Origin of the sequence: Streptomyces sp. QH1-20 (assembly GCF_041283565.1) — a bacterium.
GTDB classification, from domain to species: domain Bacteria; phylum Actinomycetota; class Actinomycetes; order Streptomycetales; family Streptomycetaceae; genus Streptomyces; species Streptomyces syringius.
Genome location: NZ_CP166299.1, coordinates 8003901 through 8059686, shown reverse-complemented (window position 1 = coordinate 8059686; position 55786 = coordinate 8003901). Strand labels below are relative to the sequence as shown.

55 protein-coding genes and 1 pseudogene (2 of these 56 only partly in view) are annotated in these 55786 nt (G+C 70.8%); 30 read left to right on the top strand and 26 right to left on the bottom strand.

The genetic code is table 11. The features are described 5' to 3' along the window. The 3 genes from AB8O64_RS35380 to AB8O64_RS35370 form a co-directional block, all read left to right on the top strand. Positions 1-2124, top strand: the end of a protein-coding gene (locus AB8O64_RS35380; RefSeq protein WP_370423748.1) for an amino acid adenylation domain-containing protein. It extends 5184 nt beyond the left edge of the window; the window shows 2124 of its 7308 coding nt (coding positions 5185-7308); the start codon falls outside the window, past its left edge; the stop codon is at positions 2122-2124. 3 nt (positions 2125-2127) lie between these two features. Further along, the gene (locus tag AB8O64_RS35375; protein ID WP_370416992.1) at positions 2128-3297 is read left to right on the top strand and encodes an FAD-dependent monooxygenase; all 1170 of its coding nucleotides are present in this window, start codon (positions 2128-2130) and stop codon (positions 3295-3297) included. 69 nt (positions 3298-3366) lie between these two features. Further along, a complete protein-coding gene (locus tag AB8O64_RS35370) occupies positions 3367-3780 on the top strand; it encodes a nuclear transport factor 2 family protein (RefSeq protein WP_370416993.1) in 414 nt (137 codons plus the stop codon). A gap of 185 nt (positions 3781-3965) precedes the next feature. On the opposite strand, the gene AB8O64_RS35365 is transcribed toward AB8O64_RS35370, so the two are convergent. Continuing rightward, a complete protein-coding gene (locus AB8O64_RS35365) occupies positions 3966-4730 on the bottom strand; it encodes an alpha/beta fold hydrolase (RefSeq protein ID WP_370416994.1) in 765 nt (254 codons plus the stop codon). Between the two features lie 310 nt (positions 4731-5040). Beyond that, positions 5041-5925, bottom strand: a complete 885-nt coding sequence (locus AB8O64_RS35360) for an SDR family oxidoreductase (RefSeq protein WP_370416995.1) — start codon at positions 5923-5925, stop codon at positions 5041-5043. 355 nt (positions 5926-6280) lie between these two features. On the opposite strand from AB8O64_RS35360, the gene AB8O64_RS35355 reads away from it, so the two are divergent. Next, on the top strand, positions 6281-6406 hold the full coding sequence (locus AB8O64_RS35355) for a hypothetical protein (protein ID WP_370416996.1): 126 nt from the start codon (positions 6281-6283) through the stop codon (positions 6404-6406). A 467-nt stretch (positions 6407-6873) separates the two neighbouring features. Next, positions 6874-7425, top strand: coding sequence for a DUF5709 domain-containing protein (locus AB8O64_RS35350; RefSeq protein ID WP_370416997.1), 552 nt, complete (start codon positions 6874-6876; stop codon positions 7423-7425). 109 nt (positions 7426-7534) lie between these two features. Here AB8O64_RS35350 and AB8O64_RS35345 read toward each other — a convergent pair whose 3' ends face one another. Beyond that, the gene (locus AB8O64_RS35345; protein WP_370416998.1) at positions 7535-8731 is read right to left on the bottom strand and encodes an aromatic acid exporter family protein; all 1197 of its coding nucleotides are present in this window, start codon (positions 8729-8731) and stop codon (positions 7535-7537) included. A 569-nt stretch (positions 8732-9300) separates the two neighbouring features. Between AB8O64_RS35345 and AB8O64_RS35340 the strand changes: the two genes are divergently transcribed. Next, positions 9301-9822: an HAD domain-containing protein gene (locus tag AB8O64_RS35340; protein WP_370416999.1), complete on the top strand. Its 522-nt coding sequence runs from the start codon at positions 9301-9303 to the stop codon at positions 9820-9822. A 423-nt stretch (positions 9823-10245) separates the two neighbouring features. Here AB8O64_RS35340 and AB8O64_RS35335 read toward each other — a convergent pair whose 3' ends face one another. Next, positions 10246-11724, bottom strand: a complete 1479-nt coding sequence (locus tag AB8O64_RS35335) for a hypothetical protein (RefSeq protein WP_370417000.1) — start codon at positions 11722-11724, stop codon at positions 10246-10248. 1076 nt (positions 11725-12800) lie between these two features. On the opposite strand from AB8O64_RS35335, the gene AB8O64_RS35330 reads away from it, so the two are divergent. From AB8O64_RS35330 to AB8O64_RS35315, 4 genes are all read left to right on the top strand, one after another. Further along, positions 12801-14255 (top strand): glyceraldehyde-3-phosphate dehydrogenase, encoded by a 1455-nt coding sequence (locus AB8O64_RS35330; protein WP_370417001.1) that lies wholly within the window; start codon positions 12801-12803, stop codon positions 14253-14255. 112 nt (positions 14256-14367) lie between these two features. Next, a complete protein-coding gene (locus tag AB8O64_RS35325) occupies positions 14368-14814 on the top strand; it encodes a hypothetical protein (protein ID WP_370423747.1) in 447 nt (148 codons plus the stop codon). Between the two features lie 302 nt (positions 14815-15116). Beyond that, complete coding sequence (locus tag AB8O64_RS35320) at positions 15117-15713, top strand: RNA polymerase sigma factor (RefSeq protein WP_370423746.1); 597 nt, start codon at positions 15117-15119, stop codon at positions 15711-15713. A gap of 146 nt (positions 15714-15859) precedes the next feature. Next, a complete protein-coding gene (locus tag AB8O64_RS35315; protein ID WP_370423745.1) occupies positions 15860-16333 on the top strand; it encodes a hypothetical protein in 474 nt (157 codons plus the stop codon). A gap of 99 nt (positions 16334-16432) precedes the next feature. Here AB8O64_RS35315 and AB8O64_RS35310 read toward each other — a convergent pair whose 3' ends face one another. The 3 genes from AB8O64_RS35310 to AB8O64_RS35300 form a co-directional block, all read right to left on the bottom strand. After that, a complete protein-coding gene (locus tag AB8O64_RS35310) occupies positions 16433-16756 on the bottom strand; it encodes a hypothetical protein (protein ID WP_370423744.1) in 324 nt (107 codons plus the stop codon). Positions 16757-16886: 130 nt separating this feature from the next. Continuing rightward, positions 16887-18113, bottom strand: coding sequence for a hypothetical protein (locus AB8O64_RS35305; RefSeq protein WP_370423743.1), 1227 nt, complete (start codon positions 18111-18113; stop codon positions 16887-16889). 126 nt (positions 18114-18239) lie between these two features. Then, positions 18240-18761, bottom strand: coding sequence for a hypothetical protein (locus AB8O64_RS35300; protein ID WP_370423742.1), 522 nt, complete (start codon positions 18759-18761; stop codon positions 18240-18242). A 208-nt stretch (positions 18762-18969) separates the two neighbouring features. Between AB8O64_RS35300 and AB8O64_RS35295 the strand changes: the two genes are divergently transcribed. Next, positions 18970-19119: a hypothetical protein gene (locus tag AB8O64_RS35295; RefSeq protein WP_370423741.1), complete on the top strand. Its 150-nt coding sequence runs from the start codon at positions 18970-18972 to the stop codon at positions 19117-19119. 63 nt (positions 19120-19182) lie between these two features. Here AB8O64_RS35295 and AB8O64_RS35290 read toward each other — a convergent pair whose 3' ends face one another. Beyond that, positions 19183-19740 carry a quercetin 2,3-dioxygenase gene (locus AB8O64_RS35290; protein WP_370423740.1) on the bottom strand — a complete coding sequence of 186 codons (558 nt, stop codon included), beginning with the start codon at positions 19738-19740 and terminating at the stop codon, positions 19183-19185. 83 nt (positions 19741-19823) lie between these two features. Between AB8O64_RS35290 and AB8O64_RS35285 the strand changes: the two genes are divergently transcribed. Continuing rightward, positions 19824-20264 carry a MarR family winged helix-turn-helix transcriptional regulator gene (locus tag AB8O64_RS35285; protein ID WP_370423739.1) on the top strand — a complete coding sequence of 147 codons (441 nt, stop codon included), beginning with the start codon at positions 19824-19826 and terminating at the stop codon, positions 20262-20264. 138 nt (positions 20265-20402) lie between these two features. Next, positions 20403-21263 carry a maleylpyruvate isomerase N-terminal domain-containing protein gene (locus AB8O64_RS35280; protein ID WP_370423738.1) on the top strand — a complete coding sequence of 287 codons (861 nt, stop codon included), beginning with the start codon at positions 20403-20405 and terminating at the stop codon, positions 21261-21263. A gap of 12 nt (positions 21264-21275) precedes the next feature. Here the strand turns inward: AB8O64_RS35280 and AB8O64_RS35275 are convergent, their stop codons facing one another. The 3 genes from AB8O64_RS35275 to AB8O64_RS35265 form a co-directional block, all read right to left on the bottom strand. Beyond that, positions 21276-21737 carry a hypothetical protein gene (locus tag AB8O64_RS35275; protein ID WP_370423737.1) on the bottom strand — a complete coding sequence of 154 codons (462 nt, stop codon included), beginning with the start codon at positions 21735-21737 and terminating at the stop codon, positions 21276-21278. Between the two features lie 303 nt (positions 21738-22040). Next, complete coding sequence (locus AB8O64_RS35270) at positions 22041-22568, bottom strand: VanZ family protein (RefSeq protein ID WP_370424065.1); 528 nt, start codon at positions 22566-22568, stop codon at positions 22041-22043. Between the two features lie 181 nt (positions 22569-22749). Next, on the bottom strand, positions 22750-23577 hold the full coding sequence (locus tag AB8O64_RS35265) for an alpha/beta fold hydrolase (RefSeq protein WP_370423735.1): 828 nt from the start codon (positions 23575-23577) through the stop codon (positions 22750-22752). 76 nt (positions 23578-23653) lie between these two features. Between AB8O64_RS35265 and AB8O64_RS35260 the strand changes: the two genes are divergently transcribed. After that, on the top strand, positions 23654-24259 hold the full coding sequence (locus AB8O64_RS35260; RefSeq protein ID WP_370423734.1) for a sigma-70 family RNA polymerase sigma factor: 606 nt from the start codon (positions 23654-23656) through the stop codon (positions 24257-24259). 259 nt (positions 24260-24518) lie between these two features. On the opposite strand, the gene AB8O64_RS35255 is transcribed toward AB8O64_RS35260, so the two are convergent. Further along, entirely contained in the window at positions 24519-25427 is a 909-nt protein-coding gene (locus AB8O64_RS35255) for a GlxA family transcriptional regulator (RefSeq protein WP_370424064.1), read from the bottom strand. A 140-nt stretch (positions 25428-25567) separates the two neighbouring features. Between AB8O64_RS35255 and AB8O64_RS35250 the strand changes: the two genes are divergently transcribed. Next, complete coding sequence (locus tag AB8O64_RS35250) at positions 25568-26161, top strand: MBL fold metallo-hydrolase (protein ID WP_370423733.1); 594 nt, start codon at positions 25568-25570, stop codon at positions 26159-26161. Positions 26162-26260: 99 nt separating this feature from the next. On the opposite strand, the gene helR is transcribed toward AB8O64_RS35250, so the two are convergent. Beyond that, on the bottom strand, positions 26261-28414 hold the full coding sequence (gene helR / locus AB8O64_RS35245) for an RNA polymerase recycling motor ATPase HelR (RefSeq protein WP_370424063.1): 2154 nt from the start codon (positions 28412-28414) through the stop codon (positions 26261-26263). A 371-nt stretch (positions 28415-28785) separates the two neighbouring features. Beyond that, complete coding sequence (locus tag AB8O64_RS35240; protein ID WP_370423732.1) at positions 28786-29652, bottom strand: UbiA family prenyltransferase; 867 nt, start codon at positions 29650-29652, stop codon at positions 28786-28788. 137 nt (positions 29653-29789) lie between these two features. On the opposite strand from AB8O64_RS35240, the gene AB8O64_RS35235 reads away from it, so the two are divergent. The 3 genes from AB8O64_RS35235 to AB8O64_RS35225 are packed head-to-tail and all read left to right on the top strand — an operon-like array spanning position 29790 to position 32395. Beyond that, positions 29790-30845: a type III polyketide synthase gene (locus AB8O64_RS35235; protein ID WP_370423731.1), complete on the top strand. Its 1056-nt coding sequence runs from the start codon at positions 29790-29792 to the stop codon at positions 30843-30845. Positions 30846-30857: 12 nt separating this feature from the next. Beyond that, positions 30858-31385, top strand: a complete 528-nt coding sequence (locus AB8O64_RS35230; RefSeq protein ID WP_370423730.1) for an isoprenylcysteine carboxyl methyltransferase family protein — start codon at positions 30858-30860, stop codon at positions 31383-31385. Further along, a complete protein-coding gene (locus AB8O64_RS35225; protein ID WP_370423729.1) occupies positions 31382-32395 on the top strand; it encodes an NAD(P)/FAD-dependent oxidoreductase in 1014 nt (337 codons plus the stop codon). The genes AB8O64_RS35230 and AB8O64_RS35225 overlap by 4 nt, the downstream gene beginning before the upstream one ends. A gap of 17 nt (positions 32396-32412) precedes the next feature. Here AB8O64_RS35225 and AB8O64_RS35220 read toward each other — a convergent pair whose 3' ends face one another. Continuing rightward, positions 32413-33741, bottom strand: a complete 1329-nt coding sequence (locus AB8O64_RS35220; RefSeq protein ID WP_370423728.1) for an MFS transporter — start codon at positions 33739-33741, stop codon at positions 32413-32415. A 55-nt stretch (positions 33742-33796) separates the two neighbouring features. Here AB8O64_RS35220 and AB8O64_RS35215 point away from each other — a divergent pair, with 55 nt between their 5' ends. The 3 genes from AB8O64_RS35215 to AB8O64_RS35205 all read left to right on the top strand — a co-directional run bounded on the left by AB8O64_RS35215 (position 33797) and on the right by AB8O64_RS35205 (position 36410). Continuing rightward, complete coding sequence (locus AB8O64_RS35215; protein WP_370423727.1) at positions 33797-34780, top strand: DUF5937 family protein; 984 nt, start codon at positions 33797-33799, stop codon at positions 34778-34780. A 231-nt stretch (positions 34781-35011) separates the two neighbouring features. Next, entirely contained in the window at positions 35012-35545 is a 534-nt protein-coding gene (locus tag AB8O64_RS35210) for a hypothetical protein (RefSeq protein WP_370423726.1), read from the top strand. Between the two features lie 64 nt (positions 35546-35609). Continuing rightward, on the top strand, positions 35610-36410 hold the full coding sequence (locus tag AB8O64_RS35205) for a hypothetical protein (protein WP_370423725.1): 801 nt from the start codon (positions 35610-35612) through the stop codon (positions 36408-36410). Between the two features lie 21 nt (positions 36411-36431). Here the strand turns inward: AB8O64_RS35205 and AB8O64_RS35200 are convergent, their stop codons facing one another. Further along, complete coding sequence (locus tag AB8O64_RS35200) at positions 36432-36770, bottom strand: MerR family transcriptional regulator (RefSeq protein ID WP_370423724.1); 339 nt, start codon at positions 36768-36770, stop codon at positions 36432-36434. Positions 36771-37504: 734 nt separating this feature from the next. Here AB8O64_RS35200 and AB8O64_RS35195 point away from each other — a divergent pair. Together AB8O64_RS35195 and AB8O64_RS35190 are read left to right on the top strand one after the other, a co-directional pair. Further along, positions 37505-37879 (top strand): hypothetical protein, encoded by a 375-nt coding sequence (locus AB8O64_RS35195; RefSeq protein ID WP_370423723.1) that lies wholly within the window; start codon positions 37505-37507, stop codon positions 37877-37879. A gap of 91 nt (positions 37880-37970) precedes the next feature. After that, positions 37971-38438, top strand: a complete 468-nt coding sequence (locus AB8O64_RS35190; protein WP_370423722.1) for a hypothetical protein — start codon at positions 37971-37973, stop codon at positions 38436-38438. A gap of 85 nt (positions 38439-38523) precedes the next feature. On the opposite strand, the gene AB8O64_RS35185 is transcribed toward AB8O64_RS35190, so the two are convergent. The 5 genes and pseudogenes from AB8O64_RS35185 to AB8O64_RS35165 all read right to left on the bottom strand — a co-directional run. After that, on the bottom strand, positions 38524-39126 hold the full coding sequence (locus AB8O64_RS35185; RefSeq protein ID WP_370423721.1) for an isochorismatase family protein: 603 nt from the start codon (positions 39124-39126) through the stop codon (positions 38524-38526). Between the two features lie 73 nt (positions 39127-39199). Continuing rightward, positions 39200-40183 (bottom strand): GlxA family transcriptional regulator, encoded by a 984-nt coding sequence (locus tag AB8O64_RS35180; RefSeq protein ID WP_370423720.1) that lies wholly within the window; start codon positions 40181-40183, stop codon positions 39200-39202. Between the two features lie 144 nt (positions 40184-40327). Next, a complete protein-coding gene (locus AB8O64_RS35175; protein WP_370423719.1) occupies positions 40328-41968 on the bottom strand; it encodes an ABC-F family ATP-binding cassette domain-containing protein in 1641 nt (546 codons plus the stop codon). A 326-nt stretch (positions 41969-42294) separates the two neighbouring features. Beyond that, positions 42295-42531, bottom strand: a complete 237-nt coding sequence (locus tag AB8O64_RS35170) for an ArsR/SmtB family transcription factor (RefSeq protein WP_370424062.1) — start codon at positions 42529-42531, stop codon at positions 42295-42297. 111 nt (positions 42532-42642) lie between these two features. Then, positions 42643-43157 (bottom strand): annotated as a pseudogene (locus tag AB8O64_RS35165) (DUF5937 family protein); the annotation flags it as partial. 173 nt (positions 43158-43330) lie between these two features. On the opposite strand from AB8O64_RS35165, the gene AB8O64_RS35160 reads away from it, so the two are divergent. Beyond that, complete coding sequence (locus tag AB8O64_RS35160) at positions 43331-44449, top strand: PP2C family protein-serine/threonine phosphatase (RefSeq protein ID WP_370423718.1); 1119 nt, start codon at positions 43331-43333, stop codon at positions 44447-44449. Positions 44450-44638: 189 nt separating this feature from the next. Here AB8O64_RS35160 and AB8O64_RS35155 read toward each other — a convergent pair whose 3' ends face one another. Further along, a complete protein-coding gene (locus AB8O64_RS35155; protein ID WP_370423717.1) occupies positions 44639-46243 on the bottom strand; it encodes an MFS transporter in 1605 nt (534 codons plus the stop codon). A 182-nt stretch (positions 46244-46425) separates the two neighbouring features. Here AB8O64_RS35155 and AB8O64_RS35150 point away from each other — a divergent pair, with 182 nt between their 5' ends. Next, positions 46426-47418 carry an AsnC family transcriptional regulator gene (locus tag AB8O64_RS35150; protein WP_242626325.1) on the top strand — a complete coding sequence of 331 codons (993 nt, stop codon included), beginning with the start codon at positions 46426-46428 and terminating at the stop codon, positions 47416-47418. Position 47419: 1 nt separating this feature from the next. Here AB8O64_RS35150 and AB8O64_RS35145 read toward each other — a convergent pair whose 3' ends face one another. Together AB8O64_RS35145 and AB8O64_RS35140 are read right to left on the bottom strand one after the other, a co-directional pair. Next, the gene (locus AB8O64_RS35145; protein ID WP_370423716.1) at positions 47420-47986 is read right to left on the bottom strand and encodes a GNAT family N-acetyltransferase; all 567 of its coding nucleotides are present in this window, start codon (positions 47984-47986) and stop codon (positions 47420-47422) included. A gap of 94 nt (positions 47987-48080) precedes the next feature. Further along, positions 48081-48611: a hypothetical protein gene (locus AB8O64_RS35140; protein ID WP_370423715.1), complete on the bottom strand. Its 531-nt coding sequence runs from the start codon at positions 48609-48611 to the stop codon at positions 48081-48083. 33 nt (positions 48612-48644) lie between these two features. On the opposite strand from AB8O64_RS35140, the gene AB8O64_RS35135 reads away from it, so the two are divergent. Both AB8O64_RS35135 and AB8O64_RS35130 read left to right on the top strand, forming a co-directional pair. After that, the gene (locus AB8O64_RS35135) at positions 48645-49382 is read left to right on the top strand and encodes a response regulator transcription factor (protein WP_370423714.1); all 738 of its coding nucleotides are present in this window, start codon (positions 48645-48647) and stop codon (positions 49380-49382) included. Beyond that, the gene (locus AB8O64_RS35130; RefSeq protein WP_370423713.1) at positions 49379-50806 is read left to right on the top strand and encodes a sensor histidine kinase; all 1428 of its coding nucleotides are present in this window, start codon (positions 49379-49381) and stop codon (positions 50804-50806) included. Before AB8O64_RS35135 ends, AB8O64_RS35130 begins: the two co-directional genes overlap by 4 nt. Before the next feature lie 92 nt (positions 50807-50898). On the opposite strand, the gene AB8O64_RS35125 is transcribed toward AB8O64_RS35130, so the two are convergent. Then, a complete protein-coding gene (locus tag AB8O64_RS35125) occupies positions 50899-52107 on the bottom strand; it encodes a cytochrome P450 (protein WP_370423712.1) in 1209 nt (402 codons plus the stop codon). 419 nt (positions 52108-52526) lie between these two features. On the opposite strand from AB8O64_RS35125, the gene AB8O64_RS35120 reads away from it, so the two are divergent. Both AB8O64_RS35120 and AB8O64_RS35115 read left to right on the top strand, forming a co-directional pair. After that, on the top strand, positions 52527-53981 hold the full coding sequence (locus AB8O64_RS35120; RefSeq protein ID WP_370424061.1) for a cellulose binding domain-containing protein: 1455 nt from the start codon (positions 52527-52529) through the stop codon (positions 53979-53981). A gap of 127 nt (positions 53982-54108) precedes the next feature. Further along, positions 54109-55128, top strand: coding sequence for a lytic polysaccharide monooxygenase (locus AB8O64_RS35115; RefSeq protein ID WP_370423711.1), 1020 nt, complete (start codon positions 54109-54111; stop codon positions 55126-55128). A gap of 84 nt (positions 55129-55212) precedes the next feature. Here the strand turns inward: AB8O64_RS35115 and AB8O64_RS35110 are convergent, their stop codons facing one another. Then, positions 55213-55422, bottom strand: coding sequence for a hypothetical protein (locus tag AB8O64_RS35110; protein ID WP_370423710.1), 210 nt, complete (start codon positions 55420-55422; stop codon positions 55213-55215). Between the two features lie 181 nt (positions 55423-55603). Here AB8O64_RS35110 and AB8O64_RS35105 point away from each other — a divergent pair, with 181 nt between their 5' ends. Beyond that, positions 55604-55786, top strand: partial view of a cyclase family protein gene (locus tag AB8O64_RS35105; protein WP_370423709.1) — the start only. The gene runs 792 nt beyond the window's last position; the window shows 183 of its 975 coding nt (coding positions 1-183); its start codon is at positions 55604-55606; its stop codon lies beyond the right edge, outside the window.

Below are 55786 nucleotides of genomic sequence, written 5' to 3'. Positions count from 1 at the left end.
GCGCCGCTGAGCTTCGACGTCTCCTTCCAGGAGATCTACTCCACGCTCTGCTGCGGCGGCACCCTGCGCCTGGTCACCGAGGACGAACGGCGCGACATGGCCGCACTGCTGCGGCTGCTCGACCGGGAAGAGGTCGAACGCGTCTTCCTGCCCTACGTCGCGCTGCAACAGCTGGCCGAGGCGTCCGCCGCGCTCGGCATCGTCCCGCGGCGGCTGCGGATCATCATCTCCTCCGGCGAGCAGCTGCGGGTGACCGACGAGATCCGCGCGCTCCTGGCCGCGCTGCCGGAGGCGGTCCTGGAGAACCAGTACGGGCCGACCGAGTCGCACGTCGTCACCCGCCACACCATGACCGGTCCCCCGGCCTCCTTCCCGCTGCTCGCCCCGATCGGCACCCCCGTCGAGGGCGCCGAGGTGCACGTCCTGGACCAGCGGGGCCGCCCCGTGCCGGCCGGTGTCAAGGGCGAGCTGTACCTGGGCGGTGCGGTGCTCGCCGACGGCTACCTCGGCGATCCGGCACTGACCGCCGAGCGGTTCGTGCGGCCGGCCGGCCACCGGGGGGAGCACCGGCTCTACCGGACCGGCGACCTCGCCCTGGTCCTGCCCGACGGCACCCTGCACTACGCCGGCCGCGCGGACACCCAGGTGAAGGTCCGCGGCTACCGGGTGGAGCCCGCCGAGGCCGAACTCGCCCTGACGGAGCTGGCCGCACGCCAGAAGGGGGCGCACGTGCGGGAGGCCGCGGTGGTGGCACGCAAGGACACCGGCGGACAGACCACCCTGGTCGCCTTCCTCGTCGGCGACGCCGACCGCACCGACACCCGCCTGCTGCGCACCGAACTGCGCACCGTGCTGCCGGACTTCATGGTCCCCACCCACTGGGAGTGGCTGCCCGCACTGCCGCTGACACCCTCCGGCAAACGGGACGACACAGCGCTGCGCACCGTGGCGCTGTCCCAGGCCGGCTCCCGCGGCGGCACCCCGCCCAGGGACGCCTACGAGCGGGCGCTGGTGGAGATGCTCGCCGACCTGCTGGGAGGCGGCCCCGTCGGGATCCACGACGACATCTTCGCCCGCGGCGCCACCTCGATCACCGTGATGCGGCTCGTCGTCCTCATCGAGCAGCGCTACGACGTCGCGATCGGGCTCTCCCGGTTCATCGCCGCACCGACGGTGGCCGCGCTCGCCGACCTGCTGCGCGCCGGCCACGCGGCCGCGGCCTTCGACCCGCTGGTGCCGATCCGCACGAGCGGCAGCCGGCGGCCGCTGTTCCTGACCCACCCCATGGGCGGCAACGTCCTGTGCTACCTGCCGCTGGGCCGGCACCTGCCCGACGACCAGCCGCTGTACGCCTTCCAGGCGGCCGGCGCCGAGCCCGGCACCGAACCGCTGCGGACCCTGCCCGAGATCGCCGCCTCGTACATCGCGGCCATGCGCCGCGTCCAGCCGACGGGCCCGTACCTGATCGGCGGCTGGTCCTTCGGCGGCTTCGTCGCCTTCGAGATGGCCCGGCAGCTGCGGGCGGCCGGCGAGGAGACGGCGCGGGTCATCCTGCTGGACACGGTCGCGGTCGGCCCCGACGCGCGGCGCGGCGCCTACACCGACGAGGCGCTGCTGGGCTGGTTCTTCTGGGAACTGCTCTGGCTGCGCCGCGGGGGCTCCTCACCCCTGGCCGTCGTCCCCGAGGAGCTCACCACGCTGGACGAGAAGTTCTCCTTCATCGCCGGCCTGGCCGTCCGTGAGGGCGTCCTGCCCGCCGACGGCGCCGACGCCCTGGTCCGCAGGCTCTTCACGGTCTACGCCGCCAACTGGCGTGCGACCGTGGACCACCGGCCGGAACCGGCCGAGCAGGACATCGTCCTGCTGCGGGCGAGCGAGCCGCTGCCGGAGGTCCTGCGGTCGATGCACGGCGCCGCCGGCACCCGCTACACCGACCCGGCCAACGGATGGCGCGAGGTGACCACCGGCACGGTGCACGTCGTGCCCGTCCCCGGCGACCACCTTACGATCATGGAAGAGCCGCACGTGGCGGACGTGGCCCAGGCCATCGCGGACCTGACCGGCACGGTCACCGCACCGCCGTCCCTCACCCGCCCCACCCGTTCCACCCCGAAAGGACACTGAACCATGTCCCTGCACACCCGTACCCGGGCGATCGTCGTCGGAGCCGGCATCGGCGGGCTCGCGACCGCCGTCGCCCTGCGGCGCGTGGGCGTCGAGGTGGAGGTCTTTGAGCGCGCGAGCGAGCTGCGGCCCGCCGGATTCGGCATATCCGTCGTGAGCAACGCCGTCGCCGCCCTGCGCGTGCTGGGCATCGACCTCGGCCTGGAGGCGCGCGGGCAGACCATCGCGCACACCGAGATCATGACCGGCCAGGGGCGGACCCTGCGGTCGCTGCCGATCGAGTCCGAGGGCGACCGGCTCGGCGCACCGAGCGTGGCCATGTACCGGGGCGACCTCCACGCGGCCCTGCTGGAGGGCATGGGCGAGGTGCCGGTCCGCACGGGCGCCGCGGCCACCGGCTACGAGAAGACGCCCGAGGGGGTGCGGGTGCGCTTCGAGGACGGCAGCGAAGCCACCGGTGACATCCTCATCGGCGCGGACGGCATCAACTCCGTCGTGCGGCGCCAGCGCACGGGCGACGGGCGGCCGCGCTACGGCGGCTTCCTGTGCTGGCTGGCCGTGACGCCCTACGAACACCCGCGCATGACCAAGGGGTTCAACGGCCACTACTGGGGGGTCGGCAAGCGGTTCGGCATCCACGACGTGGGCCACGGCCGCGCCTACTGGTGGGGCACCATCAACATGCCCGCCCACGCCGCCCGCGCCTGGAACGGCGACAAGGACCAGATCGTCCGCGCCTACGCCGGCTGGGCCGACGAGGTCCGCCACGCCGTGCGCACCACGCCCGTCGAGGACATCGTCGCCGTGCCGGCGCTGGACCGGCCCTTCCTGGAGCAGTGGGGCGACGGCCCGGTGACCCTGCTGGGCGACGCGGCGCACCCGATGCTGCCGAGCCTGGGCCAGGGCGGGAGCACCGCCATCGAGGACGCCGTGGTGCTGGCCCAGTGCCTGGCCTCGCACAGCGACCCCGTCGCGGCGCTGCGGGCGTATGAGAACACGCGCCGGGAACGCACCCGGTTCATGGTCGAGACCTCCCGTAAGTTCGCCGGCTTCGAGCAGGTGGAGAACCCGGTGCTGTGTGCCGTCCGCGACGCGTACCTGCGCCGCGCTCCGCAGTCCGTGCTCTTCGCCCCCTTCCAGCGGGCCCTGACCCCGCAGCTGCTGGGCAGTTGAGCCCCGCAGCCCGTACGGGCCGTTGCAGGCCGTGCGGCCGAGACATCCGGATACGACCAGGGAGCAGGCATGACCCAGCCCGACGCACGCACCGTCGTCACCCGTTACCTCCAGGCCCTGCGCACCCGTGACGTGCAGGCGATCCCCGAGCTCATCGCGGCTGACGCCGTCTACCGCATACCCGGCAGCCACCCGCTGGCCGGGACCTTCCGCGGCCTGGACGAGATCGCCGAGAAGTTCTTCACCCCCATGGGGGCGCTGTTCGACCCGGAGGCCTCCTACTCGGTGGAGGTCTCGCACGTCCTCGCCGAGGGCGACCAGGTGTCGGTCGAGTGCGTCACCCGCTCGCGGACCGTGCACGGCACCCCGTACGCGATCGATATCAGCGCGCAGTTCACGGTCCGTGACGGAAGGATCGTGAGCATGCGGGAGTACTTCGACACGCAGTACTTCGCCGCGACCCTGTTCGGACAGGGCGGGTAGGCGGGCCCCGGGGGGCGGGTCCTGGCGTGTTCCCCCTCCTCGGGCCTTGTCGGCCGGGGCGTCCATGGTGAGGCGTCCCGGCTCCGCCGGCCGGTGCCGTGACCCGGGTGGAACGGTCCGGCGCGGCGGGAACGGTCCGGCGCGGCGGCCCGGGCGGCATCCGCCGCCTGGTCTGAAGTCCGACGTCAGCACGGCCTGGAGAGGAAGGCGGCGACGGCTTCGGCGAAGCGGTCCGGGACGTCGTGGTGCACGACGTGACCGGCGGGCAGCTCGACGCGACGGATACGGCCGGCCCGGCGGGTGACCATGTCCTGGGCGTGATGGGCCGTCAGCTCGTCGCTGTGGGTTCCATGGACCAGCAGCGTGGGGCAGGTCACCGACATCCAGTCATCCCAGTGATCCCCGTTGAGTGCCTTCTGAGACGCCACGGTGTCAGCGATGCCGAAGGAGAAGCCCCAGCCCTGGTCTGTCTGACGGAAGGAACACTCCAGATAGGGCGCCGCCTCCCCCAGAGCCGCGGCCAGGGCCTCTTGGGACGGCGCGACGCCGGGAAGACGTGTGGTGAACGACCAGTCGCAGTCCACGACCGCACCGATGTCCTCGACGATCAGCGCGCTGACCTTGTCCGCGTGCCGGGCCGCGAACTGGTAGGCGTTCACCCCGCCCAGCGAATGGCCCAGCACCGGCACCGGGCCGGCCCCCAGATGCCGGTGAAAGGCCGCCACATCGGCTACGTACTCCGCCCGCTCGTAACGGTGAGCACGGTCGGACTCCCCATGCCCGCGCTGATCGAGCGCGATCACTCTCCACCGCGGAGCCAGCGCCGCAGCCAACGGAGCAAACGCCGACGCTTCGTTGTAATGCCCGTGCAGGGCCAGCAGCGGCCTGCCGGGACCCCCGAAGTCCAGATACGACAGTCTCCGGCCACCCACCATGAAGAATCCACGCATGGTGCGGATCGTAGGAGACGGCACTGACACCTCCCGGGCCGACCAGCACCCGCCGCAGCCCCCGCCCGGACCGGGCGCCCCCGCGGGCTGGTCGGTTCAGCGCGCCCGGAGTCATCTCCGTCCCGCGTGCCGCCCGCCCGGAGGACTTTCCGCAGACTGGTGAGGCTGTCGTCCGCATACCCCGCCACCACACCCTGCCGAGTGCTGCGCTCAGCCCGGGGCGGAGGGGCCCCGGGGGTGCGGTCCGCGAGAGCTGCCACCCGCCCGGGGGCACACTCCTCGGCTGGGTGCGGTTCGGGCGGATACCGGGTCAGGGAAGGGGGATACCACCGGTGGCGTTGACGATTTCGGCGGTGATGTAACTCGCTTCTTGCGAGGCGAGGAAGACGTAGGCGGGTGCCATCTCGGCCGGCTGGGCCGCGCGCCCCAGGGGACTCTGTTTCCCGAAGCCAGCCGTGTCCGGGAGAGTGGCGGGGATAAGGGGAGTCCATACCGGGCCGGGAGCCACGGCGTTGACGCGGATGCCCCGTTCGGCAAGCTGGCCGGCCAGCCCCTGGGTGAAGGTGACGATCGCCCCCTTCGTCATGGCGTAGTCCAAGAGGTGAGGACTGGGTTTGTAGGCCTGCACAGAGGTCGTGTTGATGATGCTCCCGCCTGCGGGAATGTGCGGCAGGGACGCTTTGCAGAGCCAGAACATCGCATAGAGATTGGTGCGCAGCACCCGGTCGAACTGTTCTGTGCTGATCGCCTCGAGGCCGTCGGGCTGGGCCATCTGGTAGGCCGCGTTGTTCACCAGCACATCGATGCGCCCGAACTCCCGTACCGCGTGGTCCACCACCCGGCGGCACTCTTCCTCTTCACGCAGGTCGCAGGACAGGGCCGTCGCCCGGCGCCCTGCGGCCTCGACGAGGGCGCAGGTCTCGTGGGCGTCCTCCTTCTCCTCGGGCAGATGCGTGAACAGCACATCCGCGCCTTCCCGGGCGAACGCCAGCGCCACCGCCCGTCCGATACCCGAGTCGCCACCGGTGATGACGGCCCGGCGGCCCTCCAGCCGGCCGCTGCCCCGGTAGGTGTCCTCACCGTGGTCCGGGCGGGGATCCATCCGGCCGGTGTGCCCGGGCGGTGTCTGTTCCTGGTCGGGGAACTCAGGCCGCGGGTAGCGCTCTGCCGGGTTGTCCCGGTTCTCCTGCGTCACAACGATCACCTCCCTCAGCCGCATACCCCGGGCCGGGCCGTACAGACGGTCCGGGTGCCGCACGCCATCCGGACGGTCCAGGAGTTTTTCGCAGAGCCTTTTTCCCATGCCGGGCTGCCGGGCTGCCGGACGGTTGGGCGGTTGGGCGGTTGGGCTGCGGTGCCGGCGGGGCTGTGTGTGCGGACCGCCTGCTGCGGCCCGAGCACAGCCGCCAGGGGTACAGTCCCCCTTCTTTCCGCTGTTTCGGGACGCCGCCTTGGGGGTCAGTCGGTGGACAGGGCTTGGAGCAGGTCGCCGGCCTGACGGTCGGGCAGGGCCCGGACGGCTCGGCCAGGGCGACCACACCCGCCAGGCGGTGGGCATCGATGACCGGCAGGCGGCGTGCCTGGTGCGAGCCCGTGGTGCGCTGGATCTGGCCGGCTGTGGCGTCGGCGGCGGTGGTGACGGCCTCGCCTCGGGCGAGTTCGCCCGCCTGGGGTGAGGGGTGGGGTGGTGGGGGCGAGCGGGGGCCGGCCGGGCGCACAGGATGGCGAAGAGACGGCTACGCCCCGCCGCACCGCCCCGGTCAGGCGTGCCCCGGGCCTGGTCGCACCCCGTCTGCCCGGCTCACCGGGATGAGGCCACTGCACCCGGCACCACCGGCGGCTCGTCCGCGGGGACTCCGCAGGAACACGGTTCCGCCCCCGGGAAGCCGTGCACGCGGGCGCGGGCAGGAGAGCGAAAACCGAGGCGGCCGGCTGTTCGGGCCCCTGAAGACGGGTGGTCATCCCCCAGAGCACAGGGAGTACAGCCGTGAGGGGTCCTCGGACCCACGGGGCGGGTCACCGGGCGGGGGCCGGGGACGGCGGGGCTCACCTGTACGCACCGCCGGGGCGGCTGGACGTCACGGGCCGCTCCACGATGGACAGGCACCCGGCTGTCCGGCCGATGGATGAAGGAGAGCACCTGATGTCCGACGACGCGATGGGTGACGAGGTCTACCAGCCGGACCGCTCGGGCACCCGGGACCGCCCCGACGGTCTCGACCTGGAGAACGCGCTGGAGGGGGACGGGCTCGACGAGACCCTCGACGAGGGCTACTCGCCGCCGGAGAAACCCCTGGCCGCGGAGCATCACGGCACGACAGCGCGGGAACAGCGGGAGGGCGAGAGCCTGGAGCAGCGCCTGGCCGAGGAGGAGCCCGACATCGCACCACCCGAGGGCGACGGCATCGGCGACCAGGTGGACACCGACGGCGAGGCTTTGGAGGAGGAGGCCGGCGACGCCCGGGCCGGGCGGCTCGTGGCAGCCGACGACGGGCTCCCGCGCCACGCGAACGACATGGTCGCCAGGGACGTCGGCACCGACGGCGGGGCCGCGTCCGCGGAGGAGGCCGCCCTGCACATCACCCCCGGCCCCGGGGAACGGCCGACAGAGCAGGAGGGAGAACAGGGGAAGCAGGGCGGAAGGCAGGGAGGGGAGCAGGAGGGGGACGACGCCGGCGGGACGAGGGGGACCTGAGGCCCGGTGGGTGGGTGGCCCTGCGCGCCCCCCGGCCCGCCCTCCCCCGGTGCCCCGCGCTCCCCCGGGTGCGTCACCGCGACCGCTGCCGGGAGGCGCGTGGGGGCGCTCAGCGGGCCGGCGGTCCGCTCCCCGCGGAGGCATCCGTCCCGCCCCGTGTCTGCCCGGGGCGCAGGCGGCGGGTCAGCCGGCGGGCCTCGGCCAGCAGGGAACCGGACAGCTCCATCGCGGCCGGCCCCAGGACCGGCCGTTCGGCCAGGCGGGCCCGCAAGTCCTCGTGGGCGGCCTCCACCTGCCGCAGCGTCCGCTCCAGCTCCCGGCGGGCGTCCTGGGTGTCCTCACCGGTCACCGTGCGGCCGTAGGCGGTGAGGGCCTGGCCCACCCCGTGCAGGAAGTCCGCGTACGGGCGGGTGACGTCGGTGTGCCGCACGCAACGCGCCGCCGAGGAGTCCGCCGCCGCCTCGGCCAGGACCCGTGTCAGGCCCTGCAGGTGGTCTGCCACGTCCTCCAGGGTGCGCAGGGTCTCCTCCCCCAGGGGCACGGGCCCGTTCGGCCGGGCGCGGCGACGGCGCTCGGGGTTCAGGCGGGTGCTCTCCTCGGCCCACTCCACCGCCGAGCGCAGGCCACGCAGCAGCCCGGGCAGCCGGCGGGCCCGTTCCTGCCACCGCACCGCCTGCTCGTACCGCCACGGTCCCTTCAGCCCGTCCGCGACCGCCTCGAGGATCGCGCAGCACTCGCGCACCACACCGCCCGCGGCTTCGTGGACGCTGCGCAGGTACACCGGCGGCAGGACCAGGGCGTTGACCACCACGCCCACCCCCGCGCCCAGGAACGCCGCCAGGACCCGGTCGGCCGCGATGCCCGCCGACCACTCACCGCCCGCCAGAGTGAACAGAGCGGACGTCGCCCCGGCGATGCCCTGCTCGCCGAAGTGCTGCCAGTTGCCGATCAGCAGCATCACCGGCAGGACGAGGAGCATCGCCGCGACCGGCCGGCCCAAGGCCATCGCACCGGCCGTCGCCACGACGGTCCCCAGCGCGATGGCCAGCGTCTGCTGGACGGCCCAGGCCACCGACCGGTAGACCGTGGTCCGCACCAGCACCAGCGCCACCCACGGCGCCATCAGGGCAAGGGTGTTACGCAACAGCCAGGCGGCCACCGACCACGCCAGGACCGCCGCGAGTGTCGCTTTGAGCGCCAGGACCACCAGGTCCCGCTCCCGGCCCGGCCCCTGCCAGGCCCGCCGCACCGACCGTGCGACCCCGGCCGCCTCCGCACATACCTTCCCTCCCGCAGCGTGCCTCATGACGATCCCCTGCCACACCGGCGGACTTCCATGCCCCTCCCCGGACCACCGGGCTGCCAGCGACAAGGAACGACGCACATGACGAGGCATAACAACGGGTGACAGGGGGTGACGAGGGACAGCGGCCGGCCCCGCCCGGCGCGCCGCCAAAACGCGGCACCCGCAACCCGCACCCCGCAACGGGCCGGTCGCGGTGCCCGGGGGCGGAGCACCGTGATGCCCCCCGGGGTGGATGGGCCAGCCGGGGGGCGGAGCACCGTGGTGCCCCCCGGGGTGGATGGGCCGGCCGGGGGGCGGCCGTTGCCGTTTCCCGGTCCGCCACCCGGGGCACGCGCCCCGCATGGATCATTGTGGGGCGCTTCCGCGCCCGCAACACCAGGGGCGAGGACCGCATCACGCACCTGGACACACTCGGCATGCCCCTGGCTGCACCTCGACGCCGTGAGCAGCAGTTGCGGATCCCGGGCCCGCGGATGTTCCCGGGGAAGAGCAGCGGACGGGGCGACGGGGGGGTGCAGGGGCGCGGGCATCGAGGCGGTCCGGCGGGATCTGTCGCTATCGTGGCTCCCGTGACTGGCTCTGCGCGGTGTTCCTTGTTGTTTCTCGATGTCGACGGGCCACTCATCCCCTTCGGCGCGGCATCCCGGCCGTATCCGACCTATGCGACGGGTCCCCAACCGCTGGGTGCCGGTACGAATCCGCTCCTGAACAGGATCGATCCCGGGCACGGGCCGCGGCTGGCGGCACTGCCGTGCGAGGTGGTCTGGGCGACGACATGGATGGCTGACGCGAACGAGTGCATCGCCCCCCGCATCGGTCTGCCGCAACTGGACGTGGTGATCTGGCCGGGGCCCTCCGGCATCGATGACCAGGACGAGCGGAACGGACTGCACTGGAAGACCCGCACACTGGTCGAACGGGCTGCGGGACGCCCGTTCGTCTGGGTCGACGACGAGGTCACCGACACCGACCGGGCCTGGGTCGCCGCCCACCACCAAGGACACGCCCTGCTCCATCGTCTCGATCCCCGCCACGGCCTGACCGACAGCGACTACACGGCTCTCGACGCGTGGCTGCGACAGCAGCTCTGAACACCCGGCCGGAGACGGTGAAGAGACCGCGGGAAAGACCCCGCGGCATGCACGGAGAGGGCTCGGCGGGCTCTCGGTTCGCGCCCGGGTGCGGCGGGGGGTAGGAGCCGGTACCGGTCTCGATGGCCGTGCCGGGGAAGGTGAGACGGTCACCGCGTCACCCGGGTGATCCCGCCCGCTGTCGGTGGGCCTGGTGGGCCCGGTGATCCCGTCAGCCCTGGTGGGCATGGTGGGGCCGGTCGCCGCGATCGGGGCCCAGGCGGTGGAGTCAGTCCGCTTCGCCCGACGGTGACGGTGACGGGCACCGGCTCGGCCCGCGTGCGGGGGGCGTGCGGGCGGGGGGTGCTTACGGGTGCCGGAACGGCCCGCGAGGCCCCCGGGCCTTCACCCGGGCTTCGCGGGCCTTCACCGAGTTGACCGGGTTCACCGGGGATCTCCTGCGGGGTGGTCCAGGAGGGTGGTGCGGGCCGCGGCGGCGTCGTGCAGGGGAACCGTGATGGCCGTGACGGGCCGTAACGCCCCCATCCGGGCGGGGACTTCCACCGGGGAGCCGAGGTGGAGGACGAGGGCACCGGCGGCCCTGCCGGGCAGGACGAAGCGGGATTCGGACGAGCGCTGCCCCGCCCAGTCCGCGACCCCGGACCGCTCCACCGCCGCGAGCGGGATCTCCACCGTGTGGTGCAGCCCCCAGCGCAGCACAACACACCCGGCGCGCACACCGTGCGGGCGCACCCGCCCGGCCACCGCCCAGGCCGCGGCCGCCGCCGCCGCGTACAGCAGCACCAGGGCCCCGGCCAGGACGAGGGGGGCCGTGCCGAGCCAGGCCGGCAGCCCCGCCGCACCCGCGGCCAGGACCACCGCCCCGGCGGCCGGGGCCCGGCCGGGCCCGGGCGACCGGCCCAGCGGTAGCTCCCCGGGCCCTGGCTCCGTTCGGAAGGTCACGGCCCGCGCGAGGATGCCCCATACCGACAGCTCCTGGCGCACGGCCTGGGCGACCGGCGGGGGCACGAGGGAGAAGAACGCACCGCCCAGAGCGGCCCGGCGCCCGGAACCGTCCCCGCGCAGCTGCCGGTACCCGCGGACGAGGGCGGCGCCGAAGACCAGGCCCAGGACGGCCAGCGTGCCCTCGGTGACGGCCAGGACCCCGGCCGCGATCCGCCAGTCCAGCGCACCGGCGGCCACCAGCACGATCTCGGCCAGCAGCACCGACAGCCCCGCCCACCGGCCCCGGCGCAGCCACCGCACCCGGCGGGCCCCCCGCCCGCCGGACGGCTTTTCCCCCGCGGTGGGGGCCGGGGGCGGTTCGGGGCCGGCCGCCAGGGCGCCGCGCACGGCCCGTACCGCCGCGCCGGGGTCGGCGGCGTGGATACGGATCTCCCGTACGGTCCCACTCGCCCGGCCCGCCTCGAGGAGGGCCGGGCGGCGCAGCCGGAGGACCACGTTGGTGGCCGACATCACCGGCACCGACAGCACCCCGTCACTGAGCTCCGCGGTACGGCTCTGGCCGGTCATCACCCGCCGCTCGGCCACCTCCCCCACCAGGCCCAGCGGGACCTCCGCGCGGAAAGCGGCACCGTAGGAGACGGTCAGTGTCCCGGCCGCCAGCCGGTGCGGACAGGCGGCCAGCGCCACAGCGAACCCCGCCGTCACATACGCCACCACCAGCCCCGTGAGCAGGGCTGCCACCCGCGCCCAGGGCGCCGACAGCAGGACATCGACCACCGCGATCTCCACCACCGACAGGAAAACGACTACGAACACGCCTCCCGCGACGTGCTCCTGGCAAGGGATCGCCACCCCCTCCGCACCCCGCCCCCACACCCGCGACAGCCCCCGCAGCGGCGCCCGCAACGCGGCAGCGACACTCACACCGCCGCCCTTGATCACGTCCGTGTCCGTCATCCCGACCCCCCACCACGAGCCCAACACACCCCGGACAGCACCCTGCCCCCCCGGGGGGGGGAGTATCCCCGCCCCCGGCACACCACCACCACAGCCCCCGGCCACCGGCAAGTCCCGTGAACCCGGGCACACTTGGGCACCATCCGGCGGCTTCCGTACGCGAACACACCGGGCATCCACCCCGGCCCGGCTCCGAAGCAAACCCCAGCAGCCACCCGACCCCGGGGCAGGGACTGTAGAGCGGAGGCGGGGACCGGGCGGACACGCCCCAGCAGCCTCCCGGCCGGGAGCCGAGGCCGGCGAGCGTAGGCGGTGGAAGCAGGGACCGGGCAGGCGTGCCCCCCGGGGGGGGGCGGCCACCCGGCCCGGCGGCGAAGGGCGCTCCGGGCAGCGAAGGAGGCGTGGACCGGGCAGGCGCACCCCGGGAGGCCGGGACGCCCAGGGGGCGGGGCGGCTGAGCGGCGGCGGAAGAGGCGGGGACCGGTTTGGCTCACCCCCGGGGGGCGACCACCCGAAGGCCCGGTACCCCTTCTCCCCCGGCGGCACCCGGCCCGGAGAGTGTGAGGGGCTGCCGCCTCCGCGCCGCCCGGCATCGGCACCCCCACCCGCCCCCCGCGAGCGTGACCCTCACCATGAACACCGGCAACGCAGAAAAGACCCGCAGAAACCCGGCACGACCCCGGCACAACACAAAAGACTCCGTTGATCAGGACCACACCGCCGGGCAGCCCCGCATTGCGGGTTCACGTTCACGTTCCGTGCCCGTTCAAGGCCGCACTCGCGTTCGCTCTCGGGGCCACGCCCCCGTTCACACTCCCGTTCGCGGCCACGTTCCCGTGCGGGAAGACGGGCTCAGGCATGCCTACCCACCACCGGCCCGCCACCGGGCGGCCACCGGCCCACCGCCGGCCGCCGCCGGGCACAAAACGGCGCCGGTGCCACCGGGCGGGCGGGGCGGTGCCCGTCGAGCGGGGCTGCGGGCCTGGTCACGGCCCCCCTGCCCGGGGGCTCCGCCTGAAGGACCACCACACCGGCGGGTTAGCATATGAGCGCCGCCTAGCTCGAAAGATGGACCTGTGACTGTCAATGACGACGCGTTCACTAACTGGAAGAACCGCGAGGAGATCGCGGAATCGATGATCCCGATCATCGGGAAGCTGCACCGGGAACAGGACGTCACCGTCCTGCTCCACAGCCGCTCCCTGGTGAACAAATCGGTCATCAGCATCCTCAAAACCCACCGGTTCGCCCGCCAGATAGCCGGCGGAGAACTCTCGGTCACCGAGACCCTGCCCTTCCTCCAGGCACTGACCACACTCGATCTCGGCCCCTCCCAGATCGACATCGGCATGCTCGCCGCCACCTACAAGAGCAACGACGAAGGCCTCTCCGTCCAGGACTTCACCGCCCGCGCCGTCGCCGGCGCCACCGGCACCGCGAAAACCGAACGCCCCGAGCCCCGCGACGTCGTCCTCTACGGCTTCGGCCGCATCGGCCGCCTCGTCGCCCGCCTCCTCATCGAGAAAGCCGGCTCCGGCAACGGCCTGCGCCTGCGCGCCATCGTCGTCCGCCCCGGCAACGGCCGCGCCGCCGACGACCTCGTCAAACGCGCCTCACTCCTGCGCCGCGACTCCATCCACGGCCAGTTCCAGGGCACCATCACCGTCGACGAGACCCACAACAAAATCATCGCCAACGGCAACGAGATCACCGTCATCCACGCCGGCGACCCCTCCGAGATCGACTACACGACATACGGCATCAACAACGCCGTCCTCATCGACAACACCGGCAAATGGCGCGACCGCCAAGGCCTCTCCCAACACCTGCGCCCCGGCATCGACAAAGTCGTCCTGACCGCACCCGGCAAGGGCGACATCCCCAACATCGTCCACGGCGTCAACCACCACACCGTCAAACCCGACGAGCAGATCCTCTCCTGCGCCTCCTGCACCACCAACGCCATCGTCCCGCCCCTCAAAGCCATGGCCGACGAATACGGCGTCCTGCGCGGACACGTCGAAACCGTCCACTCCTTCACCAACGACCAAAACCTCCTCGACAACTACCACAGCGCCGACCGCCGCGGCCGCTCCGCACCACTCAACATGGTCATCACCGAAACCGGCGCCGCCTCCGCCGTCGCCAAAGCCCTCCCCGACCTCAAAGCCCCCATCACCGGCAGCTCCATCCGCGTCCCCGTCCCCGACGTCTCCATCGCCATCCTCAGCCTCCGACTCGGCCGCGAAACCACCCGCGAAGAAGTCCTCGACCACCTCCGCAACATCTCCCTCACCTCCCCCCTCAAACGCCAAATCGACTTCACCACCGCCCCCGACGCCGTCTCCAGCGACTTCATCGGCTCACGCCACGCCTCCATCATCGACGCCGGCGCCACCAAAATCGACGGCGACAACGCCATCCTCTACCTCTGGTACGACAACGAATACGGCTACTCCTGCCAAGTCATCCGCGTCATCCAACACATCACCGGAATCGAACACCCCACCTACCCCACCCCCACCCAATAACACCCACACCGGGGGGCGCCCACACACCAACGGGGCACCCCCCAAACCCACCCACCAGCCCCCTCTCCACCCCGGGGTAAAGGTGGACGGTTCACAGGCAGCCACCTTCCGTTTGGAGAGAGGCGTAACGGGCTTCCTCGACCGGAGCGACCCGCCGCTTCCGCATATCGATCCCAAGGCGTGCCGTACCGCCTGGTACTCCGCAGCCCGTGCCGCAGGCGGGGAGGTCACGGACTTCACGGAGCAGAAGTACCCGCACAACTTCCACAGTGCCACGATCAAGACTCGGAGCGGCACGTACACCGGGCTGTTCCACGCCCACTACCGGCTGATTGCCTTCGCCGCCGACCGGTGCTTCTGGTACACCGACGAATTCCAGGAACCCCCCGCCTGGGCCACTGCCCTCAGCGACGGCAACTTTGTCGTCCTGAGCGCGGCACAGCTTCTGTCGCCGCTGGCTGATTCGGACACCTCCGCCCTGTCCGCCACGGAGTGGCGCCAGATCAAGTACTGGCGGCCGACGACTCTCGGCGCAACGCTCTTCAACGCGTGGGACTGATGGCCAGCAGGCCTTGAGCCCAGGACTTGGGCGCGCCCCCCCGGGTGCGCAGGCACCAACGGCAGGCGCGCTACAGCCCGGAAGCGGGCTCAGGACTCCCCCTGGCCGCATCGCACGTGATCTCCAGCGTCCTGCCCAAAGCTGCCCGGCTGTTCGCCGTCCCACGCACTCAGCACTGTAGGAACATCTGAATCACGGAAGCCGCCCGGGATTCCGCTGACACTCGCTGCGCTGTGAACGACTCCCCCTTGCAAGGCCGGAAGCACCACCCTTCTGATCCGGTGCAGTCCAGGAGGCAAGGTATGGCAGCACGATTGGTACCCGAGCCGGAGGGCGAACAGCCCCGCCTCGTTCGCCCCTTCATCCCGGCCCAGGTGCCGCCGGCGCTTGGCGAGGAGACGTCTTCGCTCCTTTCGGACGAGGCTCTCAGAAGCATCTACTCCCGGGTGTGGCGGTATCTGCGTTCCCGGGGTGTGAGCGTGGCGGACACCGAAGAGGTGACGCAGGAGAGTGTCTTCGCGGCCTGGAGGAGGAGGCCGCCTCTTGAATCGGCGAGTGCGACGGCGTACGCCCTGACCACGGCCCGTAACAAGTACGTGGACCTGATCAGGGTGAGACATCGGCGCCCCGAGCTGTTGACGGACTTCACCGATTGGGATCGGCCGTCCGATGAGGACGTGGAACTCCTGGCCGAGAACTCGGCCCAGGCCCGCGAGGCGATGAAGATCCTCAAGGAGGTCGTCCCCGTCAAACGGGACCGGGACGCGTTCTTGATGTGCGAGATCTGGCGTCTCACCGGAGAGGAGGCCGCTGACCTCCTCGGTGCCCCGTCTGCGGGCGCCATCAGGACCGCAGTGTCCAAGGCCAGGACACGACTGCGAGCTCACCGCCAAGAGTAGGTGCTGGTCAGCCGGGTCGGATGCGTCTCGCGATCACAAGGAGGAGAACGGTTTCGTGATCACGGGGCGGGCCTTACCGGGCTCTCGGGGGCTGATCCAGGAGGAGATCAATGAGGGAACAAAACCGAGACGGGTACGACGACTTCATGTCGGTGCTCAAGGCGGTCGACGCAGAGACCGTCGCCGCTGACGCCGGAGGTGACGGGGAGTGGGCTGAGCGCAAGGCAGTCATTCTCGCGCGCGGCGAACTCCAGAAAGCGGTGGGTGAGGAAAAGGTGTCGGACGACGGCGCCCGCCCGCTCGGTAGCTCGGCCAGCAGTGCATCTCTTGATGGCACCGACCCTTTTGTGGATGGCACGGCTGGACGGCTGGTATCTCTCGCCTTTGCCGCGCTGGGTGCCATGGCGGCAACGGGAGCCGACGTGGTGTGGGTGCGGATCGCCGGCGTCACACTCGTCCTGCTGGCTTTCCTCGGCAGTGAACTGCTGCGGTTGTGCAGGCAAAGCCGGGCGGGGCGTCCTGAGCGGCGGCCCAAGGAGAACGGCGGTATCGCTGCGTCCGCTGCTACCGCGGTGGTGGTATCAACTGTTGTGGCTGTTGTTCCCGCCATCCTCCACTAGGTATGTACTGGGCTGAGGCAAGGCGGCGCCCCCGAGGCGCACGGGGCCTGGTCGTGCCAGTGGGTTCAGGCATCGAAAGATGCCTGAACCCACAACACATCAGGCGCGACGATGCCCCCGGCCGGTGCGGCGTGCCCTGCGCTTGGCTGCCTTCTTCCCGCACCAACTGGCCGCGCTCAGCAGGACTCCAGCAAGCGCGACACCAGCAGTTGCCATCGGCCCGTCGTGCAGCCACACGTAGTCGTACGCAGCCAGGCACACCGACCCCAGCCCTGCGATGCCGGACAGTCCACTCGCGGCCATGTAGCCACCGTCGATCCGGCGTTCGAGGGCTTCGAGGCGGTCAGCCGCGTGAAGACGGTCGGCATCCCGGTTGTTCCGCTCGTCGGGAAGCATGCGAGGCGATCGGTTCAGCTCCGGCATCAGTGACTCCAGCAGCTCAAATATCAGGTCGCCAGGGAATCGTCACCGGGGTGGCATGTGTCAGGGCGTCGCCGCGGCCGGCACGGCCCCTCCGCCCGGGCGTTGCTTCGCGAAGACGATTCTCCGGACATCAGCGTCCGCCCTTCGCCAGGCGGGCTTCGGCAGCCGCCCTGACTTCGTGCTCTTCCATCGGGTCGTCGCGTAGTTGGGTGAGCCTCTGCCGGACGTGCGGCAGGTCGGGAGCTGAGGTGACACCGAGAAGGCGGGCGTTCGTCTCGCAGTCCCAGAGGGACTCGGTGTAGGCCTGGTCGAGGCCGACCGGTTCGATGGCCGCCAGTGCCTTGAGGTAGGCCGGCCGCTCGTGAGAGTGCGGGGTGCGCAGCCAGAACCGGCGCAGTATGGGCGCTGCGTCCGCTGCTGCCTGGCCGAACCGTGCCAAGCCGGTGGCCACTCGGTCGGGGCCGCACCACCGATGTGTCTCTTCGTGGGTGGTGAGTTCCTGTACGAGTGCCGGGATGTCCTGGGTGTCACCGTGGTCGGCCAGGACCACGATTCCGGTCCAGGACAACCAGGGCCGCTCGGCCGCTGCCCATTCGCGCGCCTCCGGCACGGCGAGGACGCCGAGTCGCTCGACCGCACGCGTGAGCCAAGGCAAGGGCCGTTCGCCGTCCGCCGTTCCGAGTCCGGCTACCAAGGGCAGCAGGCCTGGCTCCGGTGGGCGACCCGCCAAAGTGCGCAGGGCTTGGGCCTTCGCACCGTCGGTCGAATCGGTATCCGCGAGGATGGAAAGCAGACGGCGCCCGGTCGAACCGCCCTCGATGGCGTGGAGCCTCGGAGGGTGGGCAACGGTGGTGGGAGCTCCTGTGGCCCAGCGCGCCCAGGGTTTGGAGCCCTGAAGCAGTCGTTCCTCTCCGGTCAGCCGGACACGCGCGATGTCGGCGAGGTCGTCCCACCATTCGACTGGCCAGACGTCCGCCACTGACTCAAGGACGTCCACCCAGTGTTCGCCTTCTCCGATGTCTCCCCGCAGGATTTCTCGGGCTTCGGTCGAACCCGACAATGCCAGCAGCTCCAGTACGCGGGTGGCCCGCTCGCAGTCGTCCTCGTCGCCCGCCAGCAGTCCGGCCAACGTAGCCGGCGGCAGTGCCAGTTCTTGGTACAGGCGCGCCAGGTAAAGGTGGCGATCGTCCACCGAGTCCCACCGCCAGTCGTGCCGGACGCAGTCATGCACCGTATCGGCAGCGTTCGCCGGATCCTCGGATGCCAGCAGTGCGCCCAGCCCTCGACCTCTTTGCAGCAGTCCCTGGAGCGAGCCCACGGGCACGTACGCCCGGTCGTTCGCTGTTTCGTCGCTCATCGTGACGAAGACTGCCCGACGCACAGCACCCTGCACCAGGCATTTTCCGAGGCCCGAAGTGCTGTCCCCCAGCCCGCAAACGCGTTCCGGGCAATCCAGCACAGAGGGTTGGGCGCGCGCCCCGCCTTACGGCTCTTCGGGCGGGGCCTGTGGGGTGCGCCAGCGTGGGGCCTCGTCGTCGGGGACGTCCGGGGAGGCGAAGTGGAACGGCACACCGAGGTATTCGGCCAGGTGCCGGCCCGCATCGGCGGCGGCGGTGCCTGGTGGGGGCTTGCCCGGGGAGTGGTAGACGGTTGCCAGGTGGCCTTCTCCGGCCGGGTCGTCCAGGACCGCGACCAGCAGCACGAACCAGTCGTGGACGGTATCGCCGTCCCAGAGGGCCTCGACCGCTGCCACCCGTCCCGGGAGGCCGGCGGCGCGTGCTGCGAGGGAGGGGGTGTCGAGCGGATCGGGCGGCCTGTGCCGCACGCGGTCGCCGAGGGCCTCGTAGCGTGCGTGAACCACCTGTTCCGCCTCGCGCAGGCCCAACTCCAGGGGGCGCAGGGCCTGCAGCACCACCTTGACCGCCGATATCCGCCGGTCGCGCAGAACGTTCGCGTCGACCTCCCGGCGCGTCTGCTCCTCCAGGTAGGTCCACAAGCGGCTCACCGGGCCACCGGTCGGGATCCCATGGCGTGTGTCATGGGGCCGACCGTACGTCAGTAGGCCCCGATCGACCAGAAGACGCCTACCTCGTCGTCGGTCACCGCGATCAGGCCCAGGTCCTCGAGCAGGTCGAGACCACCGAGGTATGCGGAGGTGATGAAGCCATGGGAGCGGGCTCGCAGGGGATGCTCCGGAACCGGCCGAGGGCCCAGTGGACGAGCTCGCCCGCCCCGCCTCCTCCGTCGCCGACCATATCGTCGGGGAGCGGGAGGTCCCTTCCGTCCCGGCGGGCCTCCAGGTAGGCATCGAGCAGGTCCAGGGCGGGCCGGTCGGCAGACGGATCGGCAGCCGGATCGATTGACGGGGGCATTTCGTCACTCCAGGACGTCAGCCCTCGGCCGTGCGGTCCCCCTGAAGCAGTCACCTACCGGGTCCGCCACTGGTGGCCCGGCAGGAAACGCACGTCGTACCGCTCGGGCACGACCGCGAACTTGTGGGGTTCAGGGACGAGGGGCTGGTGCGGCAGGCCAAGCTGTTCCGCCGGCGCGCCGAGGTTCTCGAAGAACCGCTCGAAGGTGCCGCCGGGGCCGGCGGCAACGCCGACGACCTGGCTGTGGTGGCGCTCCATGCGGTAGGCGTGCGGGCAGTTCTTGGGTACGAAGCCGAAGTCGCCGGGGGTGAGCAGTTTCTCCTGCTGATTGCCCTCAGTGTCCTCGACGAACAGTCGTACAGCGCCCTGGGTTACGTAAAAGACCTCATGCGTGTCGGGGTGCAGGTGCGCCGGGATGAGATCGCCCTTGGGGCCTTCGACAGTGAAGAAGTTGAAGGTGTTCTCGGTCTGCTCACCGCCGGCGTAGATGGTGATCAGGTCGCCGAACAGATGTGCGCGGTCTCCTTCGCCCTTCTCGATGAAGTAGGGCTTGCCCGGCTCGGAGGGTATGTGCGAGGCCTGCCGGTAGCGGGTGGCGTACTCGATGGTCATGGGGGCTCCTTGGGTCCATCTCGCGAATGTCAGGTAGCCTGACATGCGAGAGTGCCGACAGGCAAGCCGACCGTGAGGAATCCATGCAGCCCACCCGCCGCAACCTCCCCCAGCTGTTCAGCGATGCCCGGCGCTGGTTCGAAGAAGGGTTGCTGGCGGCCCTGGAGGCAGCCGGAGCCACACCGGTCTCGCCGACTCAGGTACAGCTTTTCGCCGTACTGGACGACCACGGCACCACCGTGTCCGAACTCGCCCGGCGCATGGGCGTCACCCGGCAGACCGCGCACCAGGCCGTGCACGGCCTGGTCGCCGTCGGACTTCTCGAGCAAGTCCCCGACCCCGCCTCCGCCCGTCAGCGGCTGATCCGGCGCACCGAGGAAGGCGAACGCGCACACCACCAGGCCGGCGCCATCCTCGAACGGCTGGAAGAGCAGCTCGCCGAGCGGATCAGCCGGGAGGCGGTCGATGCCCTGCGGGCAGCACTGGAGACGCCGTGGGGGCCGCCCCCTCCCCCGAACCCATGAGGCCGACACCACGAGGGTGCGGTTTCCACAGGCCGTCGCGGAGGCGCTCTGCGCGCATGCGGGCAACCCTGTCCAAGCCGTATCGCTCGTCAGTACTCAGCGGTAATGTGTGCGCCCGTCAGCAGCCAGGAGGGTGTCGTGAGCGTTGTCGGCAGCGGCTCGGATCCTTTCGTCGAGCACGAGAGGACCCGCGCCGCGCTGCGAGCGATCGTCCCGCGCCTGGCGCGCCTGCTGCGCGACGCGCCCGACCTCGGGGCGCCCTCCGGTGTGCCGGTGTGGAGTGTGGGAGATGTCGGCGCGCATGTGGGTGCCGTGTACCTGGCGTACTCCTCCGCCTTCACTCACGAGTTCCGGGACTGGGAGGGCGTCCTGCCTCCTGACGACGGCCCGTTCATCGAACGGATCACGGCCGTGAACGCCAAGGCGATCGGTCTGTTCGGCGCGGAGGAGCGCGGTCACCTCGGTGATTTCGTCGCCGAGCGGGGCGAGGCGTTCCTGCGGGCCACCGAGGGGCTCGCTCCGCACACCCCCGTCGCCACCCCCTGGTACGGGGAGCAGGTGGCGCTGACCTTGGCGACGGCCACCGGACTGGTGCTCAGTGAAAGTCTGCTCCACGGCCTCGACATCGCGCGCGGCGCCCGGCTCCCGTGGACGATCGGCCCCGAGGAGGCGCGTCTGGTGATCGGCCAGTCCTTGCCGGCCATGATGCCGCTCACCCTGGACGCGGCGAAGGCCCGCGGCGTCGACATCGCGTTCGACCTCGCCATCAGGGGAGGCCCGCGGCTGGCGGTCGTCGTCCGCGCCGGAACGGCCACCGTGACCCGCGACGCGCCGCCCCGGGCCTACGACTGCCGGATCTCGGCGGCGCCGACCGCGTTTCTCCTCGTCGCGTTCCGCCGCACCCCGCTCTGGAAAGTGATCGCGCGCGGCGGGATCAGAGCGGGCGGCCGCAAGCCATGGCTTGCCCCGCGCCTCAGCGACCTCATCGCCAGCCCCTGACGGCCCGGGGATTCAGCCCGCGCTGCGCTCCACCTTGTCGACCGCGCACTTGACGCCACTGGTGGAGGCACCCGGCTTGGGCGTGTAGGGAGCCACGATGTCGAGATTGCTCCAGCGGCCGGGACGGATGAAGGGAACAGACGTGGTCTGGGTGGCCACAGGAGTGCCGTCAGGGGCCGTGAACTTCACGGCGACCTCATAGGTGTAGGTCGCCGTCACATCATGGTTGAAGACCATCACGCTAGCCGATATGCCCTTCTTGTCGACATACGTACAGTCAGAGATCTCTACGTCCTTCAGGGTGTCACGGCTGTCATCAGCGCGGGTCGCCTTGTCGGCAGCGGTCGGGCCGCTTGAACCGGAGTCCGAACCCTGCCCCGCCGGGTCACCGCTGCAGCCGCTGATACCCATGCCGACCAGGGCGACAAGGGCGAATCCGGATACGGCTGCGACGCGAGCGCGTTGGAACTTCACTGTTGGTTCTCTCGATCCAGTGGTATGGGAATGGCGCCCCGTTCCGGCGCCATCAACAAGCCCGCGTCACGCTAGGCAACAGTTCCGCACCTGGCCATACCGCCGGTAACACTGTGACAGAGTCGCGACCGCATAGATCCCAAGTCCTGATCAGAGACGGCAGAAACCCAGACGGCCCGTACACAACCACCCCTACCCTGCGGGAATCAGGACGGTGGCCTCGAAACGGACCACGATTGCCGAACCGCACGACCGGGGGCGTGCAAGGCGGCCGATCGCGCCGCGGCCCGGCCGGAGGTCGGCTCAGCGGCTTTCCTGGGAATGGGGGCGCCCGGTGAAGCGGTGCCACCAGTGACGGCGCCGGGGGTGTACGGCCCGGCCCAGCCTGCGGCCGATCACCAGATAGCCCAGCAGCGCGCCCGCGGTATTGAGCAGCACATCGTCGATGTCGAAGGCCCGGCCGGTGATGAGGGCGCCTTGGACCAGTTCGACGAGCAACATCACCGCTGCGGTCACGGCAGCTACGCGGACCAGTCCTCGGGCGCGGGGCACCAGGACCGGCAGCAGCAGGCCGAACGGAATGCCCAGCGCGATATTGCCGCCGAGCTGCTTGAGGGTGTCACGGAAGGCCGGTCGGGCGAGGTACTCGCGGACGGAGTCGCCTGGGCGCAGGTTGCTGTGCGTCAGTGATTCCGAGGCAGCCGAGGGTTCCAGCGTCAGCCGGGCCAGCACCACTCCGAAGGCGACCATCCCCGCGAAGGCCAGCAGCATGACCAGCACGCGCACCGGCCGTGACAGCCGATGCCTGTCGGCCGGCGCCCGGCTGTCCATGTCCTTCGCGGCGTCGTCGTGCGGGACTTTCCGTGCCATCACGAACGAACCCCCTGTCAGGGTCGGCCTGTCTGCCTCTATCCGTTACCCCCGAAGAACCTGATAACTCCCCGAAGAGAAGCGGATGCCGACCCGGGCAGGCGTGGAGCCCCGGCGCCACGCCTGGGGCGCGAGCGGGCCCTCAGCCCAGGAATGCCGTAGTGGTCGCCACGAACCGGTCGGCGTCGTCGAGCCAGGGGTAATGCCCGGCTCCGGGCTGCACGGCGAGCGTGGCGTCGGAGAACAGGCCCGCGAATTCCGCTACCGACTGCGGGGGGCTGTTCAGGTCGAACTCGCCGGCGAGCAGCAGCGCGGGGACCTCGCAGGCGGCGAGCGCCGCGCGGGTGGCCTCCGGGGCGAAGGCGCCCTCGGCCGCGAAGAGTGCGACAGCCTCCATGTTGCTCGGCCGGCCCGCCGCATGGTGCTTCTGTGCCGCTGCGTCCCACCGGCCGCAGAAGAAGGGAGCGATGGCCTCCCAGTCGCTGCCCGTGCCCTCACTGATCGCCTCCAAGGCGGCGAACGCCGCCGGGAACCACGGCTCATGCTTCCGGAGCCGCGCGAGCTCGCGTCGCGTCTCCCCGGTGATCGCAATACCGACGGCTCGCGCCCCGGGGGTGATCAGGGCGAGCTTGCCGACGTTCTGCGGGTAGCGGGCCGTGTACTGGGCCGCGAGGTTCGCGCCGCCGGAGTGAGCGAGCATGTCCATCGGGGCCAGTCCGAGGTGTTCGCGCAGTGCCTCGACGTCCTCGACGAGGCGATCGCAGCGATAGGAGGCGGTGTCATCGGGGACCGCGGACCGGCCGGTGCCACGAAGGTCCAGGAAGATCAGTCGGCGGTGCGTGGACAGACCACCGAGGTCGCCGAGATAGAGGGAGTCCGAGGGGCCTCCCGGGAGGCAGACGACCGGGTCGCCGTGGCCGGTCACGCGGTAGGCGAGCCGGGTGCCGTCAGGCGCGGAGAAGGTAGGCATGACGGAACCCTGTCAGTCATAACCAGGTTGTACAACCCGGTTATGGGGTCGGGTCGCGCGGGTGTATAAGTGAGCCATGGCAGGCGAAGAATTCACGCACCAGAGCACCGGGGCACTGACCGGGGAGCAGGCCGAGCGGATGCTCGCCGGCATGAACGAGGTCATCCGTGCGGGCGAGGAGATGCGGAAGCTACGCGCCGAGATGATCGGGGTGTTCGCCGGCTTGGGCTGGACCCAGGAGCGAATCGCCCGGCTCACCGACATGAGTCAGCCTGCCGTGTCGAAGCAGGTGATGAAGCACAAGGCCGCCGGCCCACTGCCCCCGATGGCGCTCGCTCTCGACCAGCACGACGCACCATGGCTCGAAGGGCGCCTGTGGGGCCTCGCCGAGGAGATCTCCGAGAACTTCTACGACACCGCCCGCTGCACGCACTACGTCAACGCCATCGCCCGGGGAAGAAAGCGCTTCACACCCCGGAACGTCGACGAGCTACGGCGCCTCCTCGAAGAGGACCTGAGGCTGCACCAGGCAGAGATGCCCGGAACCTACCGGGACGCGTACGACGAGATCAGCCGTGGGCTGGACGTTCCGTCGAGGGACACCACCGCCGCCTCAGCCTCCGCACGCCGCGCCCTCGCTTACCTGATTCAGCGCGACCGGCTCCGGTCGGGCACCAGGTGAGTCCGCCCCCTTCTGAAGTACGAACCCCTCCCCCAGGCACACGCACCCCTCAAGGCCCGGGTCAGCGTCGGAAGTTGTAGCGGATCAGGCGGGAAACGGGCGGCCTCCTCGCTCAGACCGAGAGCCCTTCCGATCGCCTCCCACGACAGTTCACCGGCCTGTTCATCGGCCTGCGGGTGGTACGGAACGCCGCCTTCCTCGGGCCGACAATGCCGGAGTGGTAAGGCCTGTGACCGGCGAACACGCACATCGGTCAGGGCTACGGCGCGTTGGTGAAGGAGCGGCGGTAGGAGCGGGGTGGCACACCCCGGCGGCGCACGAACTGCTCGCGCAGGACGGCCGCGCTGCCGTATCCGACCCGGTGGGCGATCTCCTCGATCGGCAGGTCCGTGGTTTCCAGGAGTTCCTCGGCGCTGCTCAGTCGCAGGTTCCGGAGCCAGGCGTGCGGGGTGGTGCCGGTCGCGGCGGCGAAGCGACGGGCGAAGGACCGTTTGCTCATCATGGCGCGTCGGGCCAGTTCCGCGACGGGAAGCGGCTCGTGGAGGTGCTCGCGGGCCCAGGCGAGCACCTCGGCGAGCCGCTCGTCCCGGCAGTCCTCGGGGACGGGGGAGGTCAGGTACTGGGCCTGGCCGCCGTCCCGGTGGGAGGGCAGCACCATGTCACGGGCGACGGCGTTGGCCATCGAAGCTCCGTACTCCCGCCTGAGCAGATGCAGGCACAGATCGAAGCCCGCGGCGGCTCCCGCCCCTGTGGTGATCCGCCCTTCGTCGATGTAGAGGGCGTCGGGGTCCACATCGATGTCCGGGGGGCGGTGGGCCAGTAGATCGGCGAACCGCCAGTGGGTGGTGGCCCTTCGGCCGTCGAGCAGTCCGGCGGCGGCGAGCGCGAACGTGCCGACACAGTGGGCTGCGACCAGTGAGCCGCTCCCGTGCGCGGCCGACAACGCGTCGAGCACGGCAGGGGCGGGTGGCGTACGGAAGCCGGCCCATGGCAAGGCGATCACCAGATCAGCGGCAGCCAGCCGGTCCAGGCCGTGCCCGACCATGAGCGGCACGCCGAGGTCGGTGGGGACCGGCCCGGGCCGGTCGGTGCACAGCGCGAAATCGAAGCCGGGCAGCCCCTCTCCATGCGGGCCGAACACCTCGGCGACGATGCCGACGGCGAGCATGCCGACCCCGGGCGGGGCATACGCGGCGACGGTCAGGAAGGGCGGCACGGGAGCAGTATGGCGCACGTTGGCACGAATCCTGCGATGAGGGGCATCCATGCCACTCGTGGGTGGTCGGCCGGCTCGGAAGGATGAGGGGCATGACAGACGCACCGCTCGGCCGCAGCGCCGTGTACACGATCCTGACCATCGGTTACGTCGGCTCCACCGGTCCCGGCGTCGCCGCCACCGTCTCCTACGTCGCCGACGCCGGCCGGCACATCATCTTCGACCCGGGCATGGTGGCAAGCCACGACGACATCCTCGGCCCGCTCGCGGAGCTGGGGCTCGGCCCCGACGACATCACCGATGTGGTCCTCAGCCATCACCACCCCGACAACACCATGAACGCCGGCCTCTTCCGCCGGGCCCGGGTCCACGACCACAAGGTGGAATACCTCGGCGACCAGTGGACCAACCGCGACGCGGAGGGCTACGAACTCACCCCCTCACTACGCCTGATCCGCACCCCGGGACACAGCCCCGAGGACATCACCCTGCTCGCCGGCACCACCACAGGCGTCGTGGCGTTCGCCGGCGACCTGTGGTGGCACGCGGACGGTCCCGCCGACGACCCCGTGGCCCCGGACCGGGAGGTACTACGCACCTCCCGGCTGCGCGTACTCGCCACCGCCGACCTGATCGTGCCCGGCCACGGCAGCCCCTTCGACCCCGACGACAACACACCGCGCTGACTCCGCCCGCAACCGCCGCTACCTGCGACGACTGCCGGTCAGGCACACACGGCAGTCACATGATCGGCCGGGCGGGGCGAGGCAGGGGTGTGGCCGATGTCAGGAGCTCGTGAGGATGACGAGTTGCTGGGTCGCGCGGGTCATCGCGACATAGCGGTCGACGGCTCCTTCGATGCCCGAGCCGAACGTCTCGGGGTCGATGAGGACGACCAGGTCGAACTCGAGCCCCTTCGACAGTTCCGGCGTCAGCGACCGGACGCGGGATGTCGCCCGGAACGTCGGGTCGCCGATGACGCAGGCGATCCCGTCGTCATGTGCGGCGAGCCAGGTGTCGAGGATCGAGTCCAGATCCGCGACGGATCCGTGGACGACGGGAATGCCACTGCTGCGGATGGAGGTCGGCACATTGGCGTCCGGGAGCGCGGCGCGGACGACCAGTTCGGCTTCCGCCATGACCTCTTCCGGCGTGCGGTAGTTGATGCTCAGGGAGGCCACGTCGATCCGGTCGAGCCCGACCCGCTGGAGCCGTTCCTGCCACGACTCCGTGAAGCCGTGCCTGGCCTGGGCGCGGTCACCGACGATGGTGAAGCTCCGGGACGGGCAGCGGAGCAGCAGCATCTGCCATTCGGCGTCGGTGAGTTCCTGAGCCTCGTCCACGATGATGTGGGCGAACGGTCCGGCGAGCAGGTCCGGTTCGGTGCCGGGCAGTGCGCTCTCGTCGATCAGGGTGTCCTGCAGGTCCCGTCCGTGCAGCATCCCCACCGCGCCTTCGCTTTCGTCGATCTCGACGTTCTGCAGCAGGCTGTCGATGGCGTCGGCCCTGCGCGCGCGTTCGGCGGCGACGGAGGCGTCGTGCCGGCGCTTGCGTACGGATGCCTCGGGGTCACCGAGCCGCTGGCGGGCCGCGTCCAGGAGCGGCAGGTCGGACACCGTCCAGGCCTGGGCGTCCTTGCGCTGCAGTGTGCGGACCTCGTCGGGGGTGAGGTGCGGAGCGCACTTGCGCAGGTAGGCGGGCACCGACCACAGGTCCCCGACGAGGTCACTCGCTTCGATCATCGGCCACGCGCGGTTGAGGGTCCTGATCAGCTCCCGGTCCTGCAGCAGCGACCTCCGGAGCAGCTCGGGCGGGGCGTCGCTGTCGTCCTTGTCCATCAGGATCGTGAGCAGTTCCTCGCGGATCTGGTCGCGCGCCTCGTTGTGCGGAGTGCCTGGTTCCACTGCCTCGAACGCCGCGGCCCAGTCGTTGGCGCTCAGCCAGATGTCGGACCAGTGGGTCGAGACCGTCATGCCCTCGGTGGGCGGCTCCTCGTAGATTCCGACGGCCGGTTCGATCGCCTTCACCAGGTCCGCGGACGACTTCAGGCGGGCCACGTCCGGATCGGTCTCGATCACTGCTCCGGCCCCCTCGGTGACGAGGTCGCGGACGGTGCAGGTCTGTACGCCCTCCTCGCCGAGGCTGGGCAGGACATCGGCGACGTAGGCCAGGTAGGGCCGGCTCGGACCGACGAACAGCACGCCGCCCTTGCGGTGGCCGAGGCGGGGGTCGGAGTAGAGGAGGTGGGCGGCGCGGTGCAGGGCGACGACGGTCTTGCCCGTACCGGGGCCGCCGTCGACGACGAGCGCGCCGCGGGATCCCGCCCGGATGATGGCGTCCTGGTCGGCCTGGATGGTGGCGAGCACGTCTCGCATCCGGGACGATCGCTTGCCGCCCAGACTGGCGATGAACGCGGACTGGTCGTCGAGCGCGGCGTGCCCTTCGAGCCCGTCGGTGGTGAACACTTCGTCCCAGTAGTCGCTGATCCGGCCGCGGGTCCAGCGGTACCTGCGGCGGCTTGCCAGACCCATCGGGTTGGCGTGGGTCGCCGCGAAGAACGGCTCGGCCGCGGGGGAACGCCAGTCGAGCAGCAGCCGGCGCCCCGCGCTGTCGGTGAGACCGAGTCGTCCTATGTACACGGGCTCGGCGTTGTCCGTACGGACGATGTGTCCCAGGCACAGGTCCAGACCGAAGCGTCGCAAGGTGCGCAGACGACTGGTCAGGCGGTGGATCTCCGCGTCGCGGTCCATCGCCTCGCGGCCGATGCCGCCGGGCGCCTTGCGCGCGGCCTCCAGTCGGTCGGAGAGTTCGGCGATGGCCTGGTCGAGGCTCTCCGAGATGGCCGCGAAGTGCTGTTCGTCGCTGTCGATCAGCGCCGGGGCGGCCTTGGCGGAGAGGCGGTCGGGAAGGTCGAACGCGCTGGTGGTCAGGGAGGTCAATGTCATCAGCTCCAGTCCGAGGTCGCTGCCGCGACGGCCGACGGTACGTACACCCGCATCTCGGTGCCGAGGGCCCGCACCGGCAGTGCGCGTCCCTCTACTGACGTGACGTCACCGCACGCCCCCTGAACCGACAACAACACACGCACGTGGTGGATCTCCTATTTCTGCAGGTCATGAGCTCGAGCCGCGATTCTGCCGCACCACCGGGGCCTTGCCGCAAGCCCCCTGGTGCGCTATAAGTTAAGAGTGGCGAGGAGTGGTTGTACCTCTTTGCCTTCTCGTTCCTGCCGGACGGCCAAGCCCTCCGTGCCTCCCTGTCTCCCGCAGCCCTGTTATCCCGCAGCGGGTCAGCGTTCCTCGCCGAGCTCTCAGGTGAGGTGACTGCCCTGGGCCAGCAGAAGCGCCACGTCCACCGTCGCGACCGCCACGGCCGCGACGAAGGGTGCTTTGGCATGTGTGCGGCTCAGTGCCGCCCCGGCGAGCGCCGTCGCCACCGCCGTCGCCAGGGCGACTGCCCCCGCGGCGGGGAGCGGGCCCGACGGGCCGAGGGCCAGGGCCGCGGTCGCCGCCACCAGGGGCACCGGCAGTACCCGGCGTGTCCCGGATGTGCCGAGCCGGTGCGGCAGGCCACGCACCCCCACCGCCAGGTCGCTGCGGATGTCCGGCACGGTGTCCGCCAGATGGGCGCCCACGCCCAGCAGGGCGCCGGCCACGACCACCCACCACGGGGGCCATGAGTGTGCGCTCGAACTGAGGGTGACGAAGGCCGGCAGGCTCGCGAATCCGACGGCGTAAGGCAGCCAGGAGCACATCGTGGCCTTCAGGCGGAGGTTGTACGCCCATGCGGCCCCCACCCCCGCCAGATGCACGGTGCCGGCGAGGGCCCCGCACATCAGCGACAGCGGCACGCACAGCACGAGTGCGGTGTGCGCGGCCGCCCATACGGTCTGCGGTGACACCGCTCCTGTCGCGACGGGCTTGGGTCGGCCGGCGGCGGCGTCACGGCGCGCGTCGAAGGCATCGTTGCACCAGCCGACCGACAGCTGACCGGTCAGGACCGCCGCCGCGAGCAGTGCGCAGCCACCCGCGGAGTGTCCGGCGGTGCCGGCCAGCACGGTCACCAGAACGGTGACCGCTGCCGAGGGTCCCGGGTGGCACGACGCGACCAGCGCCAGGACCGGTCGGCCGGTCCGGCCGTCGGTCTGCCTGGCGAGCGGCGCCCGGTCGGTTTCCACCGCATGATCGTAGAACGGAAGGGCGGGCGGTGGAGGCCGCCGGACGGGCGACTGGCGGTGTCTCCGCGCAGATTCACGGTGTGAACGGGGAACAACAGGGCCGTCGGGTATCCGGCACCCCTCATGGCGGGAGACGTATGACGACCCGGATCACAGCCGTCCATGGCCTCCTGGCTCCCCACCGCCAGCCCCAGAAAGCCATTACCGACGCGGTACGCCGGGCCTGCCTGCCGGACGGGACCGGCCGCGCGGTTCTCGACCGCCTGCACAACAGTACCCAGGTGCGCAGCCGCCACATGGTGCTGCCTCTGGAGGAGTACGCGCGGCTGGACGGCTTCGGCGACGCCAACGATGTCTTCATTCGGGCGGCCACCGAACTGGGTGCCCGGGCGGTCCGCGGCGCCCTGCGGACCGCCGGACTGCGGGCCGCCGACGTCGACCTGCTGATTTTCACTTCCGTCACCGGTATCGCCACCCCCTCCATCGACGCCCGCCTCGTGGGACGGCTGGGGCTAAGGCCGGACGTCAAACGGCTCCCTGTCTTCGGCCTTGGCTGCGTCGCGGGGGCGGCGGGCATCGCCCGTCTGCACGACTACCTGCGTGGCTGGCCCGATCACGTCGCCGTGCTCCTCTCCGTCGAACTGTGCACCCTGACGTTCCAGCGCGCGGACGCGTCACCGGCCAATCTCATCGCCACCGGGCTGTTCGGGGACGGGGCCGCCGCGGTCGTCGCCTGTGGCGCGGGCCGGTCCGCCCAGGGGCCGGTGGTCGTGGCCACGCGCAGCCATTTGTACCCGGACACCGGGCACGCCATGGGCTGGGAAGTCGGCAGTTCCGGATTCCGGGTGGTTCTGGATCCGGTCGTGCCCGAGCTGATCCGCCGCAACCTGGCAGGCGACGTCCGCGGCTTCCTGGACGAACACGGTCTGAAGACCAAGGACGTCACGGCCTGGATCTGCCACCCGGGCGGACCCAAGATCCTGCACACCATCATGGAGACCCTCGATCTCCCCGCCGGCGCCCTTGACCTCACCTGGGAACACCTGGCCGAGGCCGGCAACCTCTCCTCGTCCTCCGTGCTGCACGTCCTGCGTGACACCCTGGCCCGCCGCCCGCCGCCGCCGGGTTCTCACGGACTGCTCCTGGCCATGGGGCCGGGGTTCTGCTGTGAACTGGTCCTGCTGCGCTGGTAGAACGGAGGACACGTGCTCTGGTACACAGCCCTGGTGCTGGCCGTCGCGGTGGAACGCGTCGGCGAACTCCTCCTGGCGCGCCGCAACGCGCACTGGAGTCTGGCCCGCGGCGGGACCCCGGCCGACCAGGGCCACTACCGGTGGATGGTGGCCCTGCACACCGGGCTGCTGGTGGCCTGCCCGCTCGAAGTGCTGATCGCCCACCGGTCCGTCCCGCCGGTGCTCACCTGGGTCATGTTCGTCGTCGTCCTCGCCTCCCAGGCACTGCGCTGGTGGTGCATCCACACACTGGGAAGACAGTGGAACACCCGGGTCATCGTCGTTCCCGGACTGCGACTGGTGACCGCGGGCCCCTACCGCCGGCTCCGCCACCCCAACTACGTGGCCGTGGCCGCCGAGGGCGTGGCCCTGCCCCTGGTGGGCGGGGCCTGGGTGACCGCCCTGGTGTTCACGGTCCTGAACGCCTGGCTCCTCACCGTCCGCATCCGGTGCGAAGACGCCGCACTGGCCACCGCCGCCGCGGTGGGCGCGCGCACATGATCGACGTCCTGGTGTCGGGCGGCGGCCCCGCCGGACTGGCGGCAGCGATCCACACCGCGCTGCGCGGTATGGAAGCGGTGGTCATCGAACCCCGCGAGCCCCCCGTGGACAAGGCGTGCGGAGAAGGCATCATGCCCAGCGGTGTGGCCGCCCTGCGCGCACTCGGCCTGGACGTACCGGGCCATCCCCTGCGGGGCATCCGGTACGTGGACGGTGATCGCCGCGCGGAGGCCGAGTTCCGCCACCACCCGGGGCTGGGGGTGCGCCGCACCACTTTGCACTCCGCCCTGCACCGGCGGGCGGTCGAGTTGGGCGTACGCTTCGCCGCGGCCAGGACCGAGGCCGTACGCCAGGACGAGCTCGGCGTGAGTGCCGGGGAATGGCGGGCACGCTGGCTGATCGCGGCGGACGGTCTGCATTCCCCGCTCCGCCGCGCCCTGGGCCTGCATCTGCCCGGCGGCGGGCCCGCCCGCTACGGGCTGCGCCGCCACTACCGGATCGCACCGTGGTCGGACTGTGTGGAAGTCCATTGGTCGGCAGAGGGAGAGGCGTATGTGACACCCGTGGGTGAGGACTGTGTGGGCATCGCCGTGCTCAGCGGCACCCGTCGCCCCTACGACGAACACCTGCGGGCGTTCCCCGCCCTGGCCGCCCGGGTGCACGGCCGGCCGGCGAGCACCGTGCGCGGCGCCGGGCCACTGCACCAGCGGGCCCGCCACCGGGTGGCCGGCCGTGTCCTGCTCACCGGTGACGCGGCGGGGTACGTGGACGCCCTGACCGGCGAAGGCATCGCCCTTGCCCTGGCCACGGCCCGGGCCGCCGTGGAGAGTCTGGCCGCGGGCACCCCCCACACCTATGAAGCGGCCTGGGCCCGCCTGACCAGACGTCACCGCTTCCTCACCCACGCCCTGCTCCGTGCCGCCCGGCATCCTGCCACGGCGCGCCTCGTCGTCCCGGCCGCCTCCAGGCTGCCGTCGGTGTTCACCGCCACGGTCCGCGCGCTCCAATGACACGGGCTGCGACGATGTCAGCGCCCGGTCCGCGGTGAAAGGCTGTTTGGGGTATGGGCCATTGACACGTCGTCCTCGGACGCCGGCTCCCGGCCCGACGGAATCGGTGCCGGCGGAAGCTCTTTCAGCCTGCGTAGGGGCGAGCAGAAGACCGGGAGGAACGCTCCTGCCAGGCACACCGCTCCCACCCACACGGCGGCGCGTACGCCGACGGTCTCTCCGAGCAGGCCGCCCAGTGCCGAGCCGACGGCCAGCGCACCGGTCAGCAGGAAACGGAAGGTGGCGTTCATGCGGCCCAGCAGGGCGTCCGGGGTCAGCCGCTGGCGCAGGCTGACGCCGAGCACGTTGTCGATCCCCGTCTTGGCCGTGGCGATCAGCCAGCAGGCACCGGCCGGCCACAGCCACGCTCCGCCCCCGACCAGCGCCACGCCCAGTCCGGCGGGAGCGCACCACAGCCCGGCCAGCGCCAGGGCTCGGCCGTGGCCGAGGCGGTTGGCGCAGCGGCGGGCCACGGCGGCGCCGAGCAGGAGGCCCAGGCCGCCGGCTGCCCAGTAGGCCCCGAGCATCCCTGCGGACAGGTGGAGTTCGCGGGTGAACAGCACGGGCAGCATGACGTTGACCATTTGTGCTCCGAGGTTGCTCAGTGTGGCGGTGAGCGCCAGCGCCCGCAGCTCGCGGGTGCCGTACACATGCCGCAGCCCCTCCCCCACTTCGGCCCGCAGCCGCCCGGCGGTCGGCCGCCGGACGGGGGCGCTGTGCCGGCGGGTACGGATGCGGGTGAGGCCGAGGGCGGAGGCGAGGTAGACGGCGGCGGCGCCCGTGATCGCCGCCGGTGCCGTGCACAGCTGCGTCAGGAAGCCTCCGGCGCCGCGGCCGGCGATGTTGGCGCCGGCCATGAGGCTGACGATCGCGGCGTTCGCCGGTATCAGCCGCTCGCGGCCGACGAGTTGGGGGAGGACGCTCTGCGAACCGACGTCGAAGAACACCGTCGCGCAGCCGTTGAGCAGCGCGACCGCGTACAGCTGCGGCAGCGTCAGGCGGTCCAGCCACCAGGCGAGGGGGATCGAGGCGAGCAGCGCGGCGCGCGCGGCGTCGGCGGCCACCAGCACCTGGCGTGACGGAAGCCGGTCCACCCAGGCGCCTGCGGGCAGCCCGATCAGCAGGAACGCGGCGGTGGACAGCGCCGCCAGCGCGCCTGCCTGCCCGGGGCCCGCGTCGAGGGCGGTGACGGCGAGCAGCGGGATCGTCACGTAGCCGATGTTGCTGCCGAGGTGGCTGAGGGCGGCGGCGGCGAACAGCGTGCGGAAGTCGCGCAGGCGCCAGGGGGATTCGGGTGCTTCGGGCATGCGTGACAGGGTGCGCGGCTGTGATCGGGCCGCCTATTGATTTAGCGTGGGCTGAATGATCGAGGTGGAGTTCGGCATGGAGGACGTGGCGCGGACCCGGTTCGCGCTCTCGCCGCTGTGGGAGGTGGTGGCGAGCGTGCGGGTGCTGAAGGGCGCGGACGAGCAGGGCTTGCACCGTGCCTGGGTCGAGCAGGTACGCCCGCGCATAGCCGCGGCGGACATCGATCTGGCCCCGCTGTTCGACCTCGTGCCCGTACCGACCCGCTCGCCCTGGTCCGGCAGGATCCCCGGCTTCGTCTGCCCGGCCCCGGCGACGCCGCTGCCGTCGCTGGCGGTGGAGCTGGAGGCGGTGAAAACCACCCCGCCGGTACTGCTGGAGACGACCGCCGAGGTGCCGCCGGCCCGGCTGGCGGCGCTGCGCGCCGACCCCGAGGCGGAGCTCGGCCGACTGGCGGAGGTGATCGAGGCGTACTGGGAGCTGGCCCTGGCCCCGTACTGGCCGCGCATCCTCACCTTGCTGGAAAGCGACATCCGCTACCGCGCCGGCCGCCTGGTGGAGGGCGGCGCGCAGCATCTCTTCGCGGACCTCGACCCGCAGGTCTGCTGGGCGGGGGGCAGTCTGCACCTGGAGCACCACACCGTCCGAGGTGTCCGCCGGCTCGACGGCCGGGGCCTGTTGCTGGTGCCGTCCGCCTTCGTCTGGCCGCGTGTCTTCTCGGTGCTGAACGAGCCGTGGCAGCCCTCTCTCCGCTATCCGCCGCGTGGTGTCGGCGCCCTGTGGCACTCGCGCCCCGCGCCGGCCTCCACGGCGCTGGCGGGCGTGGTCGGCCGCTCCCGCGCGGCTCTCCTGGCCGAGCTGACGACCCCGGCCTCGACCACCGACCTCGCCCGCCGTACCGGCCTGACACCCGGCGGCGTCTCCCAGCACCTGACCGCTCTGCGGGCGGCGGGGCTGGTCAGTTCCCACCGCGCCGGCCGCCACGTGCTGTACGCACGCACCCGCGCCGGGGAGACGCTGGTGACTGCGGCGGGGGCTTGAGGGCTCGGGCGTCTCGTGCGCGATCTGGGCCGACGACATCCGGAAGCTCACCGCCTTACGGCGCTGTCCGCCCCGGATTGGCCTGATCTGCACTCGAACACATGTCACCCTATGAGATGAATCGATTACCCTACGTACAATCTCCTTTTTGGTTGGGCCACTACCGAGCCGGAGGGGCGCGGAGACACCGCCGCGCCACGCGAACGGCTCCCGGTCATCAAGGAGGAATGCATGCGCGTACGGAGGATGACGGTCGCCGCGTCAATGGCGGTCCTGGCGCTCCTCGGTGGGACCTCCCCCGCAGCGGGGAGAGGGGCGGACGCGACCGACCCTTCCGCCCCGGCCACCGTGCCTTCAGGGCAGGGGCGCGGCGCTCTTGACGACCCCGGGGGCACCGTGGAGGCCGGTAAGGCGGGCTCGGACGCGGACGCGGCGGCGGTGATCCGGTGCGAGGGGCAGGTGCAGCGTCCGCACAACTCCACCCATGTGCCCGGTACGGTGAACGTCGTCGTGACGGTCTCGTGCACCGCGCCGGTACCGGAGATCACCACCCGGGCAGCCCTGTACAAGAACGGACAGCTCGTCAAGCAGTCGACGCTCAGGACCCAGCCGAATACCCGCACCGCGCAGAACAACGCGGCGGTCCCCTGCAGCCCCGGCAACTACCGCGGCTGGATGTACTTCAAGGTCGTCTTCCCGCCCGGCTACAACCCGCCGACCGGATCCGCCAACGGCCTCGGCCAGGAAGTTCCCATCAGCTGCTGACCCACTGACACCGGAGGGCCAGCACCATGTTGCACGGGGGCGCCGCCGGGGAAGGACTTCCGACGTGCGCCCCACCCCCGCCCGGATTCTGCGCCGGAGAGTGACGGACCTCGACGTGGTAGCGGACCCGGCCGCCGACTCCGATGCCCGGCTTCGTCATTTCACTTCGGTCATGCCCCTGTGGACCGCGCAGGAAATGGCGTCCTTGACCGAAGGCCCGGCCGTCATGGACCCGTCCGAAGCGGACCAGATCACCGAGAGCTGCCTGCTGCTGCGTCATCTCGCGCACGACGAGGAGAGCCTCGTCCGAGGCCCCCTGGACCGGACGCGCCAGCACTGGATCGGCACCAGCCCCCATGAACTGGCGCCCTCCCGACAGCCCGCCCTGGAACGGGCACGGTTCATCGAACCCGGCAGGGACCCGATTCCGCCCAGCACAAAGCCGTTCCACCTGGGGCTCTTCACCTCCACGGCGCGGCGCGACGGCCCGAGCATGTGGCGGATGTACCTCGACCAGGGTTCGAGCCTTCACCCCTTGCCCTGGTACACCTGGGAGTTGCGGGTCACGGACCCCGCGGCCGAAGTCCTCGACATCCGCAGCGCGGGCGCCTGGGCGGACTTCGTCGGGCGCTACCCGCTCGTGCACAGCGGTTCCGTCTTCCCCGACTGGCGAAGGGTGGCCGAGGACTACGCAGGGGTGCACATGACGCTGCGCGCGATCGTCGCGACCCAGGGGTTCCGGTTTCCGGTCGGGGACGGCCTGGCCGCGGCTCCGTACTGGGACCTCGAATCGGTTCTGTGGCTGCGCTGGCACTTCTCCGGTCTGCGTCTGGTGGAGATCACCCCGCCCCACGGCCCGGAGTAGCCGCCGGCACTGCGGCCGGCCTCAGTGAGAGCCGGTATGCGGGTCGGCCACGGCGCGGCGGAATTCGGCGTTGATGCGCTGGGCCTCCTCGAGCTGGTCCTCGAGGATGACGATCCGGCAGGCGGCATCGACCGGGGTGCCCTGGTCGACGAGTGCGCGGGCGCGGGCCGCGATCCGCAGCTGGTAGCGGGAGTAACGGCGGTGCCCGCCCTCGGAGCGGAGCGGGGTGATGAGGCGGGCCTCACCGATGGCCCGGAGGAAGCCGGGTGTGGTGCCGAGCATCTCGGCGGCCCGGCCCATGGTGTAGGCGGGGTAGTCGTCGTCGTCCAAACGGCCACTGAGCGGAGTATCTGCTGTCATTCTCACCTCGTTGTGCAACGCGTCGAGGGGCCCTGGCGCCGTACGGCACCAGGGCCCCGAAGGAAATTCAACACCACCTGTCGGCGTGCTACTGCGCCGACCTTCTGTTTCCGCTGCCCTGCCCGGAAGGGCGGGAATGCGGGGATCGTGAGTGCGTGACCGGGGACCACCTTCCGTTCCGGGGCCTTGCGGTACCCGAGCCGAACCTTCCTCGCCCGGGCGATCCTGATGGCGTCCGCTTCCTCCGTTCTCCCTCTGCCGGACTCCTCAGCACGCGCGCCTGCAGCCCGACGCCTTTGCTGAGTACCGCGTGAAACCGACTGCTGGTACTACCCGTGGCAGCCCCTGAAACCTGCGGGCCGCCCAGGGCGGCTGCCAGACCCGTCGCCATCCTGCAAGAACCCGGCTCCGGGACTCCACAGCCACCCTGAACTGCGAACTCACGTACTACTACCCGCCAGTTCATCTCTGCCGGGTCTCGCTTGACCTCGTCTACGGCAGAAACATTAACCGCGCGACGCTCCGATGTCTACTACCGCGAGGATAGATTTTGGAGTGTCCGAGGTGGAGGAAACCTGCGGCCCGTAACCGGGGCTGCGTGCCGTTCCCGACGGGCCGGGGGCCCTCGCCCGCTTCGCCCACCCGCCACCGACGCCTCGGCCGCCATCGCGTACCACTTCGTCATCTCCCGGCCCATCCCAGCCGACCTGGCCCGGCGGATAGAATCAGCTTTCATGTCGATCCCTGACGAACTGCTCGTCGATGTCGCCGCCATGGTGGAGTCCGAGCAAAGCAATCAGATGTCCCTGACCGTTGTCACCGGCGGCGCCGTCATCACCGGACGGCTGGCTCCCGAAGCCGTATGGAGGGAGCGTGTGTCGGAGGTCCTGTCGGACTCGGCACACCTCGGCCCGTTCTCCGGTATTTTCACCGCCGACCAGGCACCGGACCGGCCCGACCGCGACCGGCCGCCCACACATCTGCACTTCCACGTCGCCCGCATCCTGCAAGGCAGCATCGGTATCCCCGAGACGGGCGGTATGTACCGCGTCGCGATCAAGGACGTCAGCGCCTGGACCATGGGCGACTTCAGCTACTCCGACCACTGAGCCGTCATCACTGGAGAGGGGCCCTTGCCGGCGCGCGCCGGCAAGGGCCCCTCGGCGCAACAAACGGCATCCGGTGTGATCAGCTGATGTTGTGGAAGCCATATGGACGAGCGTTGTAGCGGTTGGGGGCACGCTTCTGGGTGCCGTGATCACACATATCTTCCAGCGCCTCGCGTCCCGGCGCAGTGAGCTCTTCGCACGGTCCGAAGCACTCCGGCAGGAGCGCATAGCCACGTACAGTTCGTTCGCCGCGGCAGCGGAGGACTACCGCCACGGTCAGGCGGACCGCTGGTACCGCAAGCAGCAGGACCCGGACGGAGAGGCCTTCATCACGGCGCGGGATGAAGCACACCGTCTGCGAACAGCGACACGGCAAGTGCTCTATCGGGTCAAGCTGCTCACGGACGACCGGGAGGTGGTCCTCGCAGCCGAGCGTGCCTATCAGTGCACACGGGATGTTTCGACGGCACGGGACCAAGTGGAGCGGGACGCACTGGATACCCGGGCGAGGCAGGCCATCGAAGCATTCGTGTCCCGGGCTTCGCTGTTGATCCGTTGAAGCGGCAGGCCCGCGCGATGGACACCCAGCTGCCGGTCAGTCGCGGGCCCCTTCGTAAGCCGAAGCGGTGACTTGTCAGCGACCCCTACGAAGCGAGGCTGTCGACCGTCGGGACGACGGTGCCGAACAGGTCGGTGATGGTGGTCAGGGCCGCGCTCTGGAGCGTGGCGGCCGACAGGACGTTTCCGTCGGGTGCGCTGAGGGCGCGGGTGGCGGTGGCTTCGGCGACGACGGTGGGCCGGTAGCCGAGGTTGAAGGCGCCCTGGGCGGTGAAGGTGACGCACATGTGGGTCATGAACCCTGCGATGACCAGGTCGGGTCCGGCATCGAGGTTGCGCAGGGTCTCCTCCAGCACGGTGTCGTGGAAGGCGTTCGGGAACTGCTTGACCACGACCGGTTCGCCCGCGAGGGGGGCGACCTCGTCACTGATGGAGCCGATCTCGGCGCGGATGTCGTACGGGCTGTCTTCCCCACCGTCATTGACGACGTGGACGACCGGAGCGCCGAGGGTACGGGCCGAGGCGAGGAGGCGGGCTCCGGCGGCCAGGGCCGGTTCGGCGCCGTCGAGTGCCATCACTCCGGCGCGGTAGGTGTTCTGGAAGTCGATCATTATCAGGGTGGAGTCGCCGAGGCGGGGCACGTGGCTGCCGAGGCCGATCACGTCACGCAGGGCGGCGGAGGCGGTCATCACAAGGGAACCCTTCAAGAGCGGGTGAACGACGCGCGACGAAGCCGCGCGGTGGCATGGATCTGCCGGGGGGTCAGGTGGTGGTGCGAAAGCGGCGGCGGTAGGCCGCCGGGGTTGTGCTGATCTGCTTGCGGAAGGCACGGTGCAGGGTCTCCACCGAGCCGAGACCGGTGGTTCCGGCGATGTGTTCGAGCGGCTGGTCGGTGGTCTCCAGCAGTCGGCGCGCGGCTTCGACGCGTGCGGCCTCGACGTAGGCGGCCGGGCTGGTGCCGGTCTCCTGGCGGAAGACACGAGCGAAGTGGCGCTCGCTCAGGCACATCCGGCCCGCGAGCGCGGCCGCCGACAGGTCGGCGTCGAGGTGTTCGGCGATGAACAGGCGTAGTTCGTCGATGTCACGCCTACCGGCGGCGGGGCGGCTCAGCGGCACGCTGAACTGGCTCTGTCCGCCTTGCCGCTTGAGGTACATCACCAGGTGACGGGCGACTGCCAGAGCCAGGTCCTCGCCGTGGTCCTCGGCCACCAGGGCCAGTGCGAGGTCCATGCAGGCGCTGATGCCTGCCCCCGTCCACACCCGCCCGGAGCGCACGAAGATCGGGTCGGCGTCCACGGTGACCCGTGGGTGGTCGGCGGCGAGCTGTGCCGCCGTCGACCAGTGGGTGGTCGCCGTCCTGCCGTCCAGCAGTCCGGCCGCCGCCAGCAGGTGCGCGCCGACGCACACCGATGCCACTCGCCGGGCGTACGGGGCGGTGGCCTTGATCCAGTCGACGACCTCCTGGTCGATGCGGGCCACCGGGCCTTCCGGGTGCATGTCCACCGCACCGGGTACCAGCAGCGTGTCCACCGTCGCGCCGACTTCGGCGAAGGATGTGTCCGCGAGCAACCGCACCCCGGCCGAGGTGCGGACCGGCCCCTGTTCGGGGCCCGCCAAACGCACCGAGTAGCCCGCCCTGCCCGCTGATTCCCGGTTGGCCAAGGCGAAGACTTCCGCCGGGCCGGTGACGTCGAGGAGATCGACATCGGGGAAGACAGCGATGACTACGCGGTGGGTGAGGGGCATGCGTCCATCTTCACCACGGCCCGCCCATGTCGGCAATGACGGGATTCTGGCAGATCCGGACACCACGGAAAGGGTGTCGCGACCGGGGGCGGGGGTGGGAGACGGCATGTCGCCGTCCCCCACCCCGGTACGGGGATCCCGGTCTCAGTCCGTCGCCATTTCCGCGCGTACCTCCTCCGCGGTCGTGTCCCGCAGCTCACCGTCCAGGCGCAGCCACCGCGTCACGGCGAGGGACTCCAGAAAGCGGATGTCGTGGCTGGCCACGATCAGCGCGCCCTCGTAGGACGCGAGGGCCGTGGTCAGCTGACGAACGGACGCCATGTCCAGGTTGTTCGTCGGCTCGTCCAGCATCAGGAGTTGCGGGGCGGGTTCCGCGAGCATCAGGGCGGCCAGGGTGGCCCGGAAGCGTTCACCGCCGGACAGGGTCGCCCCTCGTTGGTCGGCCCGGGCTCCCTTGAACAGGAAGCGGGCCAGGCGGGCTCTGATCCTGTTGCCGGTCGCCTCGGGGGCGAACCGCGCCACGTTCTCGGCGACCGTCAGCTCGTCGTCGAGCACGTCGAGTCGCTGGGGCAGGAACCTCAGCGGCACATGGACCGTCGCAGACCCGGAGACGGCGTCCAGCTCTCCGGCGATCGTGCGCAGGAACGTCGTCTTGCCCGCACCGTTACGGCCGACGAGCGCGATCCGCTCGGGGCCGCGCAGCTCGAACTCCCCCTGCACCCGGGCGCCGTACCTGAGGTGGAGATCGCTCAGCGTGAACACCGAGCGCCCTGGTGGCACTGCCGTGTACGGGAGATCGACGCGGATCTCGTCGTCGTCGCGCACGGCCTCCACGGCCTCGTCGAGCCGTTCCCTCGCCTCGGCGAGCTTGCCCTCGTGCATGATGCGGTGTTTGCCGGCGGAGACCTGGGCCTGCCGCTTGCGCTCCCCCATGACGATTTTGGGTTCGCGTTTGGTGTCCCACATCTTCTGTCCGTACCGCTTGCGGCGGGCCAGTTTGACCTGGGCATCGGCCAGTTCGCGCTTCTGCTTCCGCAGATCGGACTCGGCGACCCGTACCAGGCGCTCGGCCGTCTCCTGCTCGGCGGCGAGCGCCTCCTCGTACGCGGAGAAGTTGCCTCCGTACCAGGTGACCTCACCTGCCCGCAGGTCGGCGATCTGGTCGACGCGGTCGAGGAGTTCACGGTCGTGGCTGACCACGACCATGACGCCGGTCCACGCCTCGACGGCCGCGTACAGGCGTCGGCGCGCCTGCAGATCGAGGTTGTTGGTGGGTTCGTCGAGAAGGAGGACGTCCGGTCGGCGCAGCAGCAGCGCGGCCAGGCGCAGGAGGACCGACTCCCCGCCGGAGACCTCGCCGATGGTGCGGTCCAGGCCGATGTGGCCCAGTCCCAGTCCGGCGAGCGTCGCCGTGGCGCGTTCCTCGACGTCCCAGTCGTCGCCGACTGTCGTGAAGTGCTCCTCGCGGACATCACCCGCCTCGATGGCGTGCAGGGCAGAGCGCGTGTCGGTGATGCCGAGGACGTCCTCGACGCGGAGGGCGGTGTCGAGGGTGATGTTCTGTGGCAGGTAACCGATCTCGCCGGCCACGCGCACCGTGCCCTCGGTCGGTGTGAGCTCTCCGGCGATCAGTTTGACCAGAGTGGACTTTCCCGACCCGTTGAGACCGATGAGTCCGGACCTGCCGGGCCCGAAAGCGACCTGAAGGTCTTCGAAGACGGTGGTGCCGTCCGGCCAGACGTAGGAGAGCGACGTGCAGAGGATGGAAGCGGGGGAAACAGACATGCGGGCCTCACGTGGTGGCTGGAGGGTGGCCAGGGCAACGTGTCGGGACACCACAGGGCGACCGTGGTCGGCGCGGGCAGACAAAGAATCCCCGTGCCGGGGAGAGGACGGCTCAACGCGTCGAGGTCGCACACGGAACGCCGGCAGCGGCGACGCTATGGCGAAGCGTGGCTGCGAGGCGCGGTGTCTCAGGACCTCAGACGAGCAACGTCCTACTCCGATCGACGGCAACAGGGGCGTTGTGCAACGTAGAGGAGCGCTGGTGACGGCGTCAACGCAATTTACGGGCCCCCACGGGGTGGGGCCGCGTTTTCGGGTCGCCGTCCTTAGCGGAGCGCGTTCCCCAGCAGGTCGGCGCCGAGGCGGCCGACCAGTTCGATGTCGAGCTCGTGGAGGACGTAACGTCCTTCGCGCCGAGTGCGGGTGAGACCGGCCTTCTTCAGGACACCGAGATGCCGGGACACCTCCGGCGCGGTGAGGCCGTTGGCGTCCGCCAGTTCCGTGGTCGAGTGCGGCCCGCGGGCGAGAGTCCGGCACAGGCGCAGCCGAAGGGGGTGGGCCACGGCTTCCAGACGCTGCTGGACCGTCGCCAAGGACAAGGCCGACGGCAGCTCGGGGACGGCGAGGGGGTACTGGAGGACCGGACGGTCGCCGTGGGCATCCCGGACAACGAGGTGCGGCCAGCCGAAGGCCGTGGGAAGGAAGACGATTCCGGTGCCGGAGGCCGTCACCCGGCCGTCCTGCAGCTTGTCGACCACGAGGCAGTCGCGCGCGGTGTCCAGGGTGATGGCGGGGAAGCCTCGGCGACGGCCTGGCCCAGGCCTCGGTGTTTGAGCAGTTCGTTCTTGTGGCGGGCGTCGGCAGCCAGGCGTACGCGCACGCGCTGCCAGATCTCGCCGAAGAATGCCTGCTCACAGTCCTCCAGGAGCCGGCGGAGCCAGGCCCGTACCTGCTGCGGGTCCTCCAGCAGCCGGTCGGCGAACGCCGCCTGCCGGAGCCCGCGCGCGGCGGCGAGTTCCCGGGCCCGTCGGCGGTCCTCCGTACGGTGCACGGGGGACGGCGTGGGGTGGGCGAACGAGGTGGCGCAGGAGATCTCCACCGCGGCGACGACGAACGCGTCGTCGTCCAACCGGTCCCATGCGTCCAGCTCCCTGCGGATGAGGCTGTCGGCCGGCCTCACCACTGTCATACGGTCCTGGGAAGGGTACGCGCGGCCCGTGGGCTGATTTCGAACACCAGAACCACGGGCGCGGTCCGGCACCTGCCCGTACGGCCGCTCCATAACTGGCAGCCGAAAACCGGCCCGAGGATGCTTGAGGTGTCGTACGGCTCGTACGGCACTTCAAGAGCGGGAGCAGGCACGTGAGGGCACCGAGCTCGGGGCGCACCGGCGTGAAGCGCTGGTGCCTGCGCCACGTGCGGCTGCTGCCCACGCTCCTGCTGGTCGGGGGCGCCCTCCTCGATTACCACACCGCCCCGCATTTCAGCGCCGAGGCCTTCTACTCGGCCGCTCCGATGGCGGCCGCCGCGCTGCTGTCGTTGCGCGCGACGATCCTGACGGGTATCGCCGCGTGCGCCGCCGACGCCGCGCTGCTGACGCACTTCGGCTTCATCGGCGGTTCGGGCGGGCGGAGCGAGCTGGCGGCCGTGGCGACCGTCTCGGCCCTCGCCATCGTCGTCAACCGGCTCATGTACGTCAGCGATGTGCGGTTGCAGTCCGCGCGGACCATCGCTCTCACCGTGCAGCGCGCCGTGCTGCCGCAGCCTCCGGCCTCGATCGGTCCCCTGCGGATCGCCGTGCGCTACCAGTCGGCCGTGAAGGACGCACAGATCGGTGGTGACCTCTACGGCGTGCAGGACACGCCGTACGGTGTGCGCTGCCTGGTCGGTGACGTCCGGGGCAAGGGCATGGGGGCGGTCAAGGCGGTGGACGTGGCGCTGGGGGTGTTCCGGGAGGCCGCCGAGGAGGAGCCCACACTTGTCGAGGTCGGCGCCAGGCTGGAGCGGGGGATACTGCGGGAGGCACGGAGGAGGGCGGGGCTCGAGCTGACCGAGGGGTTCGTCACCGGCGTGCTGGCCGAGATCCCGCACTCCGGCGATGAACTGCGGCTGGTCAACCGTGGCCATCCCGCGCCTCTGCTCCTCCACGGTGGCCGGGTGCGCAGCGCGGAGCCCTCCGAGCCGGCCCTCCCCTTGGGGCTGGCGGAGCTGGGCCCCGGCGAGGGCCGGACCGACACGGTGCCGTTCCCTCCGGGGACGACTCTCCTGTTGTACACGGACGGCCTCACCGAAGCGCGGGACCGGACGGGGGCCTTCTACGACCCCGTCGCCGGGCTCGCCGGGCGTGTCTTCGCCGGGCCGGAGGCGCTGCTCGACGCCGTCCTCACGGACGTGAGCCGTCACACCGGTGGGTGCGTCTCCGACGACATGGCACTCCTCGCTGTCACCCACGGGCGGGACGGTGACTTCAAGAACCCGTGAGATCCTCCCGTCCTTCGGGACGGCGTTCATGATCGTTCTACTCTGCCGAGTTCAGCGCAGCTCCTGCGGCCGACCCGGCTCTTTCGCGGCCCTTGCCGAGGAAGGGCCCCAGGACGGCTGTCCGTCCTGGGGCCCTCCTGCTGCTCCACAGTCCGCATACGGTGCGTGCGTTCTCGACCGCGGCCCGGTCTACAGGCGTCCGTCTCCCGTCACACTCGCCGACATCGCCGGGGGTCGGGGCAAGGAGGCCGAGGCGCTCTGCGCGTCGGTGGCATTCGCGTCATCGCGACGAGGTGCCGTCGCCATGAGTGTCCTGGGACGCCGGATGAGCACCAGAGCGACGATGCCACCGAGCAGCCCCAAGGCGCCCGAGACCAGGAAGGTCTGCTGCAGTCCGGCGGCGAAGGCCTCGTGCACCAGGTGACCGGCCACCGCCCGCTGCTGCGGGGAGCCCGCGTGGGCGACCACGGCTTCCGCCTGGCCTCCCGCCAGCGCGTCGGCCGTCGCGGCCGGGTCGGCCACGGAGTCCGGTCCGTGGTCCCGGAGCGAGCCGGTCAGCCCGGCGTGGAAGACCACACCCAGGACGGCGATGCCCAGGGCGTTCCCCAACTGACGTGCGGTGTTCACGGCACCGCTGGCCATTCCACCGCGCTCGGGCCCGACGGACGCCAAGGCCGCGGACGCCAGCATGGGAGTGGCGAGCCCGACGCCGATACCCGTCACCGCGAGGCCGGGGACCAGGACGGTCCAGCTCGAATCCGCGTCGATCATTGCCTGGAGGAACGCGCCCCCACCGATCAGCAGCAGTCCCAGGCCGATCATCCAGCGCGCCGAGGCACCGTGCAGGAAGCGCCCGGACAACGACGCGACGAGGAACGCGGCCGCGCTCATGGGCAGACAGGTGAGCCCGGCCGCCACCGGCCCCATGCCGCGTACGGACTGGAGCCACAGCGAGGTGTAGGCCAGGTAGGAGAACGCGGCCACGGACAACAGCACCGCGGCGATCATGAGCCCCGAGAACGACCCCTGACGGAAGAGCGTGAGGTCCAGCAGGGGCTGCCGCCGACGCGTCTCGATCACGAGGAAGGCGAGCAGCGCCACCGCCGCGAGGCCGAAGAGTCCCAGCGTGGTGGCCGAGGTCCAGCCGTGCTCGCTGCCCTTGATCAGCGCGTAGGTGGCGGATCCGGCCGCGAGGGTGAAGGTCGCCATGCCGGGCAGATCCACGCCCCGCGATCCCCGGGTGGGTGTCACGGTGACGAACCGCAGGGTCATCGCGATGGCGAGCACGCTGATGGGCAGGTTCACGAAGAAGATCCAGCGCCAGTCCAGGTGCTGGGTCAGCAGGCCGCCCAGGACCGGTCCGGCGGCGGAGGCCGCGCCGCTGACCGCCCCCCAGGCGCCGAACGCCACCCCGCGGTCCCTGCCGTGATAGATGCTGCCGATCAGCGCCGTCGTGGTCGCCAGCATCGCCGCCCCGCCTATTCCCTGCACGGCGCGGAAGGCGATCAGGGCCTGCGGCCCGGTCGCCAGCCCGCAGGCCAGCGAGGCGAGCGCGAACAGCGCCAGGCCGCCCACGTACACGTGCCGGTGGCCGATCCTGTCGGCGAGAGAGCCGACGCCCAGGAGCAGCGCGGCGAGCGCCAAGGCGTAGACGTCCATCACCCACTGCAGGTCCGCGAAGGAGGTGTGCAGGCTCTCGGCCATGTCGGGCAGCGCCACCACGACGATCGTGACGTCCACGAGCAGCATGAACGTCCCCAGGCACACCGCTACGAGCGGCAGCCACTTACGCATCCGAACCTCCAGAGGTGTTTCCCGATCAGGGCCGGGTGTGCTGGGCGGTGACCTCATAGGTCCGGCCCGGATCGCCGCACACCCGACAACGGGTAGAACCTCGCACGTCCACCAGTTTTCTGGAATCCAGCGCCCCTGGATGACGGAAGTCGGTGATTGTCGGCCGTGAAATGATGGGAACCATGGATACCCCTGGATTCGATCTCTTCGATCGCCGGCTCGCGCAGGCCCTGATGATCGACGGCCGGGCGGCGTTCAGCCGTCTCGCGACCGTCCTGGAGACCACGGATCAGACAGTGATCCGCCGCTACCGCCGGCTCCATGGGGCAGGACTGCTCCGCGTGCTCGGCCTGCCCGTCGGCAGCCGCGTCGGACTGTTCGAATCCAGGCTGCGCATCCGGTGCGTCCCCGGGGCCGCCCTGGCCATCGCCGAGGCGCTCGCCCGCCGCCCCGACACCGGCTGGGTGAAGATCTACTCCGGTGGCACCGAGGTCGGCTGCCTGGTCAGCTCACGTACCCGGGAGGACCACGAGACCTTGCTCCTCCAGAAGCTGCCCCGTACCCAGCAGGTCACAGGTGTCTCGGCCCACAACATGCTCCACCGGTACACCAGCAGTCCGGGCCACTGGCTGGGTCCGGCCGAGCTGAGCGACGAGCAGATCAGGGCGCTGCAGCCCCCCGCGGTGAGCCACGAGGACACCGTGCGTCTCGACGACTCGGACCACGCGATGCTGTCCGTACTGGCGCGGGACGGCAGGGCGGGCTACCCCGAGCTCGCGAAGGCGACCGGCCGTTCGGAGTCCACGGTCCGCCGCCGTCTGGAGTATCTGCGCGGTCACGGTGCCCTCTCCTTCGACGTGGAAATACTCCCCGTCCACCTGGGCTACCAGACGGAGGCCGCCCTCGCCCTGACCGTCCCTCCCAGCGATCTGGCCGAGGTGGGCCGTGCGCTGGCCGATCACCCCCAAGTCCCGTTCGTGGCGGCGACGACCGGTACCACCAACCTCGCCGCCACGGTGCTCTGCAGGGATCAGCACGCCTTGTACACGTACATGACGGAAGGGATCGGGACGCTCACGTCAGTTCACCAACTGGAGGTCGTGCCGGTGCTCCGCCACGTCAAACGGGCCGGCTTGCTCAGCGACGGCAACCGACTGTCCGACCCACCGCGCTGACTCACCGAGCGGGCGTGGCGTCACGAGCCGTACGCCACTCGGAGGCGAGCACCGACCAGATCTCGGTGTCCTGCCGTACGCCTCGGTAGAGGTCGTTCTCGCGCTGGACTCCTTCGAGGCTCATGCCGAGCCGCTTGGCCACGTTGATGCTCGGTGTGTTCTCGGGGGACACCAGCCACTCCACACGGTGGATGCCGCGTTCCTGCACCGCCCAGTCGATGAGCAGGCGTAGGGCACGGGTGACGAGACCGCGTCCGGCAGCGGCGGGTTCCAGCCAGCAACCGGCCTCGCAGTTGCCCGCGGCCGCGTCGAAGACCCTGAGGAGGACACCGCCGACGAGGAGGCCGTCCAGCCAAATGCCGTACAGCCGGCCGGCGTCGGCGGCGGCCTTGTCGGCGTAGACCTGGAGCCAGTTCCGCGCGGAGTCGAGGTCGGCCGCCACGTCGGGGAGCCCGACGTACCGGCCGATGTAGTCACGGCCGCGGTCCATGTGGGCGAGGAACTCCTCGGCCTGCCACGGCTCCAGAGGCCGCAGCTCAGCTCCGTCCCCCAGGGATATCGCGAACATTCTCATCCTCCACAGTGTCCGAACACGCTTCCTGGATCCTCGCACGCCGGTCGATCCCGGACGTGCCCGCGCATCCCCGGCACCGATCGACGGGTCAGTTCTCCACCGTCTGGACCTGCGGCGGGTGGCCGTTCCAGGTGACGAAGACCGACGTCGTCCTCGTACCGGCCACGAAGTCCACCCGGATCCAGGCACTTTGCTTCCATACCCGCATCTGCCACCCCTCGTCCGGTGTCGCCGAGACGAGCGTGGCCGAGCTGTCGCCGAGATCGAAGACCGCCCGTCCGCCCCGGACGGGATAGCTCTTCACCTCGGTGGCACCTGACGTGGGCGGTGCATCGGGCCTTCGCGCGGACTCGCGTGCGGGAGTGGGAGTGACCGGTGTCGCGGACGGTGCCGTGGGGTCCGGGCGTGCGGGAGACACCGACGGTTCGGGGGTGCGGGTGGAAGACGCCGAACCGCCTGTGGTCGGCGCCGCGGTGCCGGAGATCGGCAGCGCGCGCGGCGGCTCGTAGGCCGTGCCCGCCAGCACGGTGCGTACCCCGTACCAGGACACGGCCATGGCGGCCGCGGTCGCCAGCGCCCACAGCAGGACCTGCATGATTCCTCGCCTCACCTGGCTCATGGTGCCTCACCCGTATGGCGTACGGTGCGGCCCATGGCAAGACTGCTCGTAGTCGAGGACGATCCGTTCGTGCGCTCCGCCCTCATCCGGCAGCTGACCGAGGCTTCGCACACCGTGCGCAGCGTCGGGACCGCTCTGGAGGCGTTGCGCGAAGTGGCACAGGTCGGTTTCGACCTGGTCATCCTCGACCTGGGACTGCCGGATCTCGACGGGGCGCAGGTCTTGAAGATGCTGCGCGGTATCACCGATGTGCCGGTCATCGTGGCCACCGCACGGGACGACGAGGCGGAGATCATCCGGCTGCTCACCGACGGCGCCGACGACTACTTGGTCAAGCCGTTCTCCGTGGCGCACCTGACCGCGCGCATGGCCGCCGTGCTGCGCCGGGCGGGCCGGGGTGGTGCGACGGTCGAGGCGGTGCCGTCCGGAGCGCTGCGGGTCGGTGGCCTGTCGGTCGACCCGTTACGTCGGCTGGCCGAACTGGACGGTGAGGTGCTGGACTTGACCCGGCGTGAGTTCGACCTGCTCGCCTATCTGGCCGGCCGCCCGGGGGTGGTCGTACCGCGCAAGGAGCTCCTCGCCGAGGTCTGGCAGCAGTCCTACGGCGACGATCAGACCATCGATGTGCACTTGTCGTGGTTGCGCCGGAAGCTGGGCGAGACGGCCGCCAGGCCGCGTTATCTGCACACGGTCCGTGGGGTAGGGGTGAAGTTGGAGCCTCCGGAGGGGCCGTTCTCGGTGTCTGTGGAGGCCCCCTTGGAGCAGGCGTGAGATGGGCGCTCGTCAGGGTTTCGCTGGCTGTCACGGTGATGGTGGTGCTGGCCTTCGCCGTTCCGCTCGGGCTGGTGGTCAAGGAGCTGGCCCGGGACCGTGCCTTCGCCGACGCCGAACGGCAGGCGGCCCAGATTCGCCCGGCCCTCGCCATCACCACCGACCGCGAGCAGTTGGAGCGGGCGGTCGCCAGCTCGCAGGCCGGTGGGGACGGGCGGCTGGCCGTCCACGTACCGGGCCATGACGGCACGCGGCAGGGGGCGGGTACCGATTCGCGCGATGGGCGCGGCCCGCACGAGGCATACGACATCGGTCGGCGCCGGGCCGATCCGCGGGATGTGGACACGGCTCGTCGTGGTCGTTCCGCCGTCACCTCCGTGCCCGGCGGTTACGCCCTGCTCCAGCCGACTGCCCTCAGCACCGGCGAGTTCGCGGTGGTGGAGGTGTACGTACCGCATCGCGCGGTCGGCAACGGGGTCACCACGTCCTGGGTGATTCTCGCTGGTGTGGGCCTCGGTCTGATCATCGGTTCCCTCGCCACCGCGGACCGTCTCGGGCTGCGCCTGGTGCGCCCGGCGGAGCGGCTCGCGAAGGCCGCCGCCGAGCTCGGGGAGGGGAAGCTGGGCGTGCGCGTCCGCGAGGGCGGCCCGCCGGAACTGCGTGCCGCGGCCGTCGCGTTCAACTCGATGGCCGACAAGATCGTGCAGTTGCTCTCCCATGAGCGGGAGCTCGCCGCCGACCTCTCGCACCGGCTGCGTACCCCGCTCACCGTTCTTCGCCTCAACGCGGCGTCGCTCGGCGAAGGCCCCGCCGCGGAGCAGACGCGCGCCGCAGTGGCGCAGTTGGAACGGGAGGTCGACCAGCTGATCTGCGCCGCCCGTGAACAAGGCGAACGCAAGGAGCGGCCCGCGCTCGGCTGTGATGCCTGCGAAGTGATCCGTGACCGGATGGATTTCTGGTCCGCGCTCGCCGAGGACGAGGGGCGTGCGGTGCGGCTCGCGGGTGTCGACGCGACCGTGCGGGTCCCCGTCGCCCGTCCCGAACTCGTCGCCGCGCTGGACGCGATGCTCGGCAATGTCTTCCGGCACACGCCCGAGGGCACCGCCTTCGCGGTGGATGTGCATCACAGTGAGGACGCGGTGATCGTGCTCGTCTCCGACGCGGGCCCCGGCATCGCGGACCCGGACGCTGCGCTGCGTCGCGGCCATGGCGACGGCGGGCCCGGCTCCACCGGCCTCGGCCTGGACATCGTGCGCCGGGTCGCGGAGTCCACAGGTGGTGACGTACGGATCGGGCGGTCGGTGCTGGGCGGCACGGAGGTGCGCGTGTGGCTGTCGCTGGGCGGCGCGGGCAAGCCGCGACGTCGCGAACGGCGGCGCCGGATACGGTCCCGGCGCCCTGGCCCGGACGCCGGCCGTAAGTAGCGGGAGGATCACGTGCTCGCTCTGGGAGCGGCGGTCAGCGCGCACACTCCGGAGCCGACGCGGCGCTCGCCGTCCACAGTGATCCTCCTGGGTCACGCGTCCCAGGTGACCGGGAGGCTCTTCACCCCGTAGACGTCCGCGGTCTCCGGGCGCAGGCTGACTTCGTCGGCCGGTATGGCCAGGCGCAGCGTGGGGAAGCGGTTGATGAGTGCGAGGAACGCGACCCGCATCTCGACGCGGGCCAGTTGCTGCCCCAGGCATTGGTGGATGCCGTGGCCGAAGGCCAGGTGCCCGCCGTTCTGCCTTTGGAGGTCGAGCACATGGGGGTCGGCGAAGCGCTCGGGGTCACGGTTGGCGGTGCTGTACGACAGGATGACGGGCGAACCGGCCTCGATGGTCCGGCCGCCCAACTCCACGTCCTCCAGCGCCGTCCTCAGGAACGTCTTGGCGACGCTCAAATACCGCAGCAGCTCCTCCACGGCCCGGTCGGCGAGCGCGGGATCGGCGCGCAGCGCTGCCAGTTGCGCCGGATTGCGCAGCAGGGCGAAGGTGCCCAGCGCGAGCATGTTGGCGGTGGTGTCGATCCCTGCCGCCAGCAGAATCAGGGCGATCCCCCGCAGTTCCTCATCGGTCAGATCGCTGTCGGTGAGGTCGCTGAGCACGTCGTCGGTGGGGTTCGCGCGCTTGGCTGCCACCAGCTCCGCGAGGTAGTGCTGGGTCGCGGTGTAGGCCGCGATCAGCTCCTCTTCGCCGGTCTCCCCGTCCATGAACGACTCGACCTGCTGCTGGAAGGATCCCCGGTCCTCGTACGGCACCCCGAGCAGTTCACAGATCATGACGGCGGGGATGGGCTTGGCGAACGCGGTCACCAGGTCGGCCGACGGCCCGGCCTTCTCCATCGCGTCCAGGTGCTCGGCGGTGATCTGCTCGACGCGCTCGGTGAGCTGTCGCATCCGCCGCACGGTGAACTTCCCCGCCAGTGGCTTGCGATAGCGCCTGTGCTCCGGGTCGTCCATGAGGAGGAACTCACCGGGCGCCGCCGGAGGGACCTCGATGTCGCCGTAGTCGATGGTGGGGTGGTGACGCATGAGTTCCTTGCGCGAGCTGAACCGCGGGTCGGCCAGGACCGACCTGACGAGGTCGTATCCGGTGATCAGCCAGCCGGGTGTTCCACCGGGGAAGGTGTATCGGCTGATGGGGCCGTGCCGGCGGGCGTCGATCAGCTCCGCCGGCGGGTCGAAGGGGCAGCCGGGCTGACGCGCCGTCGGCAGTGTCGTGACGGTGTGGAGGGACTCACTCATGACCATTCCTCATCTCGCGATATGACGTGTTTGATACATCCCGAAAGCTACGTTGCGTTCAAGATTGCGTCAATCACCAGGAAGGCATAACCCCAGGCGGTAGGGGGGAAATTGATGCAATGACCCTGCGCTCGAATGCAACGGTTCGTTGCAATGGATGGCGGCGAAGGCAATGCTGACGCCATGCCGGAGTCGGCCGACCGGCGACGCGCCCTCCTGACGTGATGGGTCTCAGCCGAACACCCCGGGGAGCCGGCCCACCGGTTCCGGCCGAAGGCGCGCTTCTTTAACCGCCACCCATGCGTTTCTTAAGCCCGCCATAAATAGCGGGGCCGGGCCCACCATTCGACGATTGGTCCGATTCGTTCTCGCTAGCGTGCTGCCGCGTCACCCCCCAACTCATGACAGGCAGGTACGCGATGGGTTCCTCCGCACATCGCCGACGAGTCAGCCGCAAGGCGAAGCTGGTCGGTATCGGCATCGCCGTGACGCTGGCGACGGGTGCCGCGTTCACGCTCACCGGTACGGCCGGCGCCGCGCCCGTCGGCGCGGCCTTCTCCCGGACCAACACCTGGGCGGGCGGCTACACCGGACAGTTCGTGGTCACCAATGACACGGCCAAGGAGCTGCCGCACTGGACGTTGACGTTCGAGCTGCCCGAAGGCACGAAGATCACCTCGCTGTGGAACGGGAAGCACACGGTCAACGGCCGGAGCGTCACCGTCGAACCGGAGAGCTGGAACGGGACCATCGCCCCCGGCAAGTCCGTGACCGTCGGCTTCGTCGCGGCCGGGGACGGGGCGGCCGGCGGCCCGGTCTCGTGCCGGATCAACACCGGCAAGTGTGCGCCGGACGACTCCCCCGGCCCGCGGCCCACCAGCGAGCCGACGTCCAAGCCCACGCCCGGAGCCACCTCCAAGCCGACGTCCAAGCCGTCGCAGCCGCAGCCGACCGCGAGCTCACCGGCGCCGGGCGGCAAGAGCGCCGCCTTCTCCCCGTACGTCGACACCCTTCTCCACCCCGCATACGACCTCGTGGGCACGGCCAAGAAGACCGGTGTCAAGAACTTCAACCTCGCCTTAGTCACCTCCGGCGGTGGTTGCACCCCCAAGTGGGGCGGCGTGAGCGACATCGGCAGCAACCCCGTGGCCCAGCAGATCGCTCCACTGCGCCGGGCGGGCGGCGATGTGCGGGTCTCGTTCGGCGGCGCCGCCGGCTCCGAACTGGGCCTCGCCTGCTCCTCCGTCGACGAGCTCGCCGCCGCGTACGGCAAGGTGGTGGACGCGTTCAAGCTCACCAAGGTCGACTTCGACGTGGAAGGGAGCGCACTGCCCGACACGGCCGCCAACACCCGGCGCGCCCGGGCCATCGCTCTGCTCCAGAAGAAGCACCCCGGACTCGATGTGTCCTTCACCCTGCCGGTGATGCCCACGGGCCTCACCCAGGACGGCGTCGATCTGGTGGAGAACGCCAAGAAGAACGGCGTGTCCATATCCACGGTCAACATCATGGCGATGGATTACGGAGCGTCCTTCGACGGCGACATGGGGCAGTACGCCATCGACGCGGCCACCGCGACACAGGCACAGGTCAAGGGCGTACTGGGGCTGAACGACAAGGCCGCGTGGAAGGCCGTGGCGGTCACCCCCATGATCGGTGTCAACGACGTGGCCACCGAGATCTTCAAGGTCGAAGACGCGGCTCAGCTGGTGACGTTCGCCCGGTCCAAGGGGATCGGCTGGCTGTCGATGTGGTCCGCCACGCGCGACAAGCAGTGCCCCGGCGGTGCGCAGAATTCCGCTTCCGCGACCTGTAGTTCGGTCCTGCAGGACGAACTCGCCTTCACAAAGGCCTTTGCCGCCCTCCAGGGCTGACGCGCTCCCTCTTTTTCCTCCACCCCCCTTGTTTCCTCCCCCTTCCCCCCACACCGCCCCGCACGCACGGCACCCCCCCCACCTCGCGCCGGCGTGCGGGGCACCCCTCACCCCACAAGGAGAACCCATGCGCATGCGTCACCAGGCCGTACGGATATCCCTGGTCGGTATCGCACCCCTCGCCCTCGCCGCACTGACCGCCGGACCGGCCACGGCGCACGGTTCCATGACGGATCCCGTCAGTCGTGTGTCCGCCTGTTTCGCCGAGGGACCGGAGCATCCGCGCTCGGCCGCCTGCAAGGCGATGGTCGCCGCCGGTGGCACCCAGCCGCTCTACGACTGGAACGAGGTCAACATCGGCGACGCCGCCGGGCGCCACCGCCAGATCATCCCGGACGGCAAGCTGTGCAGCGCCGGACGCGACAAGTACAAGGGCCTGGACCTGCCGCGCGCCGACTGGCCGGGGACGAAACTGGCTTCGGGAAAGCACACCTTCCGCTACCGGGCGACGGCTCCGCACCGCGGCACGTTCGAGCTGTACATCACCAAGGCCGGTTACGACCCGAAGAAGCCGCTGAAGTGGGCGGACCTGGAAGCGAAGCCGTTCGCCAAGGTCACCGACCCCACGCTGAGGGACGGCAGCTATGTCTTCGACGGCACGATCCCGAAGAGGTCCGGCCGTCACCTGGTGTACAGCGTCTGGCAGCGCTCCGACAGCCCCGAGGCCTTCTACACCTGCTCCGACGTGGACTTCGGCAAGAAGGCGCCGGCAACGAAGGCACTGGCACCGGCCGCGTCCGCTCCCAGCGACGAGCAGATCGCCCAGGCAGCCGGAAAGTCGACGGTCGACCACGGCGGTCACGGTGGTGACGGACCCGGCGACGGCGGCCACGGAGAAGGCCTGCACGCCAAGAGCGGACTCGCCGAAGGCGGACACGGCGAGAACACACCGACGGGGGACGGACACGAGCCCCGCACCGCGGCGAAGGCCGCGAACGCCCCGTCCGCGCAAGGCGGGCGTCTCGCCGAGACCGGCGGCGACAGCCGTACGACAGTGCTGGCCGTCGGCGGCGCCGGGGTCCTGGCGGCCGGTGCCGCCACCCTGATGCTGGCCATGCGACGACGTTCCGCGCGCGACCACGGCTGACACCGACAGTGTCCGGCCCGGTGCCGACCCAACGCCCCTGGGAATCGAGGGGCCCTGGCACCGGGCCCGGACACCGCGGCGCGCTCAGCGGTAGTCGTCCTCGTTCAGCTCCACCACCCGGGCCTGCTCCGCCCGGTCACGCTCGTCAGCGGAGTCCGGATCGCCATCGGCGAGAAACGCATCGCACTGCCGAGCGAGGTAGGCGTGCTGTTCCGCCGAGTCGACCTCCAGTGCTTCGATGGTGGCGGTGCCCTCGGCCTCGAAGGTGTCAGGGTCTGTGGGGTCTACGGGCACGGTCGCCTCCTGGCAGCTCGGCTGGTGGATCTCGCCAGAGTGCATGTCCCCCGCAGCACCGGCCGCAGCAGCCCGAGTCGCCATTTCACCCGTGCGGAGGAGATCATCGGATGGCAGGGCGGACAGCCCGCCCTGCCGCCTCGGACCGCAGCCCCCTCCCCCCTGGAGCGCTGAGCAGCAGATGAGCAGCGATCCCACCGATGCGCCCACGCCGGCTCCCCCGTCGGCCACCACCCGGAACGGGCCGGCTGTCTCCCGTGAGGAGTTCGACGCGCTCTTCGAGACGGTCCGCGCGTGGGGCCGGTGGGCGCCCGCCGATCGTGGGGCGTGGAACCGGGTGACCGCGGACCATGTCCGGCGAGCC

What these genes read in the sequence shown, in the direction of transcription:
- AB8O64_RS35135 (WP_370423714.1), top strand. Translation starts at nt 48,645, where the DNA reads ATGGCAAGACTGCTCGTAGTCGAGGACGATCCGTTCGTGCGCTCCGCC.
- AB8O64_RS35115 (WP_370423711.1), top strand. Translation starts at nt 54,109, where the DNA reads ATGCGCATGCGTCACCAGGCCGTACGGATATCCCTGGTCGGTATCGCA.
- AB8O64_RS35365 (WP_370416994.1), bottom strand. Translation starts at nt 4,730, where the DNA reads ATGCGTGGATTCTTCATGGTGGGTGGCCGGAGACTGTCGTATCTGGAC.
- AB8O64_RS35120 (WP_370424061.1), top strand. Translation starts at nt 52,527, where the DNA reads ATGGGTTCCTCCGCACATCGCCGACGAGTCAGCCGCAAGGCGAAGCTG.
- AB8O64_RS35215 (WP_370423727.1), top strand. Translation starts at nt 33,797, where the DNA reads ATGATCGAGGTGGAGTTCGGCATGGAGGACGTGGCGCGGACCCGGTTC.
- AB8O64_RS35260 (WP_370423734.1), top strand. Translation starts at nt 23,654, where the DNA reads ATGGCAGGCGAAGAATTCACGCACCAGAGCACCGGGGCACTGACCGGG.
- AB8O64_RS35370 (WP_370416993.1), top strand. Translation starts at nt 3,367, where the DNA reads ATGACCCAGCCCGACGCACGCACCGTCGTCACCCGTTACCTCCAGGCC.
- AB8O64_RS35180 (WP_370423720.1), bottom strand. Translation starts at nt 40,183, where the DNA reads ATGCCCCTCACCCACCGCGTAGTCATCGCTGTCTTCCCCGATGTCGAT.
- AB8O64_RS35200 (WP_370423724.1), bottom strand. Translation starts at nt 36,770, where the DNA reads ATGACAGCAGATACTCCGCTCAGTGGCCGTTTGGACGACGACGACTAC.
- AB8O64_RS35285 (WP_370423739.1), top strand. Translation starts at nt 19,824, where the DNA reads ATGCAGCCCACCCGCCGCAACCTCCCCCAGCTGTTCAGCGATGCCCGG.
- AB8O64_RS35310 (WP_370423744.1), bottom strand. Translation starts at nt 16,756, where the DNA reads ATGCCGGAGCTGAACCGATCGCCTCGCATGCTTCCCGACGAGCGGAAC.
- AB8O64_RS35155 (WP_370423717.1), bottom strand. Translation starts at nt 46,243, where the DNA reads ATGCGTAAGTGGCTGCCGCTCGTAGCGGTGTGCCTGGGGACGTTCATG.
- AB8O64_RS35345 (WP_370416998.1), bottom strand. Translation starts at nt 8,731, where the DNA reads ATGAGGCACGCTGCGGGAGGGAAGGTATGTGCGGAGGCGGCCGGGGTC.
- AB8O64_RS35235 (WP_370423731.1), top strand. Translation starts at nt 29,790, where the DNA reads ATGACGACCCGGATCACAGCCGTCCATGGCCTCCTGGCTCCCCACCGC.
- AB8O64_RS35375 (WP_370416992.1), top strand. Translation starts at nt 2,128, where the DNA reads ATGTCCCTGCACACCCGTACCCGGGCGATCGTCGTCGGAGCCGGCATC.
- AB8O64_RS35290 (WP_370423740.1), bottom strand. Translation starts at nt 19,740, where the DNA reads ATGACCATCGAGTACGCCACCCGCTACCGGCAGGCCTCGCACATACCC.
- AB8O64_RS35220 (WP_370423728.1), bottom strand. Translation starts at nt 33,741, where the DNA reads ATGCCCGAAGCACCCGAATCCCCCTGGCGCCTGCGCGACTTCCGCACG.
- AB8O64_RS35140 (WP_370423715.1), bottom strand. Translation starts at nt 48,611, where the DNA reads ATGAGCCAGGTGAGGCGAGGAATCATGCAGGTCCTGCTGTGGGCGCTG.
- AB8O64_RS35305 (WP_370423743.1), bottom strand. Translation starts at nt 18,113, where the DNA reads ATGAGCGACGAAACAGCGAACGACCGGGCGTACGTGCCCGTGGGCTCG.
- AB8O64_RS35350 (WP_370416997.1), top strand. Translation starts at nt 6,874, where the DNA reads ATGTCCGACGACGCGATGGGTGACGAGGTCTACCAGCCGGACCGCTCG.
- AB8O64_RS35195 (WP_370423723.1), top strand. Translation starts at nt 37,505, where the DNA reads ATGTCGATCCCTGACGAACTGCTCGTCGATGTCGCCGCCATGGTGGAG.
- AB8O64_RS35150 (WP_242626325.1), top strand. Translation starts at nt 46,426, where the DNA reads ATGGATACCCCTGGATTCGATCTCTTCGATCGCCGGCTCGCGCAGGCC.
- AB8O64_RS35320 (WP_370423746.1), top strand. Translation starts at nt 15,117, where the DNA reads ATGGCAGCACGATTGGTACCCGAGCCGGAGGGCGAACAGCCCCGCCTC.
- AB8O64_RS35335 (WP_370417000.1), bottom strand. Translation starts at nt 11,724, where the DNA reads ATGACGGACACGGACGTGATCAAGGGCGGCGGTGTGAGTGTCGCTGCC.
- AB8O64_RS35145 (WP_370423716.1), bottom strand. Translation starts at nt 47,986, where the DNA reads ATGTTCGCGATATCCCTGGGGGACGGAGCTGAGCTGCGGCCTCTGGAG.
- AB8O64_RS35185 (WP_370423721.1), bottom strand. Translation starts at nt 39,126, where the DNA reads ATGACCGCCTCCGCCGCCCTGCGTGACGTGATCGGCCTCGGCAGCCAC.
- AB8O64_RS35270 (WP_370424065.1), bottom strand. Translation starts at nt 22,568, where the DNA reads ATGGACAGCCGGGCGCCGGCCGACAGGCATCGGCTGTCACGGCCGGTG.
- AB8O64_RS35265 (WP_370423735.1), bottom strand. Translation starts at nt 23,577, where the DNA reads ATGCCTACCTTCTCCGCGCCTGACGGCACCCGGCTCGCCTACCGCGTG.
- AB8O64_RS35225 (WP_370423729.1), top strand. Translation starts at nt 31,382, where the DNA reads ATGATCGACGTCCTGGTGTCGGGCGGCGGCCCCGCCGGACTGGCGGCA.
- AB8O64_RS35210 (WP_370423726.1), top strand. Translation starts at nt 35,012, where the DNA reads ATGCGCGTACGGAGGATGACGGTCGCCGCGTCAATGGCGGTCCTGGCG.
- AB8O64_RS35255 (WP_370424064.1), bottom strand. Translation starts at nt 25,427, where the DNA reads ATGCTCGCCGTCGGCATCGTCGCCGAGGTGTTCGGCCCGCATGGAGAG.
- AB8O64_RS35315 (WP_370423745.1), top strand. Translation starts at nt 15,860, where the DNA reads ATGTCGGTGCTCAAGGCGGTCGACGCAGAGACCGTCGCCGCTGACGCC.
- AB8O64_RS35125 (WP_370423712.1), bottom strand. Translation starts at nt 52,107, where the DNA reads ATGAGTGAGTCCCTCCACACCGTCACGACACTGCCGACGGCGCGTCAG.
- AB8O64_RS35250 (WP_370423733.1), top strand. Translation starts at nt 25,568, where the DNA reads ATGACAGACGCACCGCTCGGCCGCAGCGCCGTGTACACGATCCTGACC.
- AB8O64_RS35175 (WP_370423719.1), bottom strand. Translation starts at nt 41,968, where the DNA reads ATGTCTGTTTCCCCCGCTTCCATCCTCTGCACGTCGCTCTCCTACGTC.